This window comes from Nocardiopsis sp. NPDC049922 (genome assembly GCF_040660275.1).
Classification (GTDB): domain Bacteria; phylum Actinomycetota; class Actinomycetes; order Streptosporangiales; family Streptosporangiaceae; genus Nocardiopsis.
The window spans coordinates 1-55,124 of the sequence record NZ_JBFAME010000002.1 but is presented as its reverse complement, the minus strand read 5'-3'; the positions used below and the strand labels follow the sequence as shown (position 1 = coordinate 55,124).

At 72.6% G+C, this 55,124-nt stretch carries 58 protein-coding genes and 2 tRNA genes (1 of these 60 running past the window's edge); 42 read left to right on the top strand and 18 right to left on the bottom strand.

Features of this window, described 5'->3' with window-relative positions:
• The 18 genes from uvrB to der form a co-directional block, all read left to right on the top strand.
• A protein-coding gene (gene uvrB, locus AB0I72_RS04460) for an excinuclease ABC subunit UvrB (protein WP_358562939.1) crosses the window boundary here: on the top strand, positions 1-1,313 show its 3' portion. It extends 769 nt beyond the left edge of the window; 1,313 of the gene's 2,082 nt are visible here — the last part of the coding sequence; its start codon lies beyond the left edge, outside the window; it ends in the stop codon at positions 1,311-1,313.
• 81 nt (positions 1,314-1,394) lie between these two features.
• Complete coding sequence (locus AB0I72_RS04455; RefSeq protein WP_358562937.1) at positions 1,395-1,883, top strand: DUF3060 domain-containing protein; 489 nt, start codon at positions 1,395-1,397, stop codon at positions 1,881-1,883.
• Positions 1,884-2,127: 244 nt separating this feature from the next.
• Positions 2,128-3,123: a GNAT family N-acetyltransferase gene (locus tag AB0I72_RS04450; RefSeq protein ID WP_358562935.1), complete on the top strand. Its 996-nt coding sequence runs from the start codon at positions 2,128-2,130 to the stop codon at positions 3,121-3,123.
• 228 nt (positions 3,124-3,351) lie between these two features.
• Positions 3,352-4,275 (top strand): hydroxymethylglutaryl-CoA lyase, encoded by a 924-nt coding sequence (locus tag AB0I72_RS04445; protein ID WP_358562933.1) that lies wholly within the window; start codon positions 3,352-3,354, stop codon positions 4,273-4,275.
• Between the two features lie 74 nt (positions 4,276-4,349).
• Positions 4,350-4,688 (top strand): metalloregulator ArsR/SmtB family transcription factor, encoded by a 339-nt coding sequence (locus tag AB0I72_RS04440; protein WP_358562932.1) that lies wholly within the window; start codon positions 4,350-4,352, stop codon positions 4,686-4,688.
• Positions 4,685-5,479, top strand: a complete 795-nt coding sequence (locus tag AB0I72_RS04435; RefSeq protein ID WP_358562930.1) for a cation transporter — start codon at positions 4,685-4,687, stop codon at positions 5,477-5,479. The genes AB0I72_RS04440 and AB0I72_RS04435 overlap by 4 nt, the downstream gene beginning before the upstream one ends.
• Positions 5,480-5,776: 297 nt before the next feature.
• Entirely contained in the window at positions 5,777-7,417 is a 1,641-nt protein-coding gene (locus AB0I72_RS04430; RefSeq protein ID WP_358562928.1) for a CTP synthase, read from the top strand.
• Between the two features lie 96 nt (positions 7,418-7,513).
• A complete protein-coding gene (locus AB0I72_RS04425; protein WP_358562926.1) occupies positions 7,514-8,173 on the top strand; it encodes an NUDIX hydrolase in 660 nt (219 codons plus the stop codon).
• Between the two features lie 2 nt (positions 8,174-8,175).
• Positions 8,176-9,198 carry a tyrosine recombinase gene (locus AB0I72_RS04420; RefSeq protein ID WP_358562924.1) on the top strand — a complete coding sequence of 341 codons (1,023 nt, stop codon included), beginning with the start codon at positions 8,176-8,178 and terminating at the stop codon, positions 9,196-9,198.
• Positions 9,199-9,396: 198 nt separating this feature from the next.
• Positions 9,397-10,353, top strand: coding sequence for a ParA family protein (locus tag AB0I72_RS04415; RefSeq protein ID WP_358562922.1), 957 nt, complete (start codon positions 9,397-9,399; stop codon positions 10,351-10,353).
• Positions 10,326-10,754: a hypothetical protein gene (locus AB0I72_RS04410; protein WP_358562920.1), complete on the top strand. Its 429-nt coding sequence runs from the start codon at positions 10,326-10,328 to the stop codon at positions 10,752-10,754. The genes AB0I72_RS04415 and AB0I72_RS04410 overlap by 28 nt, the downstream gene beginning before the upstream one ends.
• 109 nt (positions 10,755-10,863) lie before the next feature.
• A complete protein-coding gene (locus tag AB0I72_RS04405) occupies positions 10,864-11,712 on the top strand; it encodes a ScpA family protein (protein WP_358562919.1) in 849 nt (282 codons plus the stop codon).
• Positions 11,709-12,302, top strand: a complete 594-nt coding sequence (scpB, locus tag AB0I72_RS04400) for an SMC-Scp complex subunit ScpB (protein WP_358562917.1) — start codon at positions 11,709-11,711, stop codon at positions 12,300-12,302. Before AB0I72_RS04405 ends, scpB begins: the two co-directional genes overlap by 4 nt.
• The gene (locus AB0I72_RS04395; RefSeq protein WP_358562915.1) at positions 12,286-14,571 is read left to right on the top strand and encodes a pseudouridine synthase; all 2,286 of its coding nucleotides are present in this window, start codon (positions 12,286-12,288) and stop codon (positions 14,569-14,571) included. Before scpB ends, AB0I72_RS04395 begins: the two co-directional genes overlap by 17 nt.
• Before the next feature lie 103 nt (positions 14,572-14,674).
• Positions 14,675-15,037 (top strand): chorismate mutase, encoded by a 363-nt coding sequence (gene aroH / locus AB0I72_RS04390; protein WP_358562913.1) that lies wholly within the window; start codon positions 14,675-14,677, stop codon positions 15,035-15,037.
• A 71-nt stretch (positions 15,038-15,108) separates the two neighbouring features.
• Positions 15,109-16,257: a prephenate dehydrogenase gene (locus AB0I72_RS04385; protein WP_358562912.1), complete on the top strand. Its 1,149-nt coding sequence runs from the start codon at positions 15,109-15,111 to the stop codon at positions 16,255-16,257.
• Positions 16,258-16,354: 97 nt separating this feature from the next.
• Positions 16,355-17,050, top strand: coding sequence for a (d)CMP kinase (cmk, locus tag AB0I72_RS04380; protein ID WP_358562910.1), 696 nt, complete (start codon positions 16,355-16,357; stop codon positions 17,048-17,050).
• Positions 17,051-17,133: 83 nt separating this feature from the next.
• The gene (gene der, locus AB0I72_RS04375) at positions 17,134-18,633 is read left to right on the top strand and encodes a ribosome biogenesis GTPase Der (protein ID WP_358562908.1); all 1,500 of its coding nucleotides are present in this window, start codon (positions 17,134-17,136) and stop codon (positions 18,631-18,633) included.
• Positions 18,634-18,707: 74 nt separating this feature from the next.
• Here der and AB0I72_RS04370 read toward each other — a convergent pair whose 3' ends face one another.
• Positions 18,708-20,150 carry an MFS transporter gene (locus AB0I72_RS04370; RefSeq protein WP_358562906.1) on the bottom strand — a complete coding sequence of 481 codons (1,443 nt, stop codon included), beginning with the start codon at positions 20,148-20,150 and terminating at the stop codon, positions 18,708-18,710.
• Between the two features lie 137 nt (positions 20,151-20,287).
• Between AB0I72_RS04370 and AB0I72_RS04365 the strand changes: the two genes are divergently transcribed.
• A complete protein-coding gene (locus AB0I72_RS04365) occupies positions 20,288-20,785 on the top strand; it encodes a DUF523 domain-containing protein (protein ID WP_358562904.1) in 498 nt (165 codons plus the stop codon).
• Between the two features lie 195 nt (positions 20,786-20,980).
• Positions 20,981-21,054, top strand: a tRNA-Pro gene (locus AB0I72_RS04360).
• A 54-nt stretch (positions 21,055-21,108) separates the two neighbouring features.
• Here AB0I72_RS04360 and AB0I72_RS04355 read toward each other — a convergent pair.
• Positions 21,109-22,227, bottom strand: coding sequence for an agmatine deiminase family protein (locus AB0I72_RS04355; protein ID WP_358562902.1), 1,119 nt, complete (start codon positions 22,225-22,227; stop codon positions 21,109-21,111).
• A 110-nt stretch (positions 22,228-22,337) separates the two neighbouring features.
• Between AB0I72_RS04355 and AB0I72_RS04350 the strand changes: the two genes are divergently transcribed.
• The 5 genes from AB0I72_RS04350 to AB0I72_RS04330 all read left to right on the top strand — a co-directional run bounded on the left by AB0I72_RS04350 (position 22,338) and on the right by AB0I72_RS04330 (position 25,872).
• Positions 22,338-22,910 carry a TetR/AcrR family transcriptional regulator gene (locus AB0I72_RS04350; RefSeq protein WP_358562900.1) on the top strand — a complete coding sequence of 191 codons (573 nt, stop codon included), beginning with the start codon at positions 22,338-22,340 and terminating at the stop codon, positions 22,908-22,910.
• 528 nt (positions 22,911-23,438) lie between these two features.
• On the top strand, positions 23,439-23,840 hold the full coding sequence (locus tag AB0I72_RS04345) for an RNHCP domain-containing protein (RefSeq protein ID WP_358562898.1): 402 nt from the start codon (positions 23,439-23,441) through the stop codon (positions 23,838-23,840).
• 265 nt (positions 23,841-24,105) lie between these two features.
• The gene (locus tag AB0I72_RS04340) at positions 24,106-24,255 is read left to right on the top strand and encodes a DUF6545 domain-containing protein (protein WP_358563722.1); all 150 of its coding nucleotides are present in this window, start codon (positions 24,106-24,108) and stop codon (positions 24,253-24,255) included.
• Positions 24,252-24,857, top strand: coding sequence for a phosphatase PAP2 family protein (locus AB0I72_RS04335; protein ID WP_358562896.1), 606 nt, complete (start codon positions 24,252-24,254; stop codon positions 24,855-24,857). The genes AB0I72_RS04340 and AB0I72_RS04335 overlap by 4 nt, the downstream gene beginning before the upstream one ends.
• A gap of 229 nt (positions 24,858-25,086) precedes the next feature.
• Entirely contained in the window at positions 25,087-25,872 is a 786-nt protein-coding gene (locus AB0I72_RS04330; RefSeq protein WP_358562894.1) for a class I SAM-dependent methyltransferase, read from the top strand.
• 101 nt (positions 25,873-25,973) lie between these two features.
• Here AB0I72_RS04330 and AB0I72_RS04325 read toward each other — a convergent pair whose 3' ends face one another.
• Positions 25,974-27,506, bottom strand: a complete 1,533-nt coding sequence (locus AB0I72_RS04325; protein ID WP_358562892.1) for an MFS transporter — start codon at positions 27,504-27,506, stop codon at positions 25,974-25,976.
• 73 nt (positions 27,507-27,579) lie between these two features.
• Here AB0I72_RS04325 and AB0I72_RS04320 point away from each other — a divergent pair, with 73 nt between their 5' ends.
• Positions 27,580-28,218, top strand: coding sequence for a TetR/AcrR family transcriptional regulator (locus AB0I72_RS04320; protein WP_358562891.1), 639 nt, complete (start codon positions 27,580-27,582; stop codon positions 28,216-28,218).
• A 387-nt stretch (positions 28,219-28,605) separates the two neighbouring features.
• Here the strand turns inward: AB0I72_RS04320 and AB0I72_RS04315 are convergent, their stop codons facing one another.
• The gene (locus AB0I72_RS04315) at positions 28,606-28,833 is read right to left on the bottom strand and encodes a hypothetical protein (protein WP_358562889.1); all 228 of its coding nucleotides are present in this window, start codon (positions 28,831-28,833) and stop codon (positions 28,606-28,608) included.
• 193 nt (positions 28,834-29,026) lie between these two features.
• Here AB0I72_RS04315 and AB0I72_RS04310 point away from each other — a divergent pair, with 193 nt between their 5' ends.
• The 3 genes from AB0I72_RS04310 (at position 29,027) to AB0I72_RS04300 (ending at position 30,984) form a co-directional block, all read left to right on the top strand.
• Positions 29,027-30,001 carry a hypothetical protein gene (locus tag AB0I72_RS04310; protein ID WP_358562887.1) on the top strand — a complete coding sequence of 325 codons (975 nt, stop codon included), beginning with the start codon at positions 29,027-29,029 and terminating at the stop codon, positions 29,999-30,001.
• A 126-nt stretch (positions 30,002-30,127) separates the two neighbouring features.
• Positions 30,128-30,802 carry an alpha/beta fold hydrolase gene (locus AB0I72_RS04305; protein ID WP_358562886.1) on the top strand — a complete coding sequence of 225 codons (675 nt, stop codon included), beginning with the start codon at positions 30,128-30,130 and terminating at the stop codon, positions 30,800-30,802.
• Positions 30,803-30,910: 108 nt separating this feature from the next.
• Positions 30,911-30,984: transfer RNA gene (locus AB0I72_RS04300), tRNA-Pro, on the top strand.
• A gap of 132 nt (positions 30,985-31,116) precedes the next feature.
• On the opposite strand, the gene AB0I72_RS04295 is transcribed toward AB0I72_RS04300, so the two are convergent.
• The 3 genes from AB0I72_RS04295 to AB0I72_RS04285 all read right to left on the bottom strand — a co-directional run bounded on the left by AB0I72_RS04295 (position 31,117) and on the right by AB0I72_RS04285 (position 34,389).
• Positions 31,117-32,388, bottom strand: a complete 1,272-nt coding sequence (locus tag AB0I72_RS04295; RefSeq protein ID WP_358562884.1) for an MFS transporter — start codon at positions 32,386-32,388, stop codon at positions 31,117-31,119.
• A gap of 4 nt (positions 32,389-32,392) precedes the next feature.
• The gene (locus tag AB0I72_RS04290) at positions 32,393-33,508 is read right to left on the bottom strand and encodes a SagB/ThcOx family dehydrogenase (protein ID WP_358562882.1); all 1,116 of its coding nucleotides are present in this window, start codon (positions 33,506-33,508) and stop codon (positions 32,393-32,395) included.
• A 176-nt stretch (positions 33,509-33,684) separates the two neighbouring features.
• Complete coding sequence (locus AB0I72_RS04285; protein WP_358562881.1) at positions 33,685-34,389, bottom strand: class I SAM-dependent methyltransferase; 705 nt, start codon at positions 34,387-34,389, stop codon at positions 33,685-33,687.
• A gap of 629 nt (positions 34,390-35,018) precedes the next feature.
• Here AB0I72_RS04285 and AB0I72_RS04280 point away from each other — a divergent pair.
• The 3 genes from AB0I72_RS04280 (at position 35,019) to AB0I72_RS04270 (ending at position 36,807) form a co-directional block, all read left to right on the top strand.
• Entirely contained in the window at positions 35,019-35,396 is a 378-nt protein-coding gene (locus AB0I72_RS04280; RefSeq protein WP_358562879.1) for a hypothetical protein, read from the top strand.
• A gap of 119 nt (positions 35,397-35,515) precedes the next feature.
• Positions 35,516-36,199, top strand: a complete 684-nt coding sequence (locus AB0I72_RS04275; RefSeq protein ID WP_358562877.1) for a thioredoxin domain-containing protein — start codon at positions 35,516-35,518, stop codon at positions 36,197-36,199.
• The gene (locus tag AB0I72_RS04270; RefSeq protein ID WP_358562875.1) at positions 36,196-36,807 is read left to right on the top strand and encodes a vitamin K epoxide reductase family protein; all 612 of its coding nucleotides are present in this window, start codon (positions 36,196-36,198) and stop codon (positions 36,805-36,807) included. The genes AB0I72_RS04275 and AB0I72_RS04270 overlap by 4 nt, the downstream gene beginning before the upstream one ends.
• Here the strand turns inward: AB0I72_RS04270 and AB0I72_RS04265 are convergent.
• Both AB0I72_RS04265 and AB0I72_RS04260 read right to left on the bottom strand, forming a co-directional pair.
• Positions 36,786-37,724 (bottom strand): serine hydrolase, encoded by a 939-nt coding sequence (locus AB0I72_RS04265; RefSeq protein ID WP_358562873.1) that lies wholly within the window; start codon positions 37,722-37,724, stop codon positions 36,786-36,788. The two genes, AB0I72_RS04270 and AB0I72_RS04265, sit on opposite strands and share 22 nt — an antisense overlap.
• Positions 37,721-38,611, bottom strand: coding sequence for a LysR family transcriptional regulator (locus AB0I72_RS04260; RefSeq protein ID WP_358562871.1), 891 nt, complete (start codon positions 38,609-38,611; stop codon positions 37,721-37,723). The genes AB0I72_RS04265 and AB0I72_RS04260 overlap by 4 nt, the downstream gene beginning before the upstream one ends.
• Before the next feature lie 208 nt (positions 38,612-38,819).
• On the opposite strand from AB0I72_RS04260, the gene bla reads away from it, so the two are divergent.
• Positions 38,820-39,767, top strand: a complete 948-nt coding sequence (gene bla / locus AB0I72_RS04255) for a class A beta-lactamase (protein ID WP_358562869.1) — start codon at positions 38,820-38,822, stop codon at positions 39,765-39,767.
• 71 nt (positions 39,768-39,838) lie between these two features.
• On the opposite strand, the gene AB0I72_RS04250 is transcribed toward bla, so the two are convergent.
• Entirely contained in the window at positions 39,839-40,738 is a 900-nt protein-coding gene (locus tag AB0I72_RS04250) for a LysR family transcriptional regulator (RefSeq protein ID WP_358562867.1), read from the bottom strand.
• Between the two features lie 106 nt (positions 40,739-40,844).
• Here AB0I72_RS04250 and AB0I72_RS04245 point away from each other — a divergent pair, with 106 nt between their 5' ends.
• Positions 40,845-41,885, top strand: a complete 1,041-nt coding sequence (locus AB0I72_RS04245) for an EamA family transporter (protein ID WP_358562865.1) — start codon at positions 40,845-40,847, stop codon at positions 41,883-41,885.
• Here AB0I72_RS04245 and AB0I72_RS04240 read toward each other — a convergent pair.
• Complete coding sequence (locus tag AB0I72_RS04240; RefSeq protein ID WP_358562863.1) at positions 41,825-41,989, bottom strand: hypothetical protein; 165 nt, start codon at positions 41,987-41,989, stop codon at positions 41,825-41,827. The genes AB0I72_RS04245 and AB0I72_RS04240 overlap by 61 nt on opposite strands.
• A 178-nt stretch (positions 41,990-42,167) precedes the next feature.
• On the opposite strand from AB0I72_RS04240, the gene folP reads away from it, so the two are divergent.
• The 3 genes from folP to AB0I72_RS04225 are packed head-to-tail and all read left to right on the top strand — an operon-like array spanning position 42,168 to position 44,516.
• Positions 42,168-43,028 carry a dihydropteroate synthase gene (gene folP / locus AB0I72_RS04235; RefSeq protein WP_358562861.1) on the top strand — a complete coding sequence of 287 codons (861 nt, stop codon included), beginning with the start codon at positions 42,168-42,170 and terminating at the stop codon, positions 43,026-43,028.
• A 10-nt stretch (positions 43,029-43,038) separates the two neighbouring features.
• Positions 43,039-43,761, top strand: a complete 723-nt coding sequence (locus AB0I72_RS04230) for a hypothetical protein (RefSeq protein WP_358562859.1) — start codon at positions 43,039-43,041, stop codon at positions 43,759-43,761.
• Complete coding sequence (locus AB0I72_RS04225; RefSeq protein WP_358562857.1) at positions 43,740-44,516, top strand: pyrimidine reductase family protein; 777 nt, start codon at positions 43,740-43,742, stop codon at positions 44,514-44,516. Before AB0I72_RS04230 ends, AB0I72_RS04225 begins: the two co-directional genes overlap by 22 nt.
• 9 nt (positions 44,517-44,525) lie before the next feature.
• Here AB0I72_RS04225 and AB0I72_RS04220 read toward each other — a convergent pair whose 3' ends face one another.
• The 5 genes from AB0I72_RS04220 to AB0I72_RS04200 all read right to left on the bottom strand — a co-directional run bounded on the left by AB0I72_RS04220 (position 44,526) and on the right by AB0I72_RS04200 (position 48,436).
• On the bottom strand, positions 44,526-45,614 hold the full coding sequence (locus tag AB0I72_RS04220) for a PrsW family glutamic-type intramembrane protease (RefSeq protein WP_358562855.1): 1,089 nt from the start codon (positions 45,612-45,614) through the stop codon (positions 44,526-44,528).
• A complete protein-coding gene (locus AB0I72_RS04215; RefSeq protein WP_358562853.1) occupies positions 45,611-46,225 on the bottom strand; it encodes a hypothetical protein in 615 nt (204 codons plus the stop codon). The genes AB0I72_RS04220 and AB0I72_RS04215 overlap by 4 nt, the downstream gene beginning before the upstream one ends.
• A 102-nt stretch (positions 46,226-46,327) precedes the next feature.
• Positions 46,328-46,960, bottom strand: coding sequence for an ABATE domain-containing protein (locus AB0I72_RS04210; RefSeq protein WP_358562851.1), 633 nt, complete (start codon positions 46,958-46,960; stop codon positions 46,328-46,330).
• Positions 46,961-46,997: 37 nt separating this feature from the next.
• Positions 46,998-47,906 (bottom strand): pyridoxamine 5'-phosphate oxidase family protein, encoded by a 909-nt coding sequence (locus tag AB0I72_RS04205; protein WP_358562849.1) that lies wholly within the window; start codon positions 47,904-47,906, stop codon positions 46,998-47,000.
• Between the two features lie 77 nt (positions 47,907-47,983).
• Positions 47,984-48,436: a VOC family protein gene (locus AB0I72_RS04200; protein ID WP_358562847.1), complete on the bottom strand. Its 453-nt coding sequence runs from the start codon at positions 48,434-48,436 to the stop codon at positions 47,984-47,986.
• A 173-nt stretch (positions 48,437-48,609) separates the two neighbouring features.
• Here AB0I72_RS04200 and AB0I72_RS04195 point away from each other — a divergent pair, with 173 nt between their 5' ends.
• Positions 48,610-49,164: a CGNR zinc finger domain-containing protein gene (locus AB0I72_RS04195; RefSeq protein ID WP_358562845.1), complete on the top strand. Its 555-nt coding sequence runs from the start codon at positions 48,610-48,612 to the stop codon at positions 49,162-49,164.
• Between the two features lie 10 nt (positions 49,165-49,174).
• Here AB0I72_RS04195 and AB0I72_RS04190 read toward each other — a convergent pair whose 3' ends face one another.
• A complete protein-coding gene (locus AB0I72_RS04190; RefSeq protein ID WP_358562843.1) occupies positions 49,175-49,438 on the bottom strand; it encodes a hypothetical protein in 264 nt (87 codons plus the stop codon).
• A gap of 343 nt (positions 49,439-49,781) precedes the next feature.
• Entirely contained in the window at positions 49,782-50,732 is a 951-nt protein-coding gene (locus AB0I72_RS04185; protein WP_358562841.1) for an aldo/keto reductase, read from the bottom strand.
• 295 nt (positions 50,733-51,027) lie between these two features.
• Between AB0I72_RS04185 and AB0I72_RS04180 the strand changes: the two genes are divergently transcribed.
• The 4 genes from AB0I72_RS04180 (at position 51,028) to AB0I72_RS04165 (ending at position 54,959) form a co-directional block, all read left to right on the top strand.
• Positions 51,028-51,906, top strand: a complete 879-nt coding sequence (locus tag AB0I72_RS04180) for a MetQ/NlpA family ABC transporter substrate-binding protein (protein WP_358562839.1) — start codon at positions 51,028-51,030, stop codon at positions 51,904-51,906.
• A 362-nt stretch (positions 51,907-52,268) separates the two neighbouring features.
• Entirely contained in the window at positions 52,269-53,318 is a 1,050-nt protein-coding gene (locus AB0I72_RS04175) for an ABC transporter substrate-binding protein (RefSeq protein ID WP_358562837.1), read from the top strand.
• Between the two features lie 8 nt (positions 53,319-53,326).
• On the top strand, positions 53,327-54,097 hold the full coding sequence (locus AB0I72_RS04170) for an ABC transporter ATP-binding protein (protein ID WP_358562835.1): 771 nt from the start codon (positions 53,327-53,329) through the stop codon (positions 54,095-54,097).
• The gene (locus AB0I72_RS04165) at positions 54,090-54,959 is read left to right on the top strand and encodes an ABC transporter permease subunit (RefSeq protein WP_358562833.1); all 870 of its coding nucleotides are present in this window, start codon (positions 54,090-54,092) and stop codon (positions 54,957-54,959) included. The genes AB0I72_RS04170 and AB0I72_RS04165 overlap by 8 nt, the downstream gene beginning before the upstream one ends.
• Positions 54,960-55,124 lie beyond the last annotated feature (165 nt).

Here is a 55,124-nt window from a genome sequence, read left to right as displayed (position 1 = left end):
ACGTGTCCGGCGAGGAGCGCACGGAGCGGGCGATCACCACGATCGAGGCGGAGCTGGGTGAGCGGTTGGCCGAGCTGGAGGGCCAGGGCAAGCTGTTGGAGGCGCAGCGGCTGCGCATGCGCACCACGCACGACCTGGAGATGATGCGGCAGTTGGGGTCGTGTTCGGGGATCGAGAACTACTCGCGGCACTTCGACGGCCGTGAGCCGGGGAGCCCGCCGAACACGCTGCTGGACTACTTCCCCGAGGACTTCCTGCTGGTGCTGGACGAGTCGCACGTGACGGTGCCGCAGATCGGTGCGATGTACGAGGGCGACGCGGCGCGCAAGCGCACGTTGGTCGACCACGGGTTCCGGCTGCCGTCGGCGCTGGACAACCGGCCGCTGAAGTGGGAGGAGTTCACCGAGCGGATCGGGCAGTCGGTGTACCTGTCGGCCACGCCGGGCCGGTACGAGCTGCGCCAGAGCGGCGGCGACGTGGTGGAGCAGGTCATCCGACCGACGGGCCTGGTCGACCCGGAGGTCCTGGTCAAGCCGACCGACGGGCAGATCGACGACCTGGTGCACGAGATCCGGGTGCGTGCCGAGCGTCAGGAGCGGGTGCTGGTCACGACGCTGACCAAGAAGATGGCCGAGGACCTGACCGACTACTTCGCCGAGCTGGGCATCCGGGTGCGTTACCTGCACAGCGAGGTGGACACGCTGCGGCGGGTGGAGCTGCTGCGTGAGCTGCGTGTGGGCGAGTTCGACGTGCTGGTGGGCATCAACCTCCTGCGTGAGGGGCTGGACCTGCCCGAGGTGTCGCTGGTGGCGATCCTGGACGCGGACAAGGAGGGGTTCCTGCGCTCGGAGACCTCGCTGATCCAGACGATCGGTCGTGCGGCGCGTAACGTCGCCGGTCAGGTGCACATGTACGCGGACAACGTGACCGACTCGATGCGGGCGGCCATCGACGAGACCAACCGGCGTCGGGACAAGCAGTTGGCCTACAACGCCGAGCACGGCATCGACCCGACGCCGCTGCGCAAGCAGATCGCGGACATCCTCGACTCGTTGAACAGGGAGGACGTCGACACCGAGGAGCTCATGGCGACCGGGTACCGTAAGGGCGAGACGGCGCCGGTGCCCGCGCTGGGCAGCCGTGACGCCAAGAGCATGCCGCGCGCGGAGCTGGCCGGGCTGATCGACCAGTTGAGCGCCCAGATGCACCAGGCCGCGACCGACCTCCAGTTCGAGTTGGCCGCGCGGTTGCGGGACGAGATCGGTGAGTTGAAGCGGGAGCTGCGGGGCATGGACGCGGCCGGGGTGAAGTAGCCCCGGTAAGGTCTCGGTACGGGAACGTTCCCACAACGGAAGGGTCGCGTGGTTACCTTCGCGTGACATACCCTTGGGTCAATGTCGTACATACCGGCCTATCCGGTCGCGGGGGAGTCCATGAAGGTTCGGCTGTTGGCAACGACGGGTGTCCTCCTGATCGGCGCCTCCTCCCTGGTCGGCTGCGCTCAGGCCCGTGGCGGCTCGGCTCTGGTCGAACCCTCGCCCGACGCACAGCCCAGTCCGGTCAGCGACGAGGACACCCTGGTCGTGGCCGACGACGGGGCCGAGGTCCACCAGAACTGCGACGACCGTGAGATCGTGGTCACCGCCGACGACGCCGTCGTCGTCCTGGACGGTCCGTGCGGCCTGGTCAAGGCCTCCGGCCGGAACACCACCGTCGACGTGGGCTCGGCCGTCCGGATCGTGCTGGTGGGCGTGGACAACACGGTCTCCTTCGCCTCGGGCGATCCCGAGGTGATCAACCACGGGCGCAACACCTCGGTGGCCGAGGGCGGGGTGGCGAGCGCCGCACCGCTCCGTTCGAGCGACGTCGTGTCCTCGGATTGACCGCCCCGACACCCACGAGCGATCCTCGATCCGTTACGGTGGTGCGCGTCCGTGCCCGAGGAGAAGGCGGGCGCGGGCGACGGATCGGACGGGCACACCTACGCGGAGTGAATTCTCGGAGTCCGTTGCTCGTCCGACGCCCCCGGTCAGGGGGCTGGGCGGTACGGTCGACCAATCCCCGGGCCGGAAGGGCCGGGGCGGGCGGGGAGCGCTCCGGGCGAGAGACCCGCTAGGGGAGGGGTGGATGAGCGGTTATGTGGCGCGGGTACGGCACGACGAGTCGCCCGGAGGCGACCTCGGTCTGGACTCGCTGGTACGGTCCGTCACCCAGCGTTGGGCCGACGCCGACCCCCTGCTGCCCGAACCAGTCGGCTTCGCCCCCGGTTCCTCCCCGCTCGTGACGGTCAGCGACGAGGAGGGCAACACCGTCGCGGCCGGAAGCATGCACTACACCTGGTACCAGCCCGGTGAGGTCGGTCGGATCTGGGGCGTGCCCGACCAGCACTGGGTCACCCCCATCGTCGGCGGCCCCGATCCCGGCCGCGCACTGGACTCCCTCCTGACCAGTTGGCGCGACCATCTGGAGGAGCTGCCGACCGGCACCGGTTCGGAGTCGGCCGCGCTCGTGAGCTGGCCCGCCCGCGACGTGTGCGGCATCATCCCGCTCCAGCGGCACGGCCTCCAGCCCTACACGGTCCTGGCCGCCCGCCAGCGGCGCCGCGGGGTGCCCCCGTCGCTGCCGCCGCGCGACGTGACCATCCGTCTGGCCGACCGCAGCGACCTCACCCAGGTCGTGGCCCTCCTGATGGAGGAGCACCGCTACGAGCAGCACTTCGGCGGGGTGTTCCTCCAGCCGGACACCGCCGAGCAGACCCGCGAGGTCGCGGCGCGGGCCCTGAACCGGTCGCGTTCGTGGATCTGGCTGGCCGAACGGCGCGGCCGGGCGGTCGGCCTGTTGTGGGCGTCGCCGCCCGAGCGGTCCCGGTGGGCCAAGTCACTGGTGAACGCGCGTCCGATCGCGCACATCGGCTACGGGGTGGTGACCGCGGCCGAGCGCGGCAACGGGATCGGGACGGCCCTGGTCGGCCAGGCCCACCAGGCGCTGGACAGCCATGGCGTGGGCGTGTCCGTGCTCAACTACGCGGCGATGAACCCGCTGTCCGGTCCGTTCTGGCACCGGATGGGGTACCGCCCGGTGTGGACGACCTGGGAGGTCCGTCCCGCGCTGGCCCTGCGCTGACCGCCGCCGGGCGTGTTCCGTAGTGTGGGGTTAGGGCGTGTGCCGTGGATGCTGCCCGTCGCGAGCGGCGCATCCAGTGCGGCTGTCGCAAGGCCGAAGAAGGAGTCAGCCCGGGTTGGCTGTCGACTGATGAGAACGCAGCGAGAGTTGTGCTGGGGCGTCGCGCAGCAGGGTATGTGTCCGCGGCACACGCCCTAGGGACGCGACGGCGCGTGGAGAGGTGGACCGATGACCGTGGAGGAGCGTGCGCCCGGGGGCGCCGAGCACGTGGAGATCGTCGAGGTGGGCCCGCGTGACGGCCTCCAGAACGAGGACACGGTGCTCTCGGAGGAGGACCGGATCGAGCTGATCGACCGGGCGGTGGACGCCGGTGTGCGGCGGATCGAGGCGGTCAGTTTCGTCAACCCCGCACGGGTTCCGCAGATGGCGGGGGCCGAGGAGGTCATGGCGGGCGTGCGCCGGGCGCCGGGGGTCTCGCACATCGGTCTGGTGCTCAACCGGCGCGGTCTGGAGCGCGCGGTGGCCGCGAAGGTGTCCGAGGTCAACGTCGCGGTCCCCGCCACGGACGGGTTCTGCGTCCGCAACCAGGGGTGCACCGTCGACGAGATGCTCGACGCGCTGGCGGCCATCGACGCCGACCTGTCCGGGACCGGGATCGCGCTGAGCGTGACCGTCTCGACGGCGTTCGGCTGCCCCTTCGACGGTGAGGTCGCCCCGGAGCGGGTGGTGGAGGTGGTCCGGCGGATCGCCGACACGGGTGCGGTGGAGATCGCCCTGGCCGACACGATCGGGGTGGGCGTGCCGCGCCAGGTGACCGGGCTGCTGGACGCGGTGGGCCGGGTCGCGGGCGGGCGGACGCTGCGTTGCCACTTCCACAACACCCGCAACACCGGTTACGCGAACGCACTCGCGGCGGTCGACGCGGGCGTGCGGGTGCTCGACTCCAGTCTGGGCGGTTTCGGCGGTTGTCCGTTCGCTCCCGCGGCGACCGGCAACATCGCCACCGAGGACCTGCTCTACATGCTGCACCGCAGCGGGCTGCACACGGGCGTGGACCTGGCTGGGGCGGCGGCGCTGGGCGCGTGGATGGGTGAGCGCCTGGACAAGCGGCCGCCGGCCTATCTGGGGCGCGCGGGGGGTTTCCCGGCGTGAGGGCGGTTCCGGGACCCACCGGCGTCCAAAAGTTCAGGGTTTCCTGAATTCAAGAATCTGTGTACTCTGGAGGCATGCTGCGCATCGCCTCCGAGATCGACGCCATGGCCCGGTTCGGCCGCGCCCTGGCCGACCCCATCCGCTGCCGGGTCCTGCTCGCCCTGCGGGACGGCCCCGCCCACCCCGCCGAACTGGCCGAGGAGCTGGACATCGGTCGCACCCGGCTCTCCAACCACCTGGCCTGCCTGCGTGACTGCGGGCTGGTCGTCACCGTCCCCGTCGGCCGCCGGATCCGCTACGAACTCGCCGACCCCAGGCTCGCGCACGCCCTCGACGACCTGCGTACCGCCGTCATCGCCGTGGAGTCCGACCGCCTCTGCGACGGCGAGGACGAGGCGGGGTGCGACGCGTGACCGCCGACACCCCCGCCCGGGTCGACGGCGCCGTCGTCGACCCCCGCCGCCGCGCCGTCCTGACCCACCGGATCCGTCTCCTGGTCGGGGCGACCATCGCCTACAACCTCGTCGAGGCCGCCGTGGCGATCTCGGCCGGGCACGCCGCCTCCTCGGCCGCGCTCGTCGGCTTCGGCCTGGACTCCCTGGTGGAGGTCTCCTCCGCCGCCGCGGTCGCCTGGCAGTTCTCGGCCCGCGAGGAGTCGGTGCGCCGGGCCCGCGAGACCCGGGCCATGCGCGTCATCGCCGTCGCCTTCTTCGCGTTGGCCGCCTACGTCACCGTCGAGGCGGTGCGTTCCCTGCTCGGCGCGAACGAGGCCGAGCCGTCCACGGTGGGGATCGTGCTGGCGGCGCTGTCCGTGGTCGTCATGCCGGTCCTGTCGCTGGCCCAGCGCCGTGCCGGGCGCGCCCTGGGCTCGGCGACGGCCGTCGCCGACTCCAAACAGACGCTGCTGTGCGCCTACCTGTCGGCGGCCCTGCTCGTCGGACTCGTGCTCAACGCCGCCCTCGGATGGGCGTGGGTCGACCCGATCGTGGCGCTGCTCATCGCCGCCGTGGCGGTCAAGGAGGGCCGCGAGGCCTGGCGGGGGGACGCCTGCTGCGCTCCCACCGGACTGGCCGCGGCGGTCGGGCCCGCCGAGGGTACGGCGGGGGCCGCCCCCGGCGCCGACGGCGGCTCGCGCGGCGCCGACCCGCGCGGTGCGGACGAGGACGCGTGCGGCTGCGCGCCCGGGTGCTCCTGCTGCTCCTGAGGCCGTCGGGCGGCGACCGGGTGTGGTGTCGGTCGCCGCCCGACGGCGTGGTCGGCCGGCCCCGTGCCGGGAACGGCCGCCACGGCGCGGGTCTGGCGGATCCGACCAGGTCGCGGACGGAACACGGGCGCCGCGACCGGTGTTCGCAGGTGTAGGAGCACGGGGGGCCTGTTATCCTGGTGCCCCGTGGAGTCCGACGGACCTGGCGAGATTCGCTACCGCCCGGCACCGGACCACCGCACGGCCGCTCAGTTCGTCCGAGCCCGCCGTAGCCACTCAACCCACGGGAGCATCACTTTGGCAGCCGCCGCGAGTACCAAGCACATTTTCGTTACTGGCGGCGTCGCCTCCAGTCTTGGCAAGGGGCTCACCGCCTCCAGCCTGGGCCGACTCCTGAAGTCGCGGGGCCTGCGGGTCACCATGCAGAAGCTGGACCCCTACCTCAACGTCGACCCGGGGACCATGAACCCCTTCCAGCACGGTGAGGTCTTCGTCACCGACGACGGCGCCGAGACCGACCTCGACGTGGGCCACTACGAGCGGTTCCTCGACACCGAGCTGTCCGCCTCGGCCAACGTCACCACCGGCCAGATCTACTCCAGCGTCATCGCCAAGGAGCGCCAGGGCGCCTACCTCGGTGACACCGTGCAGGTCATCCCGCACATCACCAACGAGATCAAGTCGCGCATCTACGCGATGGACGCCCCCGACGTCGACATCGTCATCACCGAGATCGGCGGCACGGTCGGCGACATCGAGTCGCAGCCCTTCCTGGAGGCGGTCCGCCAGATCCGCCACGAGATCGGCCGGGACAACTGCTTCTTCCTCCACGTGTCCCTCATCCCGTTCCTCGGCCCGTCCGGCGAGATGAAGACCAAGCCCACCCAGCACTCCGTGGCCGCCCTGCGCAGCATCGGCATCCAGCCGGACGCGATCGTGTGCCGCTCGGACCGCCCGATCACGCAGAGCCTCAAGGCCAAGATCAGCCTCATGTGCGACGTGGACGAGGCCGGGGTCGTCTCCACCCCCGACGCCCCGTCGATCTACGACATCCCCAAGGTCCTGCACCGCGAGGGCCTGGACGCCTACGTCGTCCGCCGCCTCGGCATGCCCTTCCGCGACGTGGACTGGACCGAGTGGGACGAGCTGCTGCACCGCGTGCACCAGCCCGACCACGAGGTCACCATCGCCATGGTCGGCAAGTACATCGACCTGCCCGACGCCTACCTGTCCGTCAGCGAGGCGCTGCGCGCGGGCGGCTTCGCCACCAACACCCGGGTGAACATCCGCTGGGTGGCCAGCGACAACTGCGCCAGCCCCTCCGGCGCCGCCGCCGAGCTCGACGGCGCGGACGGCGTCCTCATCCCGGGCGGCTTCGGCGTGCGCGGCATCGAGGGCAAGCTCGGCGCCATCCGCTACGCCCGCGAGAACCGCGTGCCGCTGCTGGGCATCTGCCTGGGTCTGCAGGGTCTGGTCATCGAGTACGCGCGCAACGTGCTCGGCCTGGACGGCGCCAACAGCATCGAGTTCGACGACAAGGCCGCCGACCCGGTCATCGCGACCATGGCCGACCAGACCGACGTCGTGGCCGGCGAGCGCGACATGGGCGGCACGATGCGTCTGGGCCTGTACCCCGCCGACCTGGGCGAGGGCACCCTGGCGCGGGACCTGTACGACGGCGAGGAGCGGGTGTCCGAGCGGCACCGCCACCGCTTCGAGGTGAACAACGCCTACCGGCCCAAGCTGGAGGAGGCGGGCCTGGTGTTCTCGGGTCTGTCCCCCGATGGCAAGCTGGTGGAGTACGTCGAACTGCCCCGCGAGGCGCACCCGTTCTTCGTCGCGACGCAGGCGCACCCGGAGCTGCGCTCCCGTCCGACCAAGGCCCACCCGCTCTTCCGCGGCCTGATCTCGGCCGCCCTGGAGCACCGGGAGTCCTGACGCGGAGTCGGGGCGCGGTCCGCGGACGCCGCTCGTCGCGGGGTGTGCGTCCGCGGGCCACGCCCCAGCCGGGGCACGAGCCTGAGAGGCGAGCACATGGCCAGTGACACCCACCCGGCGCGCGCGGTCACGGGGGCGGACGCGAAGGTCGCGGACGCCCCCGCGTCGTGGCCGGTGGAACGGTCCGAGGAGCGCTTCCGCGGCCCCAAGTGCGGGATGCGCACGGACTGGGTGCGGATGCCCGGGGCCCACGGTGAGGGCACCGCCGTCGTGGCCCGCGACTACATGGAGCACCCGGGCGCCGCCGCCGTCGTGGCGCTGGACGGGGACGGGCGGGTGCGGCTCCAGCGCCAGTACCGTCACGCCGTGGGCCACACGATGTGGGAGCTGCCCGCCGGGATGATCGACGTGGCGGGGGAGGGGCCGCTGGCCACGGCCCGGCGCGAGCTGGTCGAGGAGGCCGGGCTGCGCGCCGAGGAGTGGTACGAGCTGCCCGACTTCTTCCCCACCCCCGGTTTCTCCGCCGAGCGGATCCACCTGTTCCTGGCGCGCGGTCTGTCGGAGGTGCCCGCGGAGGAGGTCGACTTCGTCCGCGAGCACGAGGAGACCGACCTGGCGGCCGAGTGGGTGCCGCTGGAGGAGGCCGTGCGGCTGGTCATGGACGGCGCCCTGCACAACGGCGCGACCGTGATCGGCGTCCTGGCCGTGCACGCGGCCGCGCGCGACGGTTTCGCCTCCCTGCGCCGCGCCCGCTGACCGTGGCCGACGACCTGGACGGCGCGGCGTCCCCCGCCCCCGGGGCGGCCGACCCGTTGGCGCGGGTGCGGACCGCCTTCCTGGACCACCTGGCCGCCGAGCGCGCGCTGGCGGACAACACCCTGCTGGCCTACCGGCGTGATCTGGCCCGCTACACCGCCCATCTGGTTGATCGGGGCGTGAGCGACCCCGCAGGGATCGGGAGCGGGCACGTCGCCGACTTCCTGCGGGTCCTGCACGCGGGCGACGACGACCATCCGCCGCTCAGCGCCGCCTCGGCCGGACGCGCGCTGGCCGCCGTGCGCGGGCTGCACCGGTTCGCCGTGCGCGAGGGGTGGACGGAGACCGATCCGGCGGCGGAGGTGGCCCCGCCCGCGCCGCCCATGCGGCTGCCCAAGGCGGTCTCCCTGGAGCGCGTGGAGCGCCTGCTGGCCGCCGCGGGTCCCGCGGAGGCCTCGGGGGCGGGTGACCGCGCGACGCTGCTGGCGCTGCGCGACCGCGCGCTGCTGGAGGTGCTGTACGGCACGGGCGCGCGGATCTCCGAGGCGGTGGGGCTGGACGTGGACGACGTCGGCGACGCCGTGGACGGGGACGACACGGTCGGCCTGGTGCGCTTCCGGGGCAAGGGCGGGCGGGAGCGGGTGGTTCCGCTCGGCTCGTACGCGCGCGGGGCGCTGGGCGCCTACCTGGTGCGGGCCAGGCCCGCTCTGGCGGCGTCGGCGCGGAGTGGCGGGGCCGGGCGAGGGGCCGGCCTCTTCCTGAACGCGCGCGGGGGCCGCCTGACCCGGCAGGGGGGCTGGGCGGTGCTCAGGGCCGTCGCCGACCGGGCGGGGGTCGAGGGTGTGTCCCCGCACACGTTGCGGCACTCCTTCGCCACGCACCTGTTGGACGGCGGCGCCGACATCCGGGTCGTGCAGGAGCTGCTGGGACACAGTTCGGTCACCACCACGCAGGTGTACACGCTGGTGACGGTGGACCGCCTGCGCGAGGTGTACGCGGCCAGCCACCCGAGGGCGCGCCGGTGACCGGGCTCCGAGGGGAGCGGGCGGGGGCGCGAACGCCCCTGATTCGCCGCGATCATGTTGAAGTGCGTCGTGTCGTCGTTCTAGAGTCGCCGCACAGAGGTACGTTGCTGTCGACATATTGAGTTTCCGACGGCGGCCGGGCGCGGGGGAGTCACCCTCCTCGCGGCCGTGGCCGGTCCGTGGGGGAGGTCAAGGGTTGTGAACTGGGAGAACGACGCGGCTGCGAGCACCGCACCCGTCGGCGGGCAGGACCCCGCCGACCCGGTGAGCAACCCCTGGGGGACGACACGCAACACGGGGGCGGAACTGCACACCAAGAGACCGGAGCACCAGTATCCGGTGCCGGAGCCGCTGGACGAACACGGCCCGGCACGAATCGTAGCACTGTGTAATCAGAAGGGTGGGGTCGGGAAGACCACCACCACCATCAACCTCGGGGCGGCCATCGCCGAGTACGGCAGGCGGGTGCTGCTGGTCGACTTCGACCCGCAGGGCGCGCTCTCGGTCGGCCTGGGCCGACTCGACCCGCGCGAGCTGGACCTGACCGTCTACAACCTGCTGATGCAGCGCGACGTGTCGGTCGAGGATGTCCTGCTCAAGACCGACATCGACGGCCTGGACCTCATCCCGAGCAACATCGACCTGTCCGCCGCCGAGGTCCAGCTGGTCGGCGAGGTCGCCCGCGAGCAGATGCTCGGCCGCGCGCTGCGCCCGGTGATCGACGACTACGACGTCGTGCTCATCGACTGCCAGCCGTCGCTGGGCCTGCTCACCGTCAACGCGCTCACCGCCGCCGACGGCGTCATCGTGCCGCTGGAGTGCGAGTTCTTCGCGCTGCGCGGTGTGGCGCTGCTCATGGACACCATCCAGAAGGTCCAGGAGCGCCTCAACGAGCGCCTGGTCATCGACGGCTTCCTCGGCACCATGTACGACCCGCGCACGCTGCACGCGCGCGAGGTGCTCTCCACCATCGTCGACGGGTTCGGCGACAAGGTCTACGGCACGGTCATCAACCGGACCGTGCGCTTCCCGGACGCCACCGTCGCGGGGGAGCCCATCACCAGGTTCGACTCCTCCTCGGCGGGCGCCAACGCCTACCGGGATCTGGCCAAGGAGGTGCTGGCGAGGTGGCCTCTCAGCGGTCACGGCGCGTGACCCTGCCCGGGGCGGACGAGCTGTTCTTCCGCCCCTCCGGCGTCGAACCGGAGCCGGAGTCGCCGCCGAGCGGTCGCCAGCGCACGGCATCGGAGCGCGAGGACCGCGACGACGCGGCCGAACGCGGAGCCGAGCGCAAGCGCGGTGCCTCACGGGGGACCGCGAAGGTGCGCCGCGCGCCCAAGCCGAGCGGCCGCCAGCGCCACGACGAGAAGATCACCGTGTACGTCTCCGGCGCCGAGCTCCTGGCGCTGGAGCAGACGCGACTGTCGCTGCGCGCCGAGCACGGGCTGTCGGCCGACCGCGGCCGCCTGGTCCGCGAGGCCGTCGCGGTGCTGCTCGCCGACTTCGAGGAGCACGGCTCGTCGAGCATGCTCGTGCGCAGGCTGAGCGAGGACTGAGCGTTCGACCCCGGCGTGGGGGAGCGCCGGACCGGTCGCGGGTGTCACCGGTGGGGTCTGGCCGGTGACACCCTTGTACGCATGAGTGAGACGACGTGGAGCCGCGCCCATGGCGGCTGATCAGGAGGCGCACCCGCCCCCGGAGGGGACCGGGGAGGGGGACCCGAACGCCTTCCAGGTGCACCTCGACAACTTCGAGGGCCCCTTCGACCTGCTGCTCGCGCTGATCTCCAAGCACAAGCTGGACATCACCGAGGTGGCGCTGTCGCGGGTCACCGACGAGTTCATCGCCCACATCCGTGAGCACGGCGAGGAGTGGGACCTGGACCAGGCCAGCAACTTCCTGCTGGTCGCCGCGACCCTGCTGGACCTGAAGGCGGCCCGGCTGCTGCCCCGGGGCGACGTCGAGGACGAGGCCGACCTGGCCCTGCTGGAGGCCCGGGACCTGCTGTTCGCGCGGTTGCTGCAGTACCGCGCCTACAAGGAGGTCGCGGCGGTCATGAGCGAGCGCATGGTGTCGCAGGGCCGACGGTACGCGCGGGCGGTGCCGCTGGAGGAGAGGTTCGCGTCGTTGCGGCCGGAGGTGCTCTTCCGGCTGGGCCCGCAGGAGTTCGCGGCGCTGGCCGGGCGGGTGTTCACGCCCAGGGAACCGCCGAGCGTGCCGGTCACGCACATCCACCAGACCAAGACGTCGGTCAAGGAGCAGGGCGAGCTCGTCGTGGCGGCCCTGCGCGAGCACGGGACGCTCACGTTCGCCGAGCTCACCGAGGGCTGTACCGGTACCTTCGAGGTCGTCGCGCGGTTCCTCGCCCTGCTGGAGCTGTACCGGGCCTCGAACGTGGGCTTCGACCAGCCCGAACCCCTGGGCGCGCTGACGGTGACGTGGACCGGCGGCGAGGGCGAGGTCCGGGTGGAGACCGACTACGACGACGCGGCGGACGAGGGGGAGAGGGAATGAGCGCGGAGCACACGGCCGGTGTGGGGGATGTCTCGGCGCCGCCCACGCTGCGCCGGGATCTCGAGGCGGTGCTCATGGTGGTGGACCAGCCGGTGTCCGAGTACGACCTGGCACGCGCCCTGGACCTGCCCGTGGAGGTGGTGGCCCGGACCCTGGAGGAGCTGTCCGGGGAATACACCGAGCAAGGGCGGGGTTTCGACCTTCGTTCGGTGGCCGAGGGGTGGCGTGTGTACACGCGGCCCGAGTGCGCCGACGTCGTCGAGCACTTCCTCAGGGAGGGGCAGGAGGTGCGGCTCACCCAGGCCGCCCTGGAGACGATGGCGGTCGTGGCCTACCGGCAGCCGGTCTCCCGTGGCAGGGTCTCCGCAGTGCGCGGTGTCAACTGCGACGGAGTTATGCGTACCCTCGTATTGAGGGGGTTGATCGAAGAGGCCGGGCATGATTCCGAGTCCGGCGCGCTGCTGTATCGGACCACCTCCTATTTCCTGGAACGACTGGGCCTGCGCGGCCTCGACGAGCTGCCTGATCTGGCGCCGTTCCTCCCCGACGACATCGAAGGTCTAGACGACACCGGTGAGCACACCCAATGAAAGTTCCCGCGGTGCGCGGGACGACGCCCCGCGCGGTGAGCGCGGCGACCACGACGACAACCGCCAGCGAGGCGGACGACGCCCCCACGACCGGGACCGCAGGGACCGGGACGATCGGGGCCACCGCGGCGGAGGCGACCGCTCCTTCCGACGCGACGACAGGGACCGCGGCGGGTACCGCGGTCGGGATGACCGACGCCCGTACGGCCGCGACGACCGCGACTCGCGGGGACCGCGCGGCGACCGGGGCGGCTTCGGCGGCCGGGACCGGCGTGATGAGCGCGGTGAGCGGCGTTCGTTCGGCCGTGACGACCACCGTTCGGGTGGCCCCCGGGGTGACCGTGAGCGGGGTGATTTCCGGGGCGGCCGTGATGACCGGGGTCATGGTGGTTTCCGGGGTTCCCGTGACGACCGTGACTCGCGGGGTCCGCGTGATGGTCGTGACGACCGGGGCCGTGGTGGCTTCCGCGGCGATCGTGACCAGGGTGGCTTCCGTGGATCGCGTGACGGCCGTGGTTTCGGTGACCGTGACCGGCGTGATGACCGGGGCGGTTTCGGTGGCCGTGACGACCGGCGTTCGGGCGGCTTCCGGGGTGACCGTGAGCGGGGTGACTTCCGGGGCGGCCGTGATGACCGGGGTCATGGTGGTTTCCGGGGTGAGCGGGACCAGAGCGGCTTCCGGGGTTCCCGTGACGACCGTGACTCGCGGGGTCCGCGTGACGGTCGTGACGACCGGGGCGGTTCCTTCGGCCGTGACGGTCGGGACTCCCGAGGTCCGCGCGGCGACCGGGGCGGTTTCGGTGGCCGTGACGACCACCGTTCGGGTGGTCCTCAGGGCGACCGTGAGCGGAGCGATTTCCGTGGGTCGCGTGACGGCCGTGGTTTCGGTGACCGTGACCGGCGTGATGACCGGGGCGGTTCCTCCGGCCATGACGGCCGGGATTCCCGGGGTTTCCGGGGTGACCGTGATCAGGGCGGTTTCCGGGGTTCTCGGGACGACCGGGGCGGCTTCGGCGGTCGGGATCGGCGTGATGACCGGGGCCGTGGCGGTTTCCGGGGTGACCGTGACCAGGGTGGCTTCCGTGGGTCGCGTGATGATCGGGGCTCGCGTGACGGTCGTGGTTTCGGTGACCGTGACGGTCGGGACTCCCGAGGTCCGCGCGGCGACGGGGGCGGCTTCGGCGGCCGGGACCGGCGTGATGACCAGGGCCGTGGTGGCTTCCGCAGTGATCGTGGCCAGCGGGATGACCGTGGTGGGTCCTTCGGCCGCGACGACCGGGGCCGTGGCGGTTTCCGCGGCTCGCGTGACGACCGCGGCTTCGGTGACCGCGACCGGAAGGACGCCCGCGGCGCTTCCTCCGGCCGCGACGGTCGGCGTCCTCAGGGAGGCTCCGAGGGCCGGGGCCCGGCGACGTCGGGCGGCGTCAAGAACGAGTCGCAGCTGTCCAAGGCCGCGCGCGAGCGGCTGGCGGCCCTGCGCGCCGACTACGACCCCAAGGACGAGGACCGTGCCGCCGAGGACCGCGACACCTACACCGACGTGCCCGGCGGCATCCGCCTCCAGAAGGCGCTCGCCGCGGCCGGTGTCGCCAGCCGCCGTGCCAGTGAGGAGATGATCGCGGCCGGTCGGGTCAGCGTCGACGGCCAGGTCGTCCGCCGGTTCGGGGCCCGGGTCGACCCCGAGTCCTCGGAGATCCGTGTCGACGGCATGCGCGTCGTCACGGCCCCCGACAAGCTGTACTTCGCGCTCAACAAGCCGCGCGGCGTGGTCAGCACCATGTGGGACCCCGAGGGCCGTCCGACCCTGGCCGACTACACCGGTCAGACCGACGAGCGGATCTTCCACGTGGGCCGGCTGGACACGGAGACCGAGGGTCTGATCCTGCTCACCAACGACGGTGAGCTCGCCAACCGGCTCACGCACCCGCGCTACAAGGTCGTCAAGACCTACATCGCCAAGGTTCCGGGCCCGGTCCCGCACAGCGTGATCCGGGAGATCCGCGGCGGTGTGGAGCTGGAGGACGGCCCGGTCGAGGTCGACTCCTTCCGGGTCGTCGACAACGACGCCCCCAAGGCCATGGTGGAGATCCGCCTGCACGAGGGGCGCAAGCACATCGTCCGCCGTCTGATGGAGGCCGTCGGCCACCCGGTCGCGGACCTGGCGCGCACCCAGGTCGGCCCGATCGACCTCAACGCCCTGAAGCTGGGCACGATGCGGGCGCTGACCTCGCGTGAGGTGAGCGAACTCTACGAGGCCGCCGGCCTGTAGATACAGTTGACGGCGGTCGCCGCCCCGGCTTTCGTTCCGGGCGGCGGCCGCCGTCTCCGTGTCCGGGGGCGGCCCCGGGTACGACGACGAGGCGGGAACGAACGTGGCGGTACGGGCCATCCGTGGTGCGGTGCAGGTCGACGCGGACGAACGCGAGCAGGTGGTGGAGGCCACGGCGGAGCTGGTCTCCGAGGTGATGCGGCGCAACGGGCTGGAGACCGACGACGTCATCAGCGTGCTGTTCACCGCCACGCCTGATCTGACCAGCGAGTTCCCGGCACTGGCGGCGCGTCGGATCGGCTTCTCCGACGTTCCGCTGATGTGCGCCGCCGAGATCGACGTGCCGCACGCCCTCCCGCGCGTGGTGCGGCTCATGGCCCACGTGGCGACCGACCGTCCGCGCTCGGAGATCCAGCACGTCTACCTGCGCGGGGCCCAGGCGCTGCGCCTGGACATCGCGCAGTAGACGTCGGGACGACCCCGGCGCCGGGGTCGTAGTCTGGGTTGAGGCGGGCATACGTGGAGGAGCGGGCGGACGTGGACGACAGCAGGGGTGCGGGCGGGACCGCCCGGCACCGGCCGGAGGTGCACCGTGTGACGGTGATCGGCACCGGCCTCATCGGGACGTCGATCGCGCTGGCCCTGCGCGCGCGCGACGTGGACGTCACCCTGTCCGACCCCGACGCCGCCTCCCTGCGCCTGGCCTGTGACCTGGGCGCGGGTCGGCCCCTGGCCGAGGCGGACGGGTGGCCCGCCGACGTCGCGGTGATCGCGGCTCCCCCCGCCGTCATCCCGACCGTCCTGCGCGACGCCCAGGACCGGGGGCTGGCGCACGTGTACACCGACGCCGCGAGCGTCAAGACGAGCGTGGTGGCCGGGGCGGACCGCCTCGGCTGCGACATGGCCACCTTCGTGCCGGGCCACCCCATGGGCGGACGTGAGAAGCACGGCCCCGGCGCCGCCCGCGCCGACCTCTTCCTGGGCCGGTGCTGGGCGCTGTGCCCCACCGGGAAGGCGGACGCCGAGACCGTCGCCACCGTCGCCGAGGTGGCGCGGCTGTGCGGCGCCGACCCCCTGGTGCTGGACGCCGCCGCGCACGACCGCGCCGTCGCCCTGGTGTCGCACGCCCCGCACGTGGCCTCCTCCGCGGTGGCCGCCCGCCTCCTGGACGCGGACGACACCGCCCTCACCCTGGCGGGGCAGGGTGTCCGCGACGTCACCCGGGTGGCCGGCGGCGACCCGGCCATGTGGACCGAGATCCTCACCCACAACGCCGCCCCGGTCGCCGAGGTCCTGGCGGACATGGCAGCCGATCTGGCCGCGACGGCGGACGCCCTCCGCGCGCTCGGCGGGGAGCCGGACGGTTCGGCCGAGGCGCCGCTCGCGCCGGTCCGCGACGTCCTGGCCCGGGGGTGCGGCGGCCAGGGGCGCATCCCGGGCAAGCACGGCGAGGTGCGGCGGCCCTCCTACACGGTGGTGCCGGTGGTCATCCCGGACGAGCCGGGGGCGCTGGGCCGCCTGTTCGCCGCCGCGGCGGAGGCGGGGGTCAACATCGAGGACGTGCGGATCGAGCACACACCGGGGCTGCCGTTGGGTGTGTGTCAGCTGTACGTGCTGCCCGAGGCGGAGGGCATGATCGCGCGGGCGCTGGCGGACGGCGGCTGGTCGGTCCATCCGGGCCTGTGATCCGGGTCCCCGGGGGGCGGCTGGCGTACCGGAGCGCGTTCGCGCGCGGGTACGCTGGGGCGTCGGCAGAAGTGAACGTACGCGGGAGTCAGGTCCAGTGAGCGCGCAGGGCAGCACCGAGGGCATCGTCATCGCGATCGACGGTCCCTCCGGGTCGGGCAAGTCGAGCACGTCGAAGGGCGTGGCCAAGGCGCGCGACCTCCGGTACCTCGACACGGGCGCCATGTACCGGGCGCTGACCTGGTGGATGCTGGAGAACGGTGTGGACGTGCACGACGCCGCCGCCGTGGCGGCGTCCGTGGAGCGTCCGGTGATCACGATGGGCACCGACCCGTCGGCCCCCACCGTGACCGTGGACGGCCGTGACGTGGCCGCCGAGATCCGCGGCAAGGACGTGACCGACAACGTCTCGGCCGTGTCCGCCGTCCCCGAGGCGCGCGACCTGCTGGTGCGCACCCAGCGGGAGATCATCGCCGCCGCCAGGGCCGAGAGCGCGGGCATCGTCGTGGAGGGCCGTGACATCACCACGGTCGTCGCGCCGGACGCCCCCGTCAAGCTCTTCCTGACCGCCAGCGCCGAGGCACGCGCCCATCGCCGCAGCAGGGAGGTCCGGACCGGCGACGTCGCCGGGACCCAGGCCGACCTGGCCCGGCGGGACCGGTTGGACTCCAGCCGGGCGCACTCGCCGCTGACGCGGACCGACTCGGCGACCGAGCTCGACACCACCGGGCTGACCCTGGACGAGGTCATCGCGCTGGTCGTCAAGCTCGTGGACGAGGCACGGGACCGGTAGGTCCGCCGACACCATCACACGGGCGCCGCGGGTGCCCGTGCCATCACGTCCGACACCGCGCCCTCGGGCCGGGTCGGGCGACCATGTCGAGTCCTCGCGGCACGCGTCCTGGGCGCGCGGGGACCCAGTACCGGGAGCAGCAGATGACAGACTTCGACGTCTCCGATGTCGGCTACGAGGGCGAGGAGGGCGTGGAGACCGCCCCCGCGCCCGTGGTCGCCGTGGTCGGCCGCCCCAACGTGGGCAAGTCCAGCCTCGTCAACCGGATCCTCGGCCGCCGTGAGGCCGTCGTGGAGGACGTTCCGGGCGTGACCCGCGACCGGGTCGCCTACGACGCCGAGTGGCAGAACACCAGGTTCACCCTGGTCGACACCGGCGGCTGGGAGACCAGCGTGAGCGGTCTGGCCGCCATGGTCGCCCGGCAGGCCGAGTACGCCGCGCAGACCGCCGACGTGATCCTGTTCGTCGTCGACGCGACCGTGGGCATCACCGACGCCGACGCCGCCGTCACACGGGTCCTGCGGAGCACCAAGCGCCCCGTCGTACTCGCCGCCAACAAGGTCGACGGCGGTATGCAGGAGGCGGACGCGCTGGCGCTGTGGAACCTGGGCGTCGGGGAGCCGTACCCGATCAGCGCCCTGCACGGGCGGGGCACCGGTGACCTGCTGGACGCGGTCGTGGCCGCCTTCCCCGAACGGCCCGAGGGCGAGTCCGAGAGCGACGCCGAGGGGGGCCCGCGCCGGATCGCGCTGCTGGGGCGCCCCAACGTCGGCAAGTCCAGCCTGCTCAACCGGCTGGCCGACGAGGACCGGGTGGTCGTGGACTCGGTGGCCGGGACCACGCGCGACGCGGTCGACGAACTGATCGAGCTCGGCGGCCAGACCTGGAAGTTCATCGACACCGCCGGTATCCGCCGCCGGTTCCGTGCCCTCCAGGGCGCCGACTACTACGCGACGATGCGCACCGGGACCGCGCTGGAGCGCGCCGAGGTCGCCGTCGTGCTGATGGACGTCAGCGAGCCCCTGGCCGAGCAGGACATCCGGGTGGTGGAGCAGGTCGTGGAGGCCGGGCGCGGCCTGGTGCTGGCGTTCAACAAGTGGGACGTCCTCGACGAGGAGCGCCGCGTCTACCTGGAGAAGGAGATCGACCGCCAGCTGTCGCGGGTCTCCTGGGCGCCGCGGGTGAACATCTCGGCCAAGACCGGTCGCCACATGGAGAAGCTGGTTCCCGCGATCGAGACGAGCCTGCGCGGCTGGGAGCAGCGGATCCCGACCGGCCAGCTGAACAACTGGCTCAAGGAGCTGGTGGCGGCCACCCCGCCGCCGGTGCGCGGCGGCAAGCAGCCCAAGATCCTGTTCGGGACCCAGGCGGGCGCGCGTCCGCCGCACTTCATCCTGTTCACGACCGGGTTCCTGGAGGACAACTACCGGCGCTTCATCGAGCGGCGCCTGCGCGAGGACTTCGGGTTCGAGGGCTCGCCGGTGCACATCAGCATGCGCATCCGCGAGAAGAAGAACGGTACGGCGGGGCGCGCCTCGAAGGGCAGCGTGCGTCCGGACCGCAAGCCGCGCGGTCGACGCTAGACCGCGTCCGCGTCCGCGTGTGTCGGGGGCCGTCCGATCCGGGCGGCCCCCGCGCCGTGTGCGCTCCCGCCCGGTCAGGCCAGGCGGTGCACGTTGCCCGGGGCGGCCAGCGCGGTGTCGCCCGTCGGCCGCGGGCGGGGCGGGTTGAGGCGGCCGGTGGGGCGGCGCGGCGGTAGGGGCATGGCCGGGGCCCCCGGCAGCGGACGGTTCGCGCTCTCCCGCATCCGCCACACCACCACGAGCCCCACCGCGCCGGCGCACATCACCGGCCACGCGGGTGCGTAGAGGTCGCCGGTGACGTCGACCAGTGTCTCCGACACCAGCGGTGTGGTGCCGCCGAACAGCGCCACCGACACGTTGAAGCTGATCGCCAGCGCGCCGTAGCGGACGCTGGTGGGGAAGAACGCCGGGAGGGTGGCGGGTGCGGTCCCGGAGAAGTGGACCAGGGTGACGGCCAGGAGCACCACGCCCACGGCGATCGGCACCAGTTCGCCCCGCTGCATCAGCCAGAACGCCGGCAGGGGCAGGGCGAGTGAGCACACGCACCCGGACAGCAGGACGGGTCGGCGCCCGACGCGGTCGCCGAGGCGGCCGACCACGGTGACGGAGCACAGCATGAGCGCCATCGCCGCCAGGGTCAGGGTGAGACCGAGGGCGGTGTCGAGCCCGAGCTCGGTGTCGAGGTAGGTCGGCAGGTAGGCGGTGACCGTGTAGTTGTTGACGTTGAACACCATCACCAGACCCGCGCACAGCACCATGGCGCGCCACTGGTCGACGACGGTCGCGCGGAACTGGCCGGTGCGGCGCGCGCCGTGGGCGTCGCGGGCGAATCCGGAGGTGTTGTGGGTGAAGACGGGAGTGTCGTCGATGCGCAGGCGCAGGTAGAGTCCGGCGGCACCCAGGGGGAGGGCGAGGAGGAAGGGAATCCGCCAGCCCCAGGTGAGCATGGTGTCGGAGCCGAGGGCGAGGGTGAGCACGGTGACGGCGGCTGCGCCGCCCACGTAGCCGCTGACCGTGCCGAACTCCAGCCAGGAGGCCAGGAATCCCCGGCGGCGGTCGGGCGCGTACTCGGTGATGAAGGTCGTGGCCCCGCCGTACTCGCCGCCGGTGGAGAAGCCCTGGAGCATGCGGGCGGTCAGCAGGAGGAGGGGCGCGGCGACGCCGATGGCGGAGGCGGAGGGGATGAGCCCGATCGAGAGGGTGCTCACCATCATGAGCAGCATGGTGAGGGTGAGGACGCGTTTGCGGCCGACCCGGTCGCCGAGCGGCCCGAAGAACATCCCGCCGAGCGGACGGACGAGGAAGGCGGCGGCGAACGTGGTGAAAGTGGCGACGAGCTGTACACCCTGGGTCTGCGACGGGTAGAAGACCGCGCCGATCGTGACGGCGAGGTAGCTGTAGACGCCGAAGTCGTACCACTCGGTCGCGTTGCCGATCGCGGACGCGGCGACGGCCCTGCGGGTCGTCCGGTGGTCGGTGGACAGCGTCGGTCGGCGGCCGTCCTGCTCGTCGGTCACGGTCCCCCCTCGTGGTGCCCTCCTCCGATTATCACCGAGGGTGGCGGATCGCATGCCGTTCGTGGCCTTCGGGTGTGCCTCGCGCGGTGTGCTCGATCTGGCGGGCGGTACCGTGGCGGTGGGAGCGGAGGGGGACCATGCGCAGGGTGCTGATCAGTTCGTGTCTGGTGGGCCGGAAGGTGCGCTACGACGGGCGCGCCAAGACCGTCGCGGACGACGTGCTCGTGCGGTGGCGGGAGGAGGGGCGGCTGGTCCCGCACTGCCCGGAGGTCGCCGGCGGACTGCCCGTCCCGCGACCGCCCGCCGAGATCGAGCCCGGGGCGACCGCCGCCGACGTGCTCGCGGGCACGGCGCGCATCCTCACCCCCGAGGGCGAGGACGTGACCGAGGCGTTCGTCGCCGGTGCGCGTTCGGCCCTGGCCATGGCCCGCGCGCGGGACGTGGCCGTGGCGGTGCTCAAGCAGGGCAGCCCGTCCTGTGGCGGTCGCGAGGTCTACGACGGGACCTTCACCGGGCGGCGGATTCCGGGCGAGGGCGTCACCGCGCGGCTGCTGCGCGACCACGGCATCGCGGTGTTCGGCGAGGACGACCTCGCGCGGGCACGGGAGTACGTGGACGAACTGGATGAGGCCTGATATTCCGCCTCGGGGTGTGTCGCGACCACGGGAACGGCCCGTGTCGCGTGGGGTGCCCGCCGCGGCGGGTGCGGTTCGGGCGCCGGAGCGGCGCGGATCGCGGGCACAGCGCCCATACCGTGGTGCGAGCCGCCCGGGAAGTGCGGTAAGGTTTCACCCGTTGGCGGCACTGGAGACGGTGTCCGGCCAGCGGTACGGGACGTAGCGCAGTTTGGCAGCGCACTTGACTGGGGGTCAAGGGGTCGTGGGTTCAAATCCCGCCGTCCCGACAGATGAGGGGCGTTCACCCAGGTGAGCGCCCCTTTCGCGTGTCCGGGGCCGGCTCAGGTTCGGGGCTGTTGTTGGGTGGCGCAGTGGATGCCGCCACCACCTTCGGCGATGGTGTGGATCTCCAGTTGGACGACCTCGCGGTCGGGGTAGAGGTCGCCGATGATGGCGGCGGCCCGCCCGTCGGCGTCGCGGTCGCCGAATCGGGGGATGAGGACGGCGTCGTTGGCGAGGTAGTAGTTGGCGTAGGAGCCGAGGAAGTCCTCGCCGCGGCGGCCGAGCGTGGCGGGGTCGGGTTCGGGAAGGTCGACGATCTCGAACGTCCGGCCCCGGGCGTCGGTCGCGTTCTCCAGCACACCGCGAGCCTGGTCGTAGGCACGGGTCCACACATCGGGTCCGTCGCCGTCCCAGGCGCGGCTGAGCAGGACGACACCGTTCTCGCCGAAGCGGGCCAGGGAGTCGACGTGGTAGTCGGTGATGTCCCGACCCTTGACGCCCGTGAACCAGATCACCTTGTCGGCGCCGACCAGGTCCTTGAGGGAGTCCTCGATCGCGTCGCGGCTCAGGCCGGGGTTGCGGTTGGCGTTGACCAGGGAGCTCTCGGTGACCAGGAGGGTGCCGTGTCCATCGACCTCCAGTGAGCCGCCTTCCCCCACCAGGGGCGCGTCGACGCGGGGGACGTCGGCGTACTCCAGGACGGCGCGGGCGACCTGCGCGTCATGTCCGTGCTGCTGCTTGCCGCCCCAACCGTTGAAGTGCAGGTCGATGCCGGCCAGCCCTTGGGGGCCCTCGACGAAGGTCGGGCCGGTATCACGCATCCACAGGTCGTCGGTGGCCACCTCGATCACCTCGACCCCGGATCCGCAGGCCCGGCGGGCGGCCCCGGCCTCCTCCGCGGCGGCCAGCATGACCACGGGTTCGAACTCCGACAGCGCCCGGGCGATGCCCGCGATGTCGTCCTGGACGTCCCTGGCCATGTCCTCCCATACCGAGTCCAGCGGCGGCCAGGACATGAACGTGCGCACATGCTCGTGTGTCTCCGCGGGCATGAACCACTCGGCACGCCTCCGCCCGGGTGCGGTCTCCTCCTGGCCCGGGGCGCAGGCCGTCAGCCCCGCGCCGGCCAGGACGGCCATGCCGGCCTTGAGTACGCTTCGCCGCTGCGGTCTGCTCATGACACGGTTCCCATTCTCAGCACGGACATGATCCTGACTGAAATTTCAGTCAGGGGCAACTGTAGCATTGCACCCACCACCACTCCCATCGAACGGAAGGGGACGAATCCGTGTCCGCCCGCCGTACCGTCATCCTGCGAGCCGCCGCCCGTGTCATCGCGCAGCGCGGCATCAGAGGCCTGCGTGTGGAGGAGCTCGCCCAGGAGGCTGACGTGTCGACCTCCCTGATCTACTACCACTTCCGTGACCGGGCCGGGCTGCTCGCCCACACTCTCGACTTCATCAACGCCCGCGCCGAGCATTACACCCACCCGTCCAGCGACCCCGACGCCGACCCCCGCGGCCACCTGGAAGAGACGCTCCTCCTCGAACTCCAGGACACCCCCGCCGTCGTCGAGAACAGCACCGCCTGGGGGGAACTGCGCTCCACCGCCGTCTTCCAGCCGGAACTGCGCCCACAACTGCGCGCCACCACCGACAGCTGGAACGACTACATCGGCGACCTCATCCACAACGCCCAGCAGGCTGGCCACGCCGCCCCCGACGCCTCACCGGAGGAGGCCGCCGCCCGACTCACCGCCCTCGTCGAGGGGCTCAGCAAACGCTGGCTCAGCGGCAGCCTCACCCTGGAACGCGCCCGCCACCTCCTCCGCGGCGCCATCACCGCGGAACTCGCCCCCTGACCCGACCAACCCAGGCGTACTCGTCGTGCATCTGTGCGCGGGCGGGCGAGGCTCGGCCGATCGGTGTTCGGGGTCGGCTTCCTCGGCGAACCAGGCGACCCGGGCAGGCGTTGCGGGCTCTTGCAGACCTCATGGCCGGTGTGGTGCGCACGCCTGGCCTATTCTGGGGTGTCGCCCCGACGTCCGCTGGTGGTCGCAGGGGCGGCATCGACCAGCGGAGCCGAGAGGAGGGTGGCGTGATCCACGCTGACCTGAAGACCACGGGTGCTGCCTGACAGGGGACGACGCCCACGTCAGTGAGACCGGACCCACACCTACCGGTGGCGCGTGGGGAGGCCCGCGCGACGGTGGCCGGGACAGACACACAAACCCGGCCGGACGACGCACCCCCGGGGCACACCGCCCCTGGGATCGGCGTCGACAGGAATCGGAAGTAATCGCCTCCGGCGGTGAATCGCGTCCCTGACCGGTCAAGCCTGGGACCCCCGCAGGGCGGGGGGAGAACGAACGGAACCCTGCGCCTCGCAGTTGAAGATCCTTTTCAACTCGCCGAGGAGCAGCACCATCAGCAGAACAACCGAGAACACCGGCTTCACCTGCGCCCACTGCGCCGCCGCGGTCGCGCCGTTGGCCAACGGCGGTTACCGCAACCACTGTCCGGTGTGCCTGTACTCCCTGCACGTGGACGTGGTGCCCGGAGACCGTGCCCACCGGTGCCGCGCGCTGATGCGTCCGGTGGCCGTGGAGTACCACTCCGCCAAGGGCCACATGATCGTCCACGCGTGCGCGGGGTGCGGTCAGCGCCGCCGCAACCGGGTGGCCGAGGACCCGCACCAGGGCGACGATCTCGACGCGGTGATCGCGCTCATGCACGCGGGCCTGGCTCGCGGTGAGGCGGACGGGGGTCGTCCCTGGCGGTCACCGGTGTGAGACCACCGGCGCCGCGCGGGTAGCCGGACCCGGCCGTCACGGCGCGCCGACCAGGGCGTGATCCCTGGTGGGCGTGGTCGTGACGGCCGGTGCCGTGTTCGGTCGGACCAGCGCCGCGGGCACCCGTCCGCCACGTTCCCGGCCCCGGGGCGTTGGTCCGCCCTCTCGGACACCATCCCATGATGTCCGAGGATCCGATCGTGGACGGATGGGCCGTGATCAGCGGACAGGACCCTGACGTAGCCTTGACCAGGCCGTCCTCACTCTGGACACCCGCCTGCGCCTGCATCGGTACGTCGTCGAGATCGAGGACGGCGCACTCGCACCGCGCGCCTACCGTTCCCGGCCCGTCCGTGGACTCGCTGCGGCTTTCCCACCGCCCACGACCGAACTCCAGGAGCCCGCTCAGCCATGACCGCGACACCGACCCGCACCCCCGTCGACCGAGCGGCCCGCGTCGTCACCGAGGTCTGCGCACCGGGCGTCCTGGTGATCGTCATCCTCCTGGCCGTCGGGTGGTACGCCGCACCCGGACTGATCGGTCTTGGCTGGGGCATCCTGGCCGCCCTGTTCTGCGGCATCGTCCCCTACGGGCTCCTCATCGTCGGCGCCCGGTTGGGGTGGTGGACGGATCACCACGTGGGGGACCGCAAGCAGCGGCTCGTTCCGCTGTCGATCATCCTCGGTTGTGTGATCGCCGGTATCGCGACCCTGCTCGTCCTGGACGCACCCGGGGCGATGCTGGCTCTGGTCGCCGCGATGCTGGTCACCCTGGTCGTCACCCTCACCATCACGGTCGCCGCCCGGTGGAAGGTCTCCGTGCACACGGCGGTGGCCGGGGGTACGGCCGTTCTCCTGATGCTGACCTACGGCTCCTTCACGGCGGTCACGGTTCCCGTGGTGGCGTTGGTGGGATGGTCGCGGGTGCGGCTCGGGGACCACACACCGGCCCAGACCATCGTGGGGGCGGTGCTGGGGGCAACCGTCGCCGGGTTCGTCTTTCGACTGTTGAACTGAACCGGACCTGCTCAGCCGCACTGTCTGTGGCTGCTTTGAGATGAGAAGCAGGGTGCGGCACGGCGTCGCGGGAGACTCCGGTGACCTCGGCGCGTTCCAGCCGGGGCGGGGCGAACGCTTCGGTCGAGGCGACCCGCCAGCAGAGGTCCCCGGCGAAGAACCCCTCACCCGTTATAACCGAAGTGCCGCACGTAAAGTGACGCTTCGAACACGAAGGGAAGGGGCGCCCATGTCGACGAGGACAGTCGCCTCCCTCCACACCAACCGCGCGTCCTGGCTGCACAGGATCCGCTACGCGGTGCGCCATCCGAACCGGATCCTGCCCTACGCGCGGCGTGGCGCACGGGACCTGCGTCTGAGACTGATCCACAGGGACCACGTCGCCTACTACCGGGCGGTGATGGCCTCCGACACCGCACGCGACCCGAAGTCCGCCGTGGGCAGCCACAGCGAGGAGCGGTGGATCGCACTCGGAAAGATGCAGTTCGACTACCTGGTCGAGCACGGGCTGCGGCCGGAGCACAAGCTCCTGGACATCGGATGTGGGAACCTCAGGGCCGGATGGCACATCATCGCGTACCTGGACGAGGGCGGCTACTACGGGATCGACATCTCCCCCGACATCATGATCGAGGCCAAGAAGACACTGGTCGAACACGGGCTCCAGGCCAAGCTGCCCCACCTGACCGTCACCCGGGACCTCACCTTCGACTTCCTGCCCGACCACCACTTCGACGTGGTCCACGCGCACAGCGTCTTCTCGCACTCGCCCGTCGCGGTGATCGACGAGTGCCTGGCCCACGTGGGACGCGTCCTCGCCCCCGGCGGCTTCTTCGACTTCACCTTCGACCGCACCGAGGGGACGGAGCACCACGTCCTGCGGGAGGACTTCTACTACCGGACGAGCACGCTCCTCTCCCTGGCGGAGCGGCACGGGCTCGCCGCCCGGTTCATGGAGGACTGGGAGGAACGGCCGCACGGGCAGTCCAAGATCCGCGTCACCACGCGGGCCTGACGCCGCAGACGAGGACGCCCCAGGCGACGGTCGGACTCGGGCGGTGGTGTTCCTCGACCGTGGGTGGGGTGCCGGTGGAAGCGGCGCCGACCGGGGCCGGGTCAGCGGCGCCCTGCGAGTTCTGGCCGCTCCGGGCGCAGTCCGACCAGGGCCACCGCCGCCAGTCCTACGGTGAGGACGGCGCACACCCACCCCACGGTGGAGAAGGCCGTCGCGAAGGCCGTGCGGGCGGCCGTGACCACCGCTGCGGCGGCCTCTGGCGGCAGCGCTGCGGCGGCCTCCTGGGCCGCCCCGATCCCCTCCCGCGCCGACGCGGCCGTCCCGGCGGTCAGACCATCCGGCAGCAGGTCGCCCACGCGCAGCCGGTAGACCGCGTTCACCAGGCTGCCCATGACCGCGATGCCGAGCGCCACACCGAGCTCCCCACCGGTCTCCGAGAGTGCCGCCGCCGCGCCGGTGCGCTCCTCGGGCGCGGACGCGACTACGAGGTCGGTCGTCAGCACCGTCGTCGGGCTCAGTCCGAGCACGGCGAGGGCGCCGCCCGTCACCAGAGGCCACAGTGGACCGGCCGGATCGGCTCCGGTCAGGAGCAGGTAGCCGGTCAGGGAGAGCACCGCGCCCCCGGTCACCACGGCCGCCGCTCCCCAACGGGAGGCCAGGGCGGGCGCGGCGAGCGATCCGGCGATCGCGGACAGGGCGATGGGCGCGGTGAGCAGGCCCGCGCGCAGCGGGGACATCCCGGCGGCGGACTGGAGGAACTGCGGGACCAGGAAGTTCACCGCGGTGACGGTGAAGACGCCCACGACGAGCAGGGTGAGCGCGGAGCGGAAGCTCCGGGACCGGAACAGGGCGGGGTCCACCAGCGGGGACGTGACGACGCGCTGCCGGCGGACGAAGACGGAGCCCAGGACGAGTCCCGCGGCGAGAACCACCGCGTCGACGGCCTCCGGCCCCGAGTCGACCAGCGCCTTGAGCCCGTACACCAGGCAGAGCACGGCCGCGATCGAAAGGACGACGCTGACCGCGTCGATCCGGGCGCTGGACGGGGCGTGGCTCTCCGGAAGCAGGACGGGGCCGAGGAGGACCACGACCGCCATGATCGGAACGGCGACGAGGAACACCGAGCCCCACCGGAACACTTCCAACAGGGCGCCGCCGACGAGCGGGCCCAGGGCCACGCCGACGGAGAACGTCGTCATCCACACCGCGACGGCCGTCGTGCGCTGGCGTTCGTCGCGGAACATCGTGCGGATGAGGGCGAGCGTGGACGGCATGAGGGAGGCGCCCGCCGCTCCCAGGGCGGCGCGCGCGGCGATGAGCGCGAGGGGGTCGCTGGCCAGGGCCGCCCACAGCGACGCGGCGGCGAAGGCGGTCGATCCGATGAGCAGGAGGCGTCTGCGGCCGATGCGGTCACCGACCGAGCCCATGGTGACGAGCAGGCCGGCGATCACGAATCCGTAGACGTCCATCGCCCACAGCCACTGGGCGGGCGTGGGATCGAGGTCGGCGTCGATGTGGGGAGCCGCCAGGAACAGGACGCTCGTGTCGATGGCCAGGACGAACAGCGGCAGGGTGAGCAGTCCGAGCCCGAGCCACTGGCGCCGGGTCGCTCGTGCGGGTACGTGGGTCGGCATGGTTGCCCTCGGCGTTCAGTTTAGATACGATACGGATCGAATCGAATCCTAGGTCGGGAGGGACGGGGAGTCAATGGGTCAGCGCTCCGTCGCGGGCGGACGGCCCCGCGACACGCACATCGACTCGGCGGTGCTGGACGCGGTGTCCGAGCTCCTGGAGGAGGACGGATACCGGAGTCTGGCGATCGAGAAGGCGGCCCGCCGCGCCGGGGTGAGCAAGGCGGCGGTCTACCGGCGCTGGCCCAACCGCCAACTGCTCGTCCTCGCCGAGCTGGAGCGGCGCATGGGTGACGTCGAGCCGCCCCGGTCCGGGTGCACGCTGTGCGACCTGGACGAGGCGCTCGCCCTCTTCGCGCGGACCTTTCGCTGCATGGGCCCGGAGTTCCTCACCCCGCTGCTCGCCGACTGCTCCGGCGACGAGGATCTGCACCGCCGGTTCATGGAGACGCTCTTCGACCCGCCGCGGGCCGCGGTCCGCGACACCCTGGAGCGGGCACGCGACCGGGGCGACCTGCGCGACGACGTCGACCTGACCCTGGCGGTCGACACCCTGGCCTCCCTGATCCACTACCGGTTGCTCTTCGGGCACGCGCCCGTCGACGGTCAGGAGACGGCACGGGCGGTGGCCGTCCTGTTGCGCGGCCTCGCGCGCGACTTCGCAGCGTTGAAGGCCGAGGCCGCGGCGCACGCCGGGGCCGCGCACGGCGGCTAGGTGTACTGACCTGAGAGGTTGGTGACGCGGGAGGCGGGAGGGCCGCCCAGACCGCGACGAAGGATCCGAGGACCGAGCCGCCGCCGAGCACCCCCGCCACGAGCCCCACGGCCTCGGGGCCGAGGCCGTGCCCGCGCACCCGGAGGGGCAGCGCGATCGTCGTCACCGCCGTGTCGACCAGGTTGGTCACCATGATCATGACGACGAGCGTCCGCAGGGTCGGGTCGCCCCACACCGCCCTCCAGCCCGCGTGCAGGCGGGGCAGGTAGCCGCCCTCGGCGTCGGCGTCCCCTCCTGGACGGGGCCGGGGGACCAGCGCCGCGAGGACCACTGCCGCGAGGACCATGAGCGCGCCGGTGAGGAACAGCGCGGACAGGGCGCGGCGGCTCACGTCCGGTTCCGCGCGTCGGCGGGATCGGGGCTGGGGAAGGCGGCGAAGTGGACCCGGACGACGCGGCTGCCCGGCGCCTCGGCGTCGGCCCGTGCGCCGGGCTCGCGAGCGTACCGGTCGAGGAGCGCCCGCACCGGGTGGCCTGGTCGGGCGGCCGACTCGTCGGAGCGCGCCGGGCTCCGTAGGGTGGACACCGCCGCCGTTCCGGCGTTCCTCCAGGTCACGGCTCGCGCGCTGAGCTGCGTGGATATTCCCGGCATTAGGCATATGACGCCCGTATCTCGTATGGTCTGCGGAGTACCCCTCGCCCCACAGGCACCATTCCGTGAGCCGACGTGCGCGGAGGGAGACGGATCCCGGCCCCCGACCTCCTCACCCACGCGCGGGTTCGCCAGCGGTACCACTCATGGAGCTGACATGACTCGCAAACCCGGAACGCCCTCCGTCCGGCCCCCACGCGGCACCCGCCTCGTCGCGGTCGCCCTGTGCGCGGCGGCGGTCGTCGCCGTCCCCCAGGCCGCCCACGCGGACCCCGAGGACCTCGACATCGACGAGCTCAACGCCCGCGCCGAGGAGCTGGAGGAGACCTACGACGGCGAGCTCCTCCAGTTCGAGGAGATCGAGGAGCGCGCCGAGCGGGCCCAGGAGGACCTGGAGGAGGTCGAGGGGGAGCTGGAGCGGTCCCGGTCCGGAGTCGCGCGGATCGCCGCCGGGCAGTACATGGGCACCGCCTTCGACCCCACGCTGGACGTCGTGTTCAGCAGCGAGCCCGAGGAGTTCTTCACGGACGTCGCCATGGTCGAGCAGGTCGGCCGGAGCCAGGCCGGTCAGATCTCCCACCTGGTCGCCCTCCAGGAGGAACGCGCGGAGATCGCGCGGGAGGCCCAGGACGAGCTCACCGAGGCTCAGGAACTCATCGAGGACCTGGAGGGCCAGCGCGACGAGGTCGAGGCCCTCATCGAGGAGTACGAGGCCCAGCAGGTCCCCGAGGCGCCCGCGACGCCGACCACCGGCACCGTCCCGGACAGCGTGCGCGGCTGGGGCTTCGACGGCGCGACCCCGCGCATGGCGGCCATCCGCGACGAGGTGATCCTCAACGTGGGCGTCCCCTACGAGGTCGGGTGCGCCCGCAACAGCAACGACGACCACGGGTCGGGGCAGGCCTGCGACTTCATGCTCGCCGTGATCGGCACCCACCCCTCCGGCGGGAACCGGAGCGTGGGCAACCAGATCGCCCAGTACGCGATCGACAACGTCGACCGGCTCGGCGTCAAGTACGTCATCTGGGAACAGCGGATCTGGCACGCGCAGAACCGCCAGTGGGTCGCGATGAACGACCGCGGCAGCGTCACCGAGAACCACTACGACCACGTGCACATCTCGTCGTACTGACCGTGCCGGGCACGGCCGGGTGTGGTCCGCCCGGAGCCGGGTAGCGGTCTCTACAGGAGCCGTTCGACGAACGCGGTCGCGTCCGGCACGGCCGGACGCGCGGCGCTCCGGGAGGGGGAACCCGCCATGGCCGAGCACGAGGTGGCCGTGGAGACGGCCGGGGTGTCACTCGGCGGGAACCTGGCGACGCCCGACGCGCCCTCCGGCGTGGTGGTCTTCGCCCACGGGAGCGGCAGTTCGCGGCACAGCCCCCGCAACCGCCTGGTGGCCTCCGTCCTCCAGGACAGCGGGTTCGCGACGCTGCTGTTCGACCTGCTGACCGAGGCCGAGGAGCGGATCGACCGCATCACCGCCGAGCAGCGCTTCGACATCGACCTGCTGACGGGACGGCTGTCGGGCGCGGTGACCTGGCTCCGCGGGCGCGAGGACACACGGGAGCTGCCGGTCGGCCTGTTCGGGGCGAGCACGGGGGCCGCCGCCGCGCTGCGGACCGCGGCGGACCACCCGGACCTGGTCGGCTCGGTCGTGTCCCGAGGGGGCCGCCCCGACCTCGCGGGCGCGGCGCTCACCCGCGTGCGCGCGCCGGTCCTGCTCGTGGTCGGGGGAGCCGACCGGCAGGTGCTGGCGCTCAACGAGATCGCCGCCCGGCGGCTGGGCGGTCCGCACGAGGTGCACGTCGTCCCGTACGCCACGCACCTGTTCGAGGAGCCCGGGGCGCTCGACCAGGTGGCCGACGCGGCGGCGGACTGGTTCGCGCGCACCCTGGTCGAGGAGGACGCCGCGGGGGAGGGGGCGGAGTGAGCCCCGCCCCACGTGCCCTCACCGGGGGCTGAGCGGTTCGAGCGCGCTCGGGGATGCGATAGGGTTTCACCTGTTGGCGGCACCGGAGGCGGTGTCCGGCCAGCGGTACGGGACGTAGCGCAGTTTGGCAGCGCACTTGACTGGGGGTCAAGGGGTCGTGGGTTCAAATCCCGCCGTCCCGACAGATTGAGGGGTGCTCACCCAGGTGAGCGCCCCTTTCGCGTGCCACGCCAGCGACGCCGAAGAACGCGGGACACACCACAACGCGGAGAGGCCCCCTGGGGAGGCCGTGCCGAACCCGGGTCGGGAGTCGGTCACACCGCGGCGCGCTCCGCTCCCTCCCGGAACACGCGGCCGAACACCACAGGTGCTGCCACGAGCAGGGCTCCTCCGACGACGAACGGCGTGTGAAGCCCGAACCCTCCCAACAGGCCGCCGGCGAAGACGCCCAGGAGGACGGAGGCTTGGGCGAGGAGCATGCGGGCCATGGACGCGCGCCCCAGAATCGGCTCCGGCGTCACCGCCTGAAGGATGGAGACGGCGCTCACGGAGATCGTCGTCGCCGCCAGGCCGAACACCCCGAGTGCGAGGGCTCCCACGACGACGTCGGGAAAGAGTCCCATGGTCAGCAGGACCCCGCCCCCGAGAACGTGGGCGACGACGAGCAGGGGTCCGTGGCCGCACCACCGTCCCAACGGAGCACACAGGAACGAGGCCGCGAGCGCGCCCACCGCGGACACCATCGTGTAGACCCCGAACAGTGCTTCCGGAACGCCGAGGGTCCGGGTGACGTAGAGCACCAGGATGGCCGACACCCCGCCGGTGGCGAACCCGGAGACGGCGGCGGCCACGGCGAACCCCCGTTGGACGCGGTCGTCCCTGACGTATCGGAGCCCGTCCAGCGCCTCGCGGGTCAGTGAGGAGCGTTCCGTGCCCGGCGTCCGCTCGCCTTCGTCCTTCCCCTCCCCGCCGAGGGAACGGGCCGCGACCGGCACGGAGAGCAGGAACAGTGCTCCCACCAGGTAGGCCCCCGCGTTGAACAGCAGCGCCGTCCCCGTGGACAGGGCGAACAGCAGCCCCGCGAGCGGGCCGCCGAGGAAATCCGAGGCCACCACACGCGTCCCCTGCAGGCGGCTGTTGGCCGTGATCAGGAGGCTCCGCGAAACCAGCGCCGGGAGCAGCGCGCGGGCCGAACCGTCGTGGAAGACCTCGCAGACCGCCAGGGCGAAGACGAAGAGGCACAACCCCCAGACGGGGACCGGACCGAACCAGGAGACCACCGCCAGTACACCGAGCAGCACGCAGCGCAGGACGTTGCCGATGATCATGGCGTGGCGCTTGTCGATCCGGTCGATCAGCGCCCCGGCGTGGAGGCCGAACAGCAACCAGGGAGTGTAGGCCGCCACGGTCAGCATCGACACCGCGAGGGGGTCGGAGGTCAGGGCGGCGGCCATGAGCGGGAAGAGGGTCAACAGGACGCCGTCGCCGAGGTTGGCCGACGTGTGTCCGACCCAGAATCGGTGGAAGGCTCCCCCCAACCCCACCACCGACGGATCGTCCTTGGCCTGTGAGGAGTCGATGTCCATGCGCCTACTCGAACCGGGCTTTCCGGGAGCCCTCCAGGCTCATCGGCGGGTGGGAGAACACCGCGTCCCCGTTGGCGTCCACGGCGGGGACACCGGCGGAGAGGACGTACAGCGCGGTCTCCCGGACCCCGTCGACGCCCAGCAGCTCCTCGACGGCCGAGTCGTTGAAGGCAGCGGTCTGGAAGGGGCCCAACCCCAGTGCCGTCGCCGTGAGGGCGAAGGTCTGGCCGAGGTGCCCGGAGTTCATCAGCATGACCCGATAGGCGCGCGGGTGCCGGTACTTGAAGCTCAGGCGTGCGACGACCGAGGTCAGGACCACGGAGAAGGGCGCTTCGCCCACCCCTGACTGCGAGTCGCACGCACGGGTCAGACGGTCCCGGAACTCGCCCTCCTGGAGCAGCTCCAGGGAATGCTCCCGGACGTTGTAGTGGTATATCCCCGGAGCGATCCCGGCTACGTCGGTGATGACCGTGTACGCCTCCAGTTCGTGACGGGCGCCGCCGGCGGGGCTGGTTCGCAGCATGAGGGCGCCGAACTGCTGGGCGTCGATGAAGTCCTTCACCCCGAAGGTCATCGCCATGAGGGTCGAGAAGACCTCTCGTCCGACAGGCGCGTCAACGAAGTCCCGATGGGTTCTCCTCCGGTAGAGGATCTCCTGGTAGGAGTGGCCGGGATCTTTCAGATATCGGGGGAGAAAAATCCTGTCCGCGTCCTTGTACTCCTTGAAAACGGGAGGAGACGGGTCTTTTGTGATCTCCTCCCGAACCTCATCGGTGCTCTCCGTGAAAGGAGCGTCCCTGGTGGAGAAATGGAAGGAAAGACCTTCCTTTCCCCATGGTGCCCAGGCGTCGAATCCCGCTGTGTGGTCTCCGACCTCACCCTGCTCCTCGGATTCAAGGAACCCGAGGGATGCAAGGGTCGCCACCGCACTGTCCAGGACGTTTTCATCCAACTCCAGGTCCTGCGCGACGTCAGACACGGATCGCAACTCGGAAAATCTGTAGAGGACGCTCGCAGTGATCGGGTCGGTGCTGATTTTGATCTTCGTTATAGGGTTCTTGACAAAGAAACCAGATGCATCCCAGAAGCATTCAAGGTGCTTGGCTGACCTGTACTTCAATGTAGTGCTCCCTGGAAAAATGAGGAGGCCGGGCCCGCTCGGGGACCGACCTCCTCGGGTTCCATGCTAGCTGGCGCTGAACATGATGATGATGGTCAGCTCTTCGACGGGCTCGATCTTGATCATGACCTTCTCCTTAGCTGTTGGAACCAAGCTCCAACGGGGGGTTTCCGTGGTTAGTCCACGGAATCTGCACGCCGGGCGACGTACAGAGCCTTGGGGTGTCTTCCGTTGTCCAGGCCGTCCTCCAGGGCCCCTGCGTGGAAACCTCGGACGCAGACGAACTCCAGACCGGCCGAGGCGATGCTCTCGAGGATTCGCTCGTGGGTCAGGTGACGCAGCCGGTGCCGTGTGACGGAACGCTCCCAGAGGTCGGTCTCCACCCGCGCGAAGGAGTCCACCTCGAGGTCGATGGCCCCGCCGGGGGAGAAGTCGGCCGGCGCCAGCGGTGAGAAGGAGATGAACCCGTGGTCGGATCTGCGGATGTTGGGAGCCTGGGAGAGCACGCGGAAGGACAGTTCGGTGTTCACTTCCACGATCAGAAGACCGGTGGGAACCAGCACCCGCGCGGCCTCGGCGAAGGCCGCGTCCAACTCCTCGTCCCCGGAGAGGTAGTGGAACACCTCGCCCGCGGAAATTGCGGCGTCAAATTTCCCGGACGGGAGGGGAAGATCGGCCAACCCGCCCACGAGGAAATCGATCCCCTGCGTCTCCTCTTTGCTCTCGGCGGCCGACACCATCGCGGGAGAGAGGTCGACGCCGGTGACCCTGTATCCGTTCTTCTGCAGTTCCACAGAGCTGTTGCCGGTGCCGCAGCCGAGGTCGACCAGTCGTTCTCCGGGAGCGCCGAACTCTTTCAGGAGATCGCTGAACAGGTTCATCCAGCGGTGGTAGTCGGAAGTTCTCGATGTCGCGTCATAGTGACCGGCAAGCCCTTCATAGGCTTCCAGTGGAGACGTCGAGGGGGGATGAGCGGAAATATTCGGCCTCCAAATTCAACCCTTGGCTGATTGGGTAAAAAATTATGGTGGGCGCCATCTTCAGTCAAGGATCTGGCCACATTCGGACAGCGGTGGAACGGTCGTGCGTCCGAACTCGTGTGGGCCGGCGAAGAACCACCAGGTCACTACCGGGAGTCGAAAATCGAAGCCGGCGCGGGACTCCGGGCGGTTGGGGCGAAACCAAATACCGTGCACCCCTGTTATGCGAACGTGACTCGACTTGGTTATCCGTCGGTCCCTCGTCTCGGTCCGGGACCCCGGAGTTCTCGAGGCCCGCCGCGGAGCACGTGAATGCCGGACGTGAGCTGAGCGCGAGGTTATGACCGGAAATGCACTGGTGGACCCCGCACGCCTGGGGTTCGCGCTTGCTTTCCCGAGATACCGGAAGGCATCAGGAGAGAGAGGGGTCCGCGTACGGACGTCCCCGCCGCCGTCAACGTGTGCGTCGTCCGGAGAACTCACCGCCACCCGGTGCGGACCGCCACCGGGTCGAGACTAGGGTTTCCGGTATGGACGGGCGCACCCACACACGACGACAGCGCACCCTCGCGGTGCCGCTGGTCGCCCTGGTGGTCATGTGCTTCCTGTGCGCCCTGTGCCACAGCGCCGCCCCCGAGCCCTCGTCGCTCGTGGTCGCGGACTGCCCCGACCAGGTCCAGGAGACCGTCGAGGCCGCCGCCCCGACCGCACCGCACCCGTGTGAGGCCGGCGAGGCCCACGGGCTGACCACCGCGTCGCCCCTGTTCCTCCTCGCGCTCGGTGTCGCCCTCACCCTCACCCTCCTGCTGGCCCCGCGACCCGGACCGGTGTCGCGCGCCGACTCCCACCGCCCGTCGGCCCCGCACGGCCACGGGCTCCTGACGCTGCTCTGCGTCCAGCGGGTCTAGGACACGGACCGCCCGCCCCCGCCCCACCGGGGGTGTCAGCCATGCCCGCCACACGGGCGTGGCCTCCGACGTGACCGACGGGCGTGCCCGCGCACGCCCCCTGACCCCAGGACATTCGCATGAGCAAAAACCTCGGCATCACCCTCGCCCTGATCCTCGTCGCCGCCCTCGGCATCGGCCTCCTGGCCTTCCTCGACGACCGCGACGCCGACGCCCCGGCCGCCGACCCCGTCGGCGCCGATCCCACCTCCGTTCCCACCGCACCGGCCGAACTGCTGGTGCGCGAGGACAGCCGCTACCTCGACCGGGTGGAGGAGTCCCCCGTCACGGTCGTGGAGTTCCTCGACTTCGAGTGCGAGGCCTGCCGCGCCCAGTTCCCCACCATGGAACGGATCCGCGAGGACTACGACGGCCGGATCAACGTGGTGATCCGCTACTTCCCGCTGCCCGGGCACACCAACTCCGAACCGGCCGCCGCCGCGGTGGAGGCCGCCGCCCAGCAGGGCGCCCTGGAGGAGATGTACGCCCGGATGTACGAGACCCAGGCCGAGTGGGGTGAGTCCCAGGAGTCGCGGGCGGAGGTGTTCGTCGGCTTCGCGGAGGACCTGGGCCTGGACATGGACGAGTTCCGCCGGACCATGGAGTCCGACGAGACCCGGGACCGCGTGCGGTCGGACTTCGAGGACGGCGTCGCCCTCGGCGTCCAGGGCACCCCGACCATCTTCGTCAACGGGCGGCTCGCCCCGAGCATGCCCGGCCGCGACGTGCTCTCCGCGATGATCGACGCGGAGCTGGCGGGATGAGCGCGCCCGGCTCCGGGGTCACCGTCATCAGCCGGGCCCTGCCGTGGCTGCTCACCCTGGGCGGCGCCGTCGGGCTCGCCGCCTCGGCGGCCCTGCTCGTGGAGAGGATCCGCGTGCTCGCCGACCCCGGGCACGTCCCCTCGTGCAGTATCAACCCCGTCCTCTCCTGCGGCACCGTCATGGCCACCCCGCAGGCCGAGGCCTTCGGCGTCCCGAACCCGATCGTCGGCGTCGCCTGCTTCGCCGTGGTCACGACCGTCGGCGCCGCGCTCCTGGCGGGCGCGGAGCCGCGCCGCTGGTTCTGGCTGGGGCTCCAGGCCGGGGTGGTGTTCGGGGTCGTCTTCGTGCACTGGCTGATCTTCCAGAGCCTGTACCGGATCGGCGCCCTGTGCCCGTACTGCATGGTGGTGTGGGCGGTGACCGTCCCGCTGTTCTGGTACGTGACCCTGCACAACACGCGCTCCGGCCACCTGCCGGTGCCGACCGGGGTCCGGCCCGCGGCGGAGGTCCTGGCACGCAACCACACGGTCGTGCTCACGGTGTGGGCGCTGGCGATCGTCGGCGCGGTCGGCCAGGCGTTCTGGACCTACTGGGCGACCGTGCTGTAGGTCCGGGGCGCCGACTCCCCGCCGCGCAGGTGGTCGCGCAGCGCGCGGGCCACCCGCGCCATGAGCGCGTCGGCCTCGGGCTGCACGACCGCCGACACCTCGGACTCGGTGAGGGCGGCCACGGCGAACGCCTGGCCGTCCTCGTGCTCCACGACGCCGATCTCGTGGCGCAGGTGGAGGAGCGTTCCCGTCTTGGAGGACCACCGCGTGGAGTCGGAGGAGAAGTCGGGCGCCAACCGGTGCCGCAGCACGTTGGCGCCCATCAACTCCCGTACGTGCGCGGCCACCTCGGCCGGGACCGTCGACGGCGTCCACAGCGCCGCGAGCAGGTCGACGCACGCCCGCGCGGACGCGGCGTTGGTCCGGGTGACGTCGAGCTGGGGGACCGGGTGGCCGCGCCCGGCGGTGCCCGCCCTGATCGCCAGCGCGTGGGCGAGGTGGGCGTCCGCCGGGTCCAGGTGGTCCTCGGGCGTCTCCCGGAGCTCGCGGATCGCGTGCCGCACGGTGACGCCGCCGATCCCGAACTCCCGCAGCACGCGGGCCACCTCCGCGGGCGGCACCCTCTCGAACAGCAGGTTGGCCGCCTTGTTGTCGCTCAGGCAGAGACTGAGGTAGATCAGGTCCTCGACGGAGATCCGAACCGGGTGCCGGAACCGGCTGAGCCCGAACGGCCCCGCGACGCCCGCGTCCTCGGGGCGGACATCCACGGGTTCCGCGCCGTCGAGCCCGCCCCGCCGGACCAGCTCCAGAACGGCGATGGCCAGGGGCACCTTGACCACGGAGGACACGGGATACTCCAGGTCGGGCTCGATCCCGATCTCCCGTCCGTCGGCCAGGTCCCGGACCAGGAACGATCCGCGCAGGCCGCCCTCGTCGAGCTCCCCGCGCAACTCCCGCACCAGGGCCGTGTCGCTCATCCGCCGTCCTCCTCCGTCGCTCGGGCGCCCAGGCAGCGCGCGATGTCCTCGCCCAGGGTCTGGCGGATCCGCGCCGCCTCGTCCCCCGTCACGGCACGCAGCTCGTAGCCGCGCACGAGCCGCGGTCCCCCGACCGGCCGCCAGTGCAGCCCCAGCTCGGCCGCCTGGGCGCGCGAGCACAGGAGGAGGTCGCGCGACCCGAACACCTCCGCCGCGGCCGCGGTCAGCGCCGAGGCGACCGTGACCTGCGCCGGACGCAGCCCGACCGTGTCGCGCACGCGCAGGATCCGGTCGCGCAGGTGCGGCACGTCGTCCTCGGGCTGGATCCACACCCGCCGGGGCGGCGTCCGGTCCGCCCGCCCCGCACGCAGCGATTCCAGGTGGACCGTCCTGGCGCGTGGCTCCTCGGCGCCCGCCAGACCTAGGGGCACCGTCCACCGCGCCTCGTCCTCGGGTACCTCGGTGACCGCCGCGCGCACCTGCTGGGTGCGCAGCAGCTCCGCCCTCCGCTCCGGGGGCGCCGGGTGGAAGTCCAGGTGCAGCCCCCCGCGGCGGGCCGCCGCGTCCAGCCGGGCGAGGTCCCGGGTGGCGCACAGGTCGGGGACGGCCAGCCGGACGGGGGCCAGCCGGGCGCGCTCCGCGTCGTGCTCCATCGCCTCGGCCAGTTCGACCAGGCGTCGGGCCGACGGCAGCATGTCCCGGCCGAACTGGGTCAGGGCGGCGCCGCGGGCCGACCGGTCGAACAGTCGCGCCCCCAGGTGCCGTTCCAGGGCGGCGATCCGGCGGCTGGCGACGGGCTGGGGGACGCGTGCCGCCGCCGCGCCGAGGGTGAAGCTACCGCGGTCGCTCACGCTGACGAACGCCCGGCAGGCACCGACGAGGTCCATGGCCACACAGTATGCCGACATCGCATGGAAACCGTCGTTCGCGTCTTGGACAGCATGACCCGGTCTGGGTGAGGATTCGGCGTACGGGCCCTCCGGCGGGGGTGTGCGTGTGCGCGCGGCACGCACGCCCCATCCGGACGCCGCCGGTCGGCGGCGGGGCCCGGCCCATCGGCACACCCCACCATCGGGGAAGGAAGGCGCACACGCCATGTCGCATCACCTGTCTCGTATCGCCGGCACCGCGGCGGTCGCCGCGTTGGCCCTCGTCCCGCTGGTCGGCTGCGCGACGACCGGCGAGGCCGCCCCCCAGAGCTCCGCGTCGCCCTCGTCCGCGCCGTCGGCCTCGGAGGAGTACGCGGAGCGGTTCGCCGCCCTGGAGGAGCGGTACGACGCCCGGCTCGGCGTCTTCGCGGTCGACACCGGGACCGAGGAGACGCTCGCGCACAACGCCGACGACCGGTTCGCCTACGCCTCCACGCACAAGGCGTTCTCGGCCGCCGCGGTGCTGCGGCGCAGTTCGGACGAGGATCTGGAGCGGGTCATCACCTACTCGGAGGAGGACCTGCAGGAGTACGCCCCGGTCGCGGAGGAGAACCTCGGGACCGGGCTGACCCTGCTGGAGGTCTGCGACGCCGCCGTCCGCCACAGCGACAACACCGCCGCCAACCTGCTCTTCGACGAGCTGGGCGGACCGAGCGGCCTCCAGGAGGAGCTCCGGGAGATCGGCGACGAGGTCACGCACGTCGACCGCGTGGAACCCGACCTCAACGAGGCCGTGCCGGGCGACGTCCGCGACACCAGCACGCCGCGCGCCATGGCCACCACCCTGCGCGCGTACACCCTCGGGGACGTCCTGCCGGAGGACCGGCGGGAGATCCTCGTCGACCTGCTCCGGCGCAACCTCACGGGCGACACCGTGATCCGGGCCGGCGTCCCCGACGACTGGACGGTCGGCGACAAGACCGGCTCGGCCGGGTACGGCGGCCGCAACGACATCGCGGTGCTCTGGCCGCCGAAGGGCGACCCGATCGTCCTGGCGGTGATGAGCAGCCGTGACGTCGAGGACGCCGAACGCGACGACGCGCTGATCGCCGACGCCGCCGCGATCGTGGTCGAGGCGATGGGTGGAGGCGTGCCCGGCGGACGGGCGGACTGACCCCCCTCCGGGGCGGCCCCGAGCGGCCGCCCCGGTCACCGGCGAACCGCACTTCTGGCGCCCGGGTGCGGTCACAGCGCCCGGGCGTGCTCCCTGAGGACGCGGACCGCCTCGGCGACGGCGGGTCGGCGCGACGTGCCCTCCCGCCACAGCACGGACACGCCGCGGACCGGGGCGGGGTCCAACGGCCGCACCACCACGGAGTCGGGGAGGGCGCCCCGGCCCAGACGCGGGACCATGGCGATGCCCAGCCCGGCCTCGACCAAGGCGATCTGGGTCCGGAACTCGCCCACCAGGTGCGCGACGTCAGGCTCCACCCCCGCCGCGCGCAGGGTGCGCATGAGCCAGTCGTGGCACACCGTCCCCGGCGGCTGGCAGATCCAGCGGGCGGTGGCGACGTCCTCGCGGCTCAGGACGGGGCGGTCCACGAGCGGGTGGGCCGGGGGCAGCAGGACGTCGCACACGTCCCGCCCGATGCCGAGCCGGGTCACCCCCTCCGGGACGGACATCGGCGCGATGTCCCAGTCGTGCACCACGGCCAGGTCCACGACCCCCTGGGCGACCATGCGCGGGGTGGCGTGCGGGTCCTCCTCGATCAGCCGCGGATCGAGCGCGGGATGGGCCGCGGCCAGCTCCGCCAGCACACCGGGGAGCAGCCCCCGGGCGGCGGTGGCGAACGCGGCCACGGTCAGCCTTCCGCTGGGCCTGCCGCGCCGCTCCTCCAGGGCGACCTCGGCCTCCTCCACCAGGGACAGGACGCGGGCCGCCGTGTCCACGAGCAGGTCCGCGGCGTCGGTGAGCACGACCCCGCGCCCCCGCCGCTCCAGGAGGGTGGCGCCGGTCTCGCGTTCGAGCTTGGCCACCTGCTGGGAGACGGCCGACGGGGTGTAGCCGAGCGCCTCGGCCGCGGCGCCGACGGAGCCGTGGACGCGCACGGCGTGCAGGGCGCGGAGCCTGGACAGGTCGAGCACGGGACCACCTTCTCGCGGGAGTACGCGGACAATGTAGCAACGCTGAATCCAACCGTGCAGGAATCTTCGCTGGTGCTGAATCCACGGCGTCGGCATCATCGGATCCATGCGTCCCGTTCACAGCGCCCTCGCCGTGCTCGTCGCGGCCGTGTGGGGGCTCAACTTCGTCGTCATCGAGGTCGGCCTCGACCACTTCCCGCCACTGCTGTTCTCCGCCCTGCGCTTCCTCGTGGCGGCGGTCCCGGCGGTGTTCCTCGTGCGCCGCCCCGGTGTCGCGCTCAGGTGGATCGTCCTGGTGGGGCTGCTGCTGGGGGTGGCGAAGTTCGGCCTCGTCTTCACCGGGATGCACCTGGGCATGCCCGCCGGGCTCACCTCGCTGGTGCTGCAGGTCCAGGCCGTGTTCACCGCGCTGCTGGCCGTGGTGTTCCTGCGGGAACGGTTGGGGCCGTGGCGCTACGCGGGGATGGCGGTGGCGCTGGGCGGGATCGGGGTGGCCGCCTACGACCAGGGCGCCTCGGGGCCGATGACCGCGTTCCTCATGGTCGTGGGCGCCGCCGCGTTCTGGGGCCTGGCCAACGTCGTCACCCGCCGCGCCGCTCCGCCGGACGCCCTGAGCTGGATGGTCTGGGTCAGCCTCGTGCCGCCGCTGCCGCTGTTCGCGCTCTCCCTCCTCGTCGAGGGTCCCGAGGCGGGCCTGGCGGCGCTGCGGGGGCTGGACCCGGCGGGAGTGGGCACGATCGTCTTCGTGGCCTGGATCGCCACGGTGTTCGGCTTCGGCGCCTGGGGGTTCCTGCTCGGCCGCTACGACGCGTCGGCGGTGGCGCCGTTCTCGCTCCTGGTGCCGGTGTTCGGCATGGCCTCGTCGGCGCTGCTGCTGGGGGAGGAGTTCACCCCGCTGAGCTGGGCCGCGGCCGCGCTCCTGGTGGGCGGGGTCGCCCTGACCTCGCTCACCGTCCGCGCGCCGAGGTCCGCACCAGCCTCCGCCTGCGCCTGCGGGCCCGAGCGTGGCCCCAGACCCGATCCCGACGAGGCCACCGGTTCCCGGCCCGTCGTCCCGTCCGCGTCCTCCGCCTGCTCACCGACCGGTCACCCCTCGGGGGCCCAGGGACGCGTCCGCGGGACCCAGGCGGGCACGGACGCGCGGTAGGCCTCGTACTCGGCGCCGAACCGCCGCAGCAGCGACGGCTCCTCGTACCAGCGCACGACCGACGCCGCGAGCGCCCACACCGGGGCGGCGGTCCGCGTGCGCATACCACCAACGTAACCTGCCGTCGGAGGGGGCGACATGACCGACGCCGAGCGCGGGCCCGACCGTCCCGGGCCGCCGCCGGTCCGACCGTGCCCTAGGGTGGGCCGCTGGGAGGGCATGGAACGACATGAGACTCGAACACCGCGGGGGGACGCGCGTCCCGGGAGAGGTGGTCGGCGGGTGCTGAGACTGCGGGGTCGGGAGTACGGTCCGGACTCGACACTGGTCATGGCGATCGTGAACCGGACCCGGGACTCCTTCTACGACAACGGCGCCACCTGGGACGACGCGCCCGCGTTCGAGCGCGTGCGCGCGGTCGTGGCCGAGGGCGCCGACATCGTCGACATCGGCGGGGTCAAGGCCGGGCCCGGCGACGAGGTCGACGCCGAGGAGGAGAAGCGCCGCACGGTGGATTTCGTGGCGGCCGTCCGCGCTGAGTTCCCCGACCTGGTCATCAGCGTCGACACCTGGCGCGCGTCGGTGGGCCGCGCCGTCTGCGAGGCCGGGGCCGACCTGCTCAACGACGCCTGGGGCGGCCACGACCCCGAGCTGGCCGAGGTCGCCGCCGAGTTCGGCGTGGGCCTGGTGTGCACCCACACCGGCGGACTCACCCCCCGGACCGGCCCCCTGCGCCCCTCCTACGACGACGTCGTGCGCGCCGCGATCGACGAGACCGCGGCGCTCGCCGAGCGCGCCGTGGCGCTGGGCGTGGACCCGCGCTCGGTGCTCATCGACCCGGCGCACGACTTCAACAAGAACACCTGGCACTCGTTGGAGCTCACCCGCAGGCTCGACGAGATGACCGCCACCGGGTGGCCGGTGCTGGTCGCGCTCTCCAACAAGGACTTCGTCGGCGAGACCCTCGACCTTCCGGTGGGGGAGCGGCTGACCGGCACCCTCGCCGCGACCGCCGTGTGCGCCTGGCACGGGGCCCGGGTCTACCGGGTCCACGAGGTCACCCCGACCCGACAGGTGCTCGACATGGTCTCCGCCATCCGGGGCGTGACGCCTCCGGCCCGGACGGTGCGGGGACTGGCGTGAGGAGGAACGCGTGATCGTCGCGACCGCGGTGTGCCCGCACCCGCCCCTGCTGCTGCGGGAGCTCACCGGCGCCCAGGACCCCGCGGCCGACCTGCGCGGGGTCTGCGAGTCGGCGGTGGCCGCCCTGCTGGCCGTCCCCGGGCTGGACGTGGTCGTCGTCGTGGGCGGCGCCGACACCTCCCGTGACCGGGTGGCGGGACGGGTCCCGGTACGCGTCTACGGCGGGGACGCACGGGCGCTCGCCGCGGGCGGGGCCGAGCCGACCGGGGACACCGGGCTCCTCCCGCTGAGCCTGGGCGTCGCGCGGCGCCTGTTCGACGCGGTTGGCGCCGACGTCCCCGTCGAGACGGCCACCGTCGCCTGGGACGCCCCGCCGGAGGAGGTCGACCGCGTCGCCCGGGCGGTCGCCGGGCGGGCCGACCGCGTCGGCCTGCTGGTCATGGGCGACGGCGGCGCCCGCTGGGGGGTGTACGCCCCCGGGCACCTGGACACCGCCCCGGTCGACGTCGACGAGGTCGTGCGCCGGGCCCTGGCGGACGGCGACACCGGCGCGCTGGCCGACCTGGACGTGGACCAGGCCGTCGCCCAGCGGGTGTCCGGGCGCGCCGCGTTCCAGGTGATGGCCGCGGCCGTGGCGCTGGGCGGGACCAGCGTCGGATCGGAGCTCCTGTACGCCGACGCCCCCTTCGGCGTCACCTACTTCGTGGCGGTGTGGTCGTGCGCCTCCTCCTGAACGACGTCGCGCCCGGCGTGGCCGGCCCCGGCGACCCCCTGGGCCCCGACGCCCTGGAACGGCTCTACGCCTACCCCGACGTGACCGGGCGTCCGTGGGTGCGGGCGAACATGGTGGCGACCCTGGACGGCGCCGCCGCGGGCAACGACGGCAGGACCGGCTCCATCAACACCGACGCCGACCTCGTCGTCTACACGCTCCTGCGCGACCTGGCCGACGTGATCCTGGTCGGCGCGGGGACGGCCCGCACCGAGGGCTACCGGCGCACCCCCGCGCGGTCGGCGGGCTTCCGGGAGCGCGCCGCGGCCGAGGGGCGGCCGACCAGCCCGGTGACGGCCGTGGTCAGCGGGGCGGCCCAGGTGCCGCCGCTGCTCGCCGCCGACGAACCCGACCACGGCGACGCCCTCCTGGTCACCTGCGCGGGCGCGGGAGAGGAGGCGCTCGACCGGGCGCGCCGCGTCCTGGGCCCCGACCGGGTGATCGTGGTCGGCGGGGACGCCGTCGACCTGCCCGCGGCCGTCGACGCGCTGCACGCCCGCGGCCTGTCGCGGATCCTGTGCGAGGGCGGCCCCCGCCTGCTCAGGGACGTGGCCGCGGCCGACGCGCTCGACGAACTGTGCCTGACCGTGGTCCCGCTGCTGGCGGCGGGCGTGCAGCAGCGCGTGACCTCGGGGGCGGGCGTGGACCGGACGCTGGTGCCCCGGCTGGTGGTCGAACAGGACGGCACCCTGCTGCACCGGTGGATGCGCCCCTAGCAGCGGCTCTCACGCCTCGTGGCGTGCGGCCCGCTCCTCGGCGGCCGCCAGGATCCGCTCCTGGCGGTCCACCACGGCGGGCTGTTCGGGGCGCGCGACGGCCTGGGCGGCCCGGCGCCGACCCTGGCGCGTGGCCAGGGCGACGGCCGCCGAGCGCCGCATCCCCACGGCCGCGCCCTCGTCGGCGAGCGCGCGCCGCACCCGGCGGCGGTAGGCGTGCCGCACCAGGACGTACACGGCCATGGTGCTGCCGAAGATGAGCGCGACCTTCACCAGCACGGCGACCAGCCCCTGACCGAAGAGGGGCGAGTCGAGCAGCCAGTGCTGGGCGACGGCGAGCAGCACGAGCAGGGCCGCCCCGACCGCGCGCCGCCGGTCGGGCCGCCAACCGGCGGCGGCCAGCAGTCCGACGGCGGTCCCGGCCACGGCCGACATCGCCCAGTGCGACCCCAGACCCGTGAGGCCGACGCGCACGACGGTCGTCGTCACGACCGACAGCGCCGGGGCGGTGGCGCCGGACTGGGTGATGGCCTGGAACCCGTAGATGAGGTTCTCCGTGACCTCGAAGCCGAGCCCGACCAGGGCGCCGAGCACGAAGCCGTCGACGGGGCCGCGCAGGGCGTGCGGGAGGATGACCGCGACCAGGACGATCCCCGCGAGCTTGAGCAGCTCCTCGTTGACCGGCGCGGTCAGCGCCGCGCCCCAGACACCCGTCGCCTCCAGCCCCAGGACGTTGTTCCAGAGCCCGCTGAGACCTCCGTTGGCGACGATCCCCGTCCCCGTGGCGGCGGTCAGCCCCCACACCGTGGCGAGCACGCTGGCGGTCGGGTCGGGCGGGCGCACCGGTCGGATCTGGCGCAGGATCCAGAACCCGAACGCGAACGTCGCCACCGCGAACACCAGGGAGAGCGCCGACGCCCACGGGAAGACCAGGACGCGCACGGAGAGCTGGACCACCAGGACGGCGAGTCCCGCCAGGCAGGCCAGCGCGAACACGGCGGCGCCCACGAGGGCGGGCAGCCGGGCGCCGGGCGGGCGCTGGCCGGGGAACGCGCGGGTGCGGGCCGTGTCGCGGGGCTCGCGTGGTGCGTGGCTCATGCGGACTCCTCCTCGGTGAACGCCACCGAGCGCACGACGTCCCCGACCGAGGCCAGGTCCGCCGGGGTGGCGTCCGCCCCGGCCAGGATCATCTCCACGGCGAACGCGCCGTCGGGGGAGGGGTAGACGGCGGCCACGCCCTCCTCGCGGCCGAGCAGGGGGCCCGTCAGCCCGGGTGTCCCGTCGTCGGCGGTCACGGGGACGGGGTCGCCCAGGTGCGCGCCGAGGTCGTCGGTGCGCACGATCCGGCCCAGCCCCTGCCAGAGGTCGGTGGCGCCGGGCGGCGTCTCCTCCGGGGGGACGACGGAGCGGACGGTCAGCTCGACCGGGCCCCGGGTGAACAGGTACGTCCGGTCGGCCGCGCTGGCGTCGGGGTGCAGCGTCCACCCGCCGCGGTCGAAGGTCAGCGCGGCCTCGTACCCGCCCGCGGCGCCGATCCGCATCGCCTGACCGGAGCGGACGGCCTCGGTGCGGGGCAGGATCGCGTTCAGCACCGGCCAGACGGTGACCAGCAGGGCCACCACCGCCGTGGCCGCGCCCAACGGGACCCAGGCGCTCCGTGCGGGGGGTGACGGCGCCGCCTCGGGATCCCGCTCGTCCGTGTCCGCCATGGCGCCCCCTCCGCGTCCGCCGTTCCGTGCCACTCCAGCGAAACACTCGGGTGTGCGCGCGAAGCGGAGGAAATGAGGACTTGGCGCACGTTTGCTCGGATTTCACCTGCCCGGGGACGGGTCGGACGGTCGGGGTCCGCCCGACGCCCGCCCGTGGCGTGCCACCCGCACCCGGTTGCCGCACGCCGTCGAACACCACGCGCGACGCGGATGGGTGCGCAGGTAGAACCGGACGCAGCCCGGGGCCGGGCAGGAGCGCAGGAGTTCGCGGTCGGGGCCGGTGAGGAGGCCGACGGCGGCCCGCGCGACGCGGGAGTGCGCGGCGCGGACCGGGTCGGCGGCGTCGGTGCGGTGCACGGGCGGCCCGTACCCGGCGGGCGGGAGTTCGACCCAGTCGGCGGTGGCGCGGGCGGCCCCGTTCACGGCGGCCACGTCCTCCGGGGCGGCCTCCGTCCCCGCGACCGCGGCCGTGGCGATCCGGCGCAGGGCGTCGCGCAGCGCCACGAAGGACGCGAGCGCCCGTTCTCCCTCCGGGCCCTCGTCCACGGTGCTGGGGGCGCTGAGGCCGAGCACCGCGGCGTGCTCGTCGAGCCACGCGCCCAGACGCCCCGGGCCGGCGAGGGAGTCGACCAGGCGACCGCGCCTGCCGCCCCGGACGAAGACGGTGTTGACCAGGTCGATCGCTGGGTGCTCCCCCCGGGCGGGAACGTCGGCCGCGCGGCTCGGGACAGTCATGCCCCGACCGTACCGGAGGCCGGTTCGAGGGTCCGGGTCAGCTCGGAGCGGCGACCGCGACCGGCGGGTTGGCGCGGGAGTACTCGGGCTCCCCGGGGGACAGGAGCCCCGCGCGCGGTGTGGCGAGGACCTCCGCCACCGCGAACTCGACCGACCGCTGGGCCCCGGGCGAGTCGTCCGCCCAGCGGACCCGGGCCGTGCCCGTGATCTGGAGCAGGTCACCGGTCGCCCAGTCGGGGACGAGCAGTCCGGCGCGGCCGTCGGACCAGAGGTTGCCCAGGGTCATGAACATGGCGTTGCCGACGTAGTCCGGCCAGCTGAGCAGCCGTGGCGAGTGGACCGTCACGAACCCGGGGTTCCCGCCCCTGTGACTGGCGTCGGCCGCTCCCGTGTCGCTGACGGTCGCCACGAAGAAGGTGTCGGCCCGGCGCAGGAGCCGCTGCTGGTCGGCGCTCAGCCGGTCGTCGCGGCGCGGGGTGTCGCCGTCCGTCGGGACGGCGGGCTCCAACGTCCGCCGCTGGATGTACTTCGGGCAGTTGGCGTAGACCTGGTCGGCGGTCAGGCGCAGGCCCGCGGAGCCGGCGCGGTGCGCCGTGCCGTTGACGCGCATGCGGCGCCGGGCGGCCGGGTCGAGGGCGATCGCGCCGATCTGGACGGGACGGTCGTCGAACACCCCGGCCAGCGGGTCGCCCGACCGGGGCACGGCGGCGATGTCGACGGTGTGGTCGTCCTCGGTCCGGAGGAACCCGGGCGCGCCGGTCAGCAGCGACGCCCACACGCGCCCGCGTTCGTCGCTCGCGCCCAGGACGAACACGCGCTGCGCGGCGAGGAACCGCGCGGCGACGGCGGGGATGGAGTCGCGGATCGACCGGCCCGAGTGGTCGGCCGCCTCGGGCAGGCCGCTGCGGTGCTGGACCGCCCGCTCCCCCGGGTGGTAGGTGGACATGTCGCCGCCCCTTCCTTGCGTGGAGGGCACGGCGCCCCGAGGGGCGGGGCGCCGTGCGCGGGTGGGATGTCGAGCGTCTAGAAGAAACCGCAGGTCGGGGCGGCGGCCACGGGGGCCTTGGCGTCCTCGGCGCCGGTGGGGGCGTAGATCTCCAGGCGGATGCCGTCGGGGTCGTGGAAGAACACGCCGCCGGAGGAGGCGCCCTCGCCGTGCGGGACCACGCCGTCGTAGGCGAACTCGACGGCCGCCTCCAGGAGCCGCGCCTCGGCGGCGCGGACCTCGTCGACCGACTCCACCTGGAAGGACAGGTGGTGCAGGCCCGCCACGTCCGCGCGGAACCGCTCCGCGCTCTGCCGCCACAGCGTCAGCACGAGCTGCCCGTCCTGGCCGAGGAAGGCGAACTCGCGGCCCTTCTCCTCGCCGCGGCCGATCACCTCGAATCCGAGGACGCGTTCGTAGAAGTCCAGGGACCGCGTGATGTCGGTGACGTTCAGACCCACGTGTCCGGTCTTCAGGCTGGTGCGTGCCATGGCACACCTCTCCGCTCAGGGGTTCGCCCGGTCTGTCTAACCGGCGAAAGAGACTTTAGAGGTTATGTCCAGAATGTGCAACCCTTGAAATCGCGTTTACTGGTTAGACGGCTTCCTGGTACGATCCGGGCGGTCCCGCGCACGCGGACCAACGGCGCACGGAGTGGGGGACGATGGCTTCGACGGTCAGCAGGCGGCGACCGCTCGTCGGCGAACCGGTCGCCATGGACCTGCTCAACACGCGCTGGGTGCAGGGCGCGACCGTCCACGACCTGCTCGACGGAGTGGAGGGGTTGCGTCAGTGGCTCGGTGAGGCGGGGCTGGACGCGCGGTTCGACGCCGACCCCACCACGCTGGAGCGGGCCCTGTTCGCCCGCGACGCCCTGGCCGTGCTGGTGGACACGCCCGCCGACGCCGAGGCCGCCGCGCGGCTCAACGAGGTCCTCGGCCACGGCGCGGTGCGCAGGGCGCTGCGTGACGGCGCACCGGCGGTCACCGTCGAGTTCGACGATCCCTCCTGGGGCCCCGCCTGGACCGCGGCCGCCGACTACCTCGACCTGCTCGACTCGCCGGACCGCGTCCGCGGGTGCGCCAACCCCGCCTGCGTCCTGCACTTCTTCGACACGTCCAGGAACGGCACGCGCCGCTGGTGTTCCATGGCAGGGTGCGGCAACCGGGCCAAGGCCGCGCGGCACCACGCCCGCACCCGGGGAGCGGAGAACGCCTGACCCGCTCCGGTCACGTTCCGGGCGGGCCGCGGTCGTCCGGAGGGGGTTCGTCGTCCCCGCGGCCGGTCCACCGGTCCCGCTCCCCGGGCTCCTCCCACCCGGTCGGGTACCGCCGTCCGTCCGGCTCCTCGGTCCAGCAGTCCGGCGAGCGCACGTTCCGCCGCGCGCGTGCCTCTTCGAGGCTGAGGAGCGCGATGACGAGGAGGATCAGCACGACCGGGACGGCCAGTGCCGCCAACACGCCGATCAGCCATCCGAGTGTCGGCCACTCCATGGTCCCTCCCCCGCTCGGGAGATGGGCCCCTTGGGTACCCGGTGTCCCCGGGGGCAAACTCCGGCCGCGTTTCCGCGCCGCGCGCGGCGGGTAGCCCGACCTACATCCCCGCCCTGACGTCCAGGGAGGAGGGCGGACCATGATCACACGCTCTCGGGGCGCGGCCCCGCGCTATCCCGACCCGATGCCGCCGGAGCCGTTCCCTCCGACGCCCGTGCCGACGCCTCCGCCCGCCCCGGAGCCGCCGAGGCCGCCGGGTCCCATCCCCGAGCCGCCTGGGCCCGAGCCCGAGCCGGAACCGGCCTGAACGGGGTCCGCCGCGCGGTGGACCCCGCACGACGGGTCAGGCGGACGCCTCCGTCAGCCGCGCCGACTCGTCCCCGGTCAGCTCCAGGCCGATGACCGGGAGCAGGTCCTGCACCTGGGCCAGGTCGCGCGCGCTCGCGATCGCCGACGTCACGCCAGGACGGTCGGCCAGCCACGCCAGGGCGACGGCCGCCGACGCCACGCCGCGCTCGGCCGAGACCTCCTCCAGGGCCGCCAGCACGCGCTCGCCGCGCGGGTGGTCGAGGTAGGAGCGGGCGCTGGCCGCGCGCGGACTGTCCACGTCGGCGCCGCCCGGCTGGTACTTGCCGGTGAGGAAGCCCTTGGCCAGGCCGAAGTACGGCAGCAGGGCCAGGCCCCGCTCCCGTGCGAGGGGGACCAGGTCCGCCTCGATGCCGCGCTCCACCAGGTTGTAGTGCGGCTGGACGCACACCGGGGCGTGCAGTCCCCGGTCCGCGCAGACGTCCAGCCACTCCCGGATCCGGTCGGGGCGGTGGTTGGACAGCCCGATGGCGCGGATGACGCCCTCGTCGACCAGGGACGAGAAGGCCTCCGCGCTCTCGGCCAGCGGGGTGTCGTGGTCGTCGAAGTGCGCGTAGTACAGGTCGATGGTCTCCACGCCCAGCCGCTTGAGCGAGGCGTGCGCCGCCGCGCGGACGTTGGCGCCGGACAGGCCGCGGAACTCGGGGTGCTGGCTGACCTTGGTCGCGATGACCAGGTCGTCGGGGCGCCCGCGCTGGTCCAGCCAGGCGCCGATGACGGTCTCCGACTCACCGCCCCGGTGGCCCTCGGCCCACGCGGAGTAGGAGTCAGCCGTGTCGACGATGGTCCCTCCGGCCGCCACGTAGGCGTCCAGGATCCGGAACGAGGCCGCCTCGTCGGCGGTCCACCCGAAGACGTTGCCGCCCAGGCAGAGTCGGGAGACGCGGAGGTCGGACCGGCCGAGCGGCCGGAGTCTGGTGTCGTTCATGCTCACCGTTCTCGCAGGGGGTCGGTGGTCGCGGTCAGCTTAGGACACGCCGAGTCCGCAGGACAGGCATTTCCACCGGAGCTGCGGCGGTCGGCGGTGAGCACGCTTCATCGGATCGTCCTCGTGTGGGACATCCCACCTTCTGAGCTGGGTGGAACGTAATTCCCTACCAAAAGGGTGGGATAGCCTCGTTCCAGGCACACCCACAGGTGTCCCGGCAGCACGGGCGACCGGAGCTCCACCGGCCCCGGACCCCTCCTCGGTCCGCCACCCCACGATCACGAAGGAGCGCACCATGCGCATGACCCCGACCGTCATCGGCGCCGCCGCCGTCACCCTGGCGCTCTCCGCCTGCGGTGCTCCCAGCGAGCAGGCCGCCAGCGAGGCCGCCGAGGCCGGGGCGCTCCGGATCGGGGTGAGCCCCGTGCCGCACGGCGACATCCTCGCCTTCATCGACGAGAACCTCGCCGAGGAGGCCGGGCTGGACCTGCGGATCGAGGAGATCTCGGACTACAACACCCCCAACGCCGCCCTGGCCGAGGGTGAGCTGGACGCCAACTACTTCCAGCACCGCGCCTTCCTCGCCGAGTGGCAGGAGAACGGCCCCGACGCCGAGTTCGCCTACGTCACCGACGTGCACATCGAGCGGCTCGGCCTGTACTCGCAGGACGTCGAGTCCGTCGAGGACCTGCCCGAGGGCGCCGAGATCGCGGTCCCCAACGACCCGGCCAACCTCAACCGCGCCCTGCGCATCCTCGAGGCGGAGGGGCTCGTGGCCATCGACCCGGAGGCCGGTGAGACCGCCACCGAGAACGACATCACCGACAACCCGCGGGACCTCGTCGTCACCCCGCTGGAGGCCGCCCAGCTCCCGCGTTCGATCGCCGACGTGGACGCCGCGATCGTCAACGGCAACTACGCGATCGAGGCCGGGCTGACCGAGGACGCCAACGTCCTGGCCTGGGAGCCCGAGGGCGAGGACTACGTCCAGACCTACGCCAACGGCCTGGTGACCCTGGCGGAGAACGCCGAGGACGAGCGGATCGTCCAGCTGGTCGAGCTCCTGCACGACGAGCGCGTCCTGGAGTACATCGAGAGCACCTGGCAGGGTGTCGTCCTCCCGGTCGACGCCGACGGCGCGGTCGTCGAGTCCGCGGCCCCGGCCACCGAGTAACGGCCACGGGCGCGTCGCGCCCCACCGTGCCCCCCGCGAGGGTGGCGGAGTTCCCCGGCTCCGCCACCCTCATTTCGTGTTCCGGGGGAGTCGACGGTGTGTGATGCGGATCACGTTCGGGCGGCCGGTGTGTGCGATGGGCGGGCCGGGATGTGCGGCGCGTGGTCCGTACTCGGGGTGTCGTCCTCGCTCATGCGCCTGACCTGCGGTTTTCTTCAGGGGTGGGCTGTTCGGGGTGGCCGTCGCGGGCTGTTCGCGCTGGTCGCCGCCGTCGTGGCCCTTCTCGTGTCTGGGTTCCACAAAACCTACTTATTAAGTAGAGTTTCGTCAGACCTCGACAGCGGCCGGAAAGGGGCCCTCAGATGCGACCGCCCTCGCGCCCGACGGGAGCGCTCGCGGCCTGCGCGGCTCTGGCCCTGGCCGTCACCGGCTGCGGTGCGCTCGCGGAGGACGACGGGCCCTCCCTGACGCTCGGCTACTTCCCCAACATCACCCACGCCCCGGCCCTGGTCGGCGTGGAGCGGGGAACCTACGGCGACGCCCTCGGCGACGGCGTCGCCTTCGACACCCGGGTCTTCAACGCGGGCCCGGACGCGATCAACGCCGTGTTCTCCGGGGAGGTCGACGCCGCCTTCGTCGGCCCCAACCCCGCCGTGAACGGCTGGGCCCAGTCCGAGGGGCAGGCGCTGCGCGTCGTCGCCGGGGCGGCCTCCGGCGGGGCGGGCCTGGTCACCCGCCGGGACATCGAGACCGTCGACGACCTGCGCGGCGCCACCGTCGCCAGTCCGCAGCTCGGCAACACCCAGGACGTGGCCCTGCGCTCGTTCGCGGCCGACCAGGGCTGGGACGTGGACACCGCCGGAGGCGGCGACCTGTCCATCCTGCCGCAGGCGCCCGCCGAGATCGTGGACGCCTTCGACCTCGGCGAGATCGACGGCGCCTGGCTGCCCGAACCGCACCTGAGCCGCCTGCTCACCCGCGACGACGCCCACCTGCTCGTCGACGAGGCCGACACCTGGACCGAGACCGGCGGCGCCTTCGTCACCGCCCACCTGGTGGTCAGCTCCGAGTTCCTCGACCGCGAACCCGACCTGGTCGAGGACCTCCTGCGCGGCCACCTGACGACCGTCGACTGGATCAACGCCCACCCCGACGAGGCGCGGCGGGTGGCGGGCGACCACCTGGAGGCGATCACCGGCTCCCGGCTGCCGGACGAGATCGCCTCCGCGGCGTTCGACCGGATCACCTTCACCGTCGACCCCGTCGCCCCGTCGCTGTTCACCGGAGCCGAGCGCGCCGAGGCCGCCGGCCTGCTCGAACCCGTCGACCTGACCGGAATCTACGCCCTGGACCCGCTCGACGCCATCCTCGCCGAGGACGGCCGCGACCCGGTCTCCGGGCTGGAAGGCTGATGAGGCCCATGACCACCATCACCGACACCCCGACGCGCGTCAGCGCCGTGGAGGTCGACACGATCTCCAAGGTCTTCGGGACGGGCGCGGGCGCCGTGACCGCCATCGACGGCATGTCCGTCTCCGTCGGCCAGCACGAGTTCCTGTCGATCGTGGGCGCCTCCGGATGCGGGAAGAGCACCCTGCTCTCCCTGGTGGCCGGGCTGGACCGCCCGACCACCGGGAACGTGGACACGGCGGGCCACAGGGTGGCGATGATGTTCCAGGAGGCCGCGCTGTTCCCGTGGCTCACCGTGGGCGCCAACATCGAGGTCCCCATGAAGGTCAACGGCGTGCCCCGCGCCGAGCGCCGCGAACGCGTCGCCGAACTCCTGGAACTGGTCCGGCTCACCGGCTTCGCTCGCAAGCGCCCCCACGAGCTCTCGGGCGGCATGCGCCAGCGCGTGGCCATGGCCCGCGCCCTGGCCCAGGACGCCGACGTCCTGCTCATGGACGAACCGTTCGGCGCCCTGGACGCCATGACCCGGGACATCCTCCACGACGAACTGGAGCGGATCTGGCAGGAGCGGCGACTCACCGTCCTGTTCGTCACGCACAACGTCCGGGAGGCGGTGCGCCTGGGCGACCGGGTCGTCCTGCTCTCCAGCCGCCCCGGCCGGGTGATCGACGAGTTCCCGGTGGAGGGCGAGCGGCCCCGCCGGATCGACTCGGCGCTGATCGCCGGGCAGGCCGCGGTCATCACCGACCGACTCCGCCAGGAGGTCTCGCGCCATGCCTGACAGCGACACCCGGGACCGCCAGGTCCAGGGCCTCGACGCGCTCGAACTCCAGCCGGAGCGCGACCCGCGCGGCGCGGGCGAGGTGGCGCGGCGGATCTGGTCGTCGGCCTGGCCCAAGCTCGCCGCCGTGGCCGTGGTGCTCGTCGCCTGGCAGGCGGTCGTGTGGTCCGGATGGCGGTCGGAGTGGGTCTTCCCCGGCCCGGACCGGGTGCTGCCCGTCCTGTTCGAGGAGGTCACCACCGCGGAGTTCTGGGAGGCCGTGGGCGTCACCATGCGGCGCGCCCTGACGGGCTTCGCCCTGGCGCTGGTGGTCGGCGTCATCGTCGGTCTGGCGGTGGCCCAGGTGCGCCCGCTGCGGGTGGCCATCGGGTCGCTGATCACCGGCCTGCAGACGATGCCGTCCATCGTGTGGTTCCCGTTCGCGATGCTGCTGTACGGCATCAGCGAGTCGGCGATCATGTTCGTGATCATCCTCGGCGCCGCGCCGTCCATCGCGGGCGGACTGGTCTCGGGGATCGACTACGTGTCGCCGTCGCTGCTGCGGGCCGGACAGGTCATGGGGCTGCGCGGGATCCAGCGGTACCGGCTGCTCATCGTGCCCGCGGCGCTGCCGATGTTCGTCGGCGGGCTCAAGCAGGGATGGGCGTTCGCCTGGCGGTCGCTCATGGCCGGTGAGCTGCTCGTCATCATCAACCAGCAGAACTCCATCGGCTGGGCGCTGAGTCAGGCCCGTCAGCTCAACGACGCCGAGCGCCTGCTGAGCTACGTCGTCATCGTGCTGATCGTCGGCATCCTGATCGACGTGTTCTTCACCTGGGCGGACCGCTCGCTGCGGCGCCGCTGGGGCTTGGCCGCGGCCTGAGCGGGCCGCCCGCGTCCCGCCCCTCCACGACACACGGCCGCCGCCGCGCTAGTCTCGCGCGGCGGCGGGCGGCGGGGGGGGGCCGGGGCCCGGCGGGGGGGGGCGGCGGGCGGGCGTACACCCGGCGGGAACCCCCGCCCCCGCCGGGTAATAGCGGTTGGCGGG

What these genes read in the sequence shown, in the direction of transcription:
- AB0I72_RS04455 (WP_358562937.1), top strand. Translation starts at nt 1,395, where the DNA reads ATGTCGTACATACCGGCCTATCCGGTCGCGGGGGAGTCCATGAAGGTT.
- AB0I72_RS04450 (WP_358562935.1), top strand. Translation starts at nt 2,128, where the DNA reads ATGAGCGGTTATGTGGCGCGGGTACGGCACGACGAGTCGCCCGGAGGC.
- AB0I72_RS04445 (WP_358562933.1), top strand. Translation starts at nt 3,352, where the DNA reads ATGACCGTGGAGGAGCGTGCGCCCGGGGGCGCCGAGCACGTGGAGATC.
- AB0I72_RS04440 (WP_358562932.1), top strand. Translation starts at nt 4,350, where the DNA reads ATGCTGCGCATCGCCTCCGAGATCGACGCCATGGCCCGGTTCGGCCGC.
- AB0I72_RS04425 (WP_358562926.1), top strand. Translation starts at nt 7,514, where the DNA reads ATGGCCAGTGACACCCACCCGGCGCGCGCGGTCACGGGGGCGGACGCG.
- AB0I72_RS04405 (WP_358562919.1), top strand. Translation starts at nt 10,864, where the DNA reads ATGGCGGCTGATCAGGAGGCGCACCCGCCCCCGGAGGGGACCGGGGAG.
- scpB (WP_358562917.1), top strand. Translation starts at nt 11,709, where the DNA reads ATGAGCGCGGAGCACACGGCCGGTGTGGGGGATGTCTCGGCGCCGCCC.
- der (WP_358562908.1), top strand. Translation starts at nt 17,134, where the DNA reads ATGTCGAGTCCTCGCGGCACGCGTCCTGGGCGCGCGGGGACCCAGTAC.
- AB0I72_RS04365 (WP_358562904.1), top strand. Translation starts at nt 20,288, where the DNA reads ATGCGCAGGGTGCTGATCAGTTCGTGTCTGGTGGGCCGGAAGGTGCGC.
- AB0I72_RS04355 (WP_358562902.1), bottom strand. Translation starts at nt 22,227, where the DNA reads ATGAGCAGACCGCAGCGGCGAAGCGTACTCAAGGCCGGCATGGCCGTC.
- AB0I72_RS04335 (WP_358562896.1), top strand. Translation starts at nt 24,252, where the DNA reads ATGACCGCGACACCGACCCGCACCCCCGTCGACCGAGCGGCCCGCGTC.
- AB0I72_RS04330 (WP_358562894.1), top strand. Translation starts at nt 25,087, where the DNA reads ATGTCGACGAGGACAGTCGCCTCCCTCCACACCAACCGCGCGTCCTGG.
- AB0I72_RS04325 (WP_358562892.1), bottom strand. Translation starts at nt 27,506, where the DNA reads ATGCCGACCCACGTACCCGCACGAGCGACCCGGCGCCAGTGGCTCGGG.
- AB0I72_RS04320 (WP_358562891.1), top strand. Translation starts at nt 27,580, where the DNA reads ATGGGTCAGCGCTCCGTCGCGGGCGGACGGCCCCGCGACACGCACATC.
- AB0I72_RS04310 (WP_358562887.1), top strand. Translation starts at nt 29,027, where the DNA reads ATGACTCGCAAACCCGGAACGCCCTCCGTCCGGCCCCCACGCGGCACC.
- AB0I72_RS04305 (WP_358562886.1), top strand. Translation starts at nt 30,128, where the DNA reads ATGGCCGAGCACGAGGTGGCCGTGGAGACGGCCGGGGTGTCACTCGGC.
- AB0I72_RS04295 (WP_358562884.1), bottom strand. Translation starts at nt 32,388, where the DNA reads ATGGACATCGACTCCTCACAGGCCAAGGACGATCCGTCGGTGGTGGGG.
- AB0I72_RS04285 (WP_358562881.1), bottom strand. Translation starts at nt 34,389, where the DNA reads ATGAACCTGTTCAGCGATCTCCTGAAAGAGTTCGGCGCTCCCGGAGAA.
- AB0I72_RS04280 (WP_358562879.1), top strand. Translation starts at nt 35,019, where the DNA reads ATGGACGGGCGCACCCACACACGACGACAGCGCACCCTCGCGGTGCCG.
- AB0I72_RS04275 (WP_358562877.1), top strand. Translation starts at nt 35,516, where the DNA reads ATGAGCAAAAACCTCGGCATCACCCTCGCCCTGATCCTCGTCGCCGCC.
- AB0I72_RS04270 (WP_358562875.1), top strand. Translation starts at nt 36,196, where the DNA reads ATGAGCGCGCCCGGCTCCGGGGTCACCGTCATCAGCCGGGCCCTGCCG.
- AB0I72_RS04265 (WP_358562873.1), bottom strand. Translation starts at nt 37,724, where the DNA reads ATGAGCGACACGGCCCTGGTGCGGGAGTTGCGCGGGGAGCTCGACGAG.
- AB0I72_RS04260 (WP_358562871.1), bottom strand. Translation starts at nt 38,611, where the DNA reads ATGGACCTCGTCGGTGCCTGCCGGGCGTTCGTCAGCGTGAGCGACCGC.
- bla (WP_358562869.1), top strand. Translation starts at nt 38,820, where the DNA reads ATGTCGCATCACCTGTCTCGTATCGCCGGCACCGCGGCGGTCGCCGCG.
- AB0I72_RS04245 (WP_358562865.1), top strand. Translation starts at nt 40,845, where the DNA reads ATGCGTCCCGTTCACAGCGCCCTCGCCGTGCTCGTCGCGGCCGTGTGG.
- AB0I72_RS04240 (WP_358562863.1), bottom strand. Translation starts at nt 41,989, where the DNA reads ATGCGCACGCGGACCGCCGCCCCGGTGTGGGCGCTCGCGGCGTCGGTC.
- AB0I72_RS04220 (WP_358562855.1), bottom strand. Translation starts at nt 45,614, where the DNA reads ATGAGCCACGCACCACGCGAGCCCCGCGACACGGCCCGCACCCGCGCG.
- AB0I72_RS04215 (WP_358562853.1), bottom strand. Translation starts at nt 46,225, where the DNA reads ATGGCGGACACGGACGAGCGGGATCCCGAGGCGGCGCCGTCACCCCCC.
- AB0I72_RS04210 (WP_358562851.1), bottom strand. Translation starts at nt 46,960, where the DNA reads ATGACTGTCCCGAGCCGCGCGGCCGACGTTCCCGCCCGGGGGGAGCAC.
- AB0I72_RS04205 (WP_358562849.1), bottom strand. Translation starts at nt 47,906, where the DNA reads ATGTCCACCTACCACCCGGGGGAGCGGGCGGTCCAGCACCGCAGCGGC.
- AB0I72_RS04200 (WP_358562847.1), bottom strand. Translation starts at nt 48,436, where the DNA reads ATGGCACGCACCAGCCTGAAGACCGGACACGTGGGTCTGAACGTCACC.
- AB0I72_RS04195 (WP_358562845.1), top strand. Translation starts at nt 48,610, where the DNA reads ATGGCTTCGACGGTCAGCAGGCGGCGACCGCTCGTCGGCGAACCGGTC.
- AB0I72_RS04190 (WP_358562843.1), bottom strand. Translation starts at nt 49,438, where the DNA reads ATGGAGTGGCCGACACTCGGATGGCTGATCGGCGTGTTGGCGGCACTG.
- AB0I72_RS04185 (WP_358562841.1), bottom strand. Translation starts at nt 50,732, where the DNA reads ATGAACGACACCAGACTCCGGCCGCTCGGCCGGTCCGACCTCCGCGTC.
- AB0I72_RS04180 (WP_358562839.1), top strand. Translation starts at nt 51,028, where the DNA reads ATGCGCATGACCCCGACCGTCATCGGCGCCGCCGCCGTCACCCTGGCG.
- AB0I72_RS04175 (WP_358562837.1), top strand. Translation starts at nt 52,269, where the DNA reads ATGCGACCGCCCTCGCGCCCGACGGGAGCGCTCGCGGCCTGCGCGGCT.
- AB0I72_RS04170 (WP_358562835.1), top strand. Translation starts at nt 53,327, where the DNA reads ATGACCACCATCACCGACACCCCGACGCGCGTCAGCGCCGTGGAGGTC.
- AB0I72_RS04165 (WP_358562833.1), top strand. Translation starts at nt 54,090, where the DNA reads ATGCCTGACAGCGACACCCGGGACCGCCAGGTCCAGGGCCTCGACGCG.